This window comes from Paralcaligenes ureilyticus (assembly GCF_004346225.1).
Taxonomy (GTDB): Bacteria; Pseudomonadota; Gammaproteobacteria; order Burkholderiales; family Burkholderiaceae_B; genus Paralcaligenes; species Paralcaligenes ureilyticus.
Genome location: NZ_SMAJ01000010.1, coordinates 57672 through 115342 on the forward strand (window position 1 = coordinate 57672; position 57671 = coordinate 115342).

Below are 57671 nucleotides of genomic sequence, written 5' to 3' on the forward strand. Positions count from 1 at the left end.
GACGCATGGAAACTAAGGCCATGGCGAGATCTCCTGAATACAAGATGAATAGGGAATAGCCGGTATTTTACGGGGGAATACGATAAATTGCTTAGCGCGCCGACACGTCATTGCCAAAGGAAAACGCGCCGCGCAAGCCTCTTCCCCCGGCGCCGGCCCACTTTGTCAGGACTTGTTACCGGCGCGGATCGCCGACTTCGGACGAAACGCGCGTACGACTTGTTCGCGTGTCTCGATATAAGGGCCGCCGATCAGGTCGATGCAATACGGCACCGCCGCAAAAATGCCTGCCGCCAAGGTGTTCCCCTGGGCGTCTTTCAAGCCTTCAAGCGTTTCCCGGATGGCCTTGGGCTGGCCGGGCAGATTGATGATCAGGGCCGCGTGTTGTGGCGTTTCGCGTATTACCGCCACCTGTCGCGACAGGATAGCGGTGGGCACGAACCGCAGGCTGATCTGGCGCATCTGCTCACCGAAGCCGGGCATTTCACGGCTGGCGACAGCCAGGGTCGCTTCGGGCGTGACATCGCGCCGGGCCGGGCCCGTGCCCCCCGTGGTCAACACCAGATCGCAACCCATCTCGTCGACCAGATGAATCAGGGTGGCCGAAATCTGCTGCCGCTCATCGGGAATCAGGCGCGCGGCAAACTGGCAAGAGCCAACCAGAGCCGCTTCAAGCCACGCCTGCAGGGCAGGAATGCCCTGATCTTCGTAGACGCCGCTGGAAGCACGGTCGGAAATGGAAACCAGGCCCACCAACAGTTCATCGGGATGGCTGCGGACAAGAGGGGTATGTGCTGACATGTTTTTCCTGGGCTGGCGCTAAGTGTTCTGGCTGGCTTTCGTTCTGGTTGGTTTTTGTTCTGGCTGGTTTTTGTAGCGGCACCCCTTGTGGGTGCCATTTCTGAATAATGTAATCCTGTTTTCAATAACGTAATTTTGCGGATACCGTTTTGATTGCCAAATTTTTGCCACCCACAAGGGGTGGCACTACAAACGCCGCCAGCGCTACAAACGCCACTACCTACACGCAACGGCCGCCATCCACCTCCAGGCACGCACCGGTGACGAACGCAGCCTCATCCGAAGCGAAATACAAAGCGGCATTGGCAATATCCTGAGGCGTAGAGAAGCGCCCCATGGGAATGCTTGACAGGAATTTCTCGCGATTCGCCGGCGTATCGGGCATGCCCATAAAATCTTCCAGCAAAGCCGTTGCGCCGATAACCGGGTTAACGCAGTTGACCCGTATATTGTCCTTGCCCAGTTCAGCCGCCATGGCTTTGCTGGCGGTAACGACCGCGCCCTTGGTGCTGTTGTACCAGACCAGGCCGGGGCGCGGACGAATCGCCGCTGTCGAGGCAATATTGACAAACGAACCGCCGCCCTGCTGGCGGAAGTACGGCACGATATGTTTGGCCGTCCAGAAAATACTTTTGACATTGACACGAAAGACCCGCTCGAAATCGTCCTCCGTGATCTCAAGCAAAGGCTTGTTTTTATGCGTGGTGCCCGCGTTATTCACCACGCAGTGCAAGACGCCATAAGCCTTCAGGGTTTCGGCCAGCAGATTGGCAATGCTGGCTCCATCGGTCACATCCACGGCGCAAAACGACGCGTCGCCACCCGCCTGGCGGATCTGCTCACACACAGCCTGCCCATGCTCCTTGTGAATGTCGGCCACCACCACGCGTGCACCCTCACGCGCAAAGGTATGCGCAATGCCCGCGCCGAAACCCGAACCCGCCCCCGTCACAACGGCCACTTTTCCTTCCAAACGCATATCTGCTCCTTTTCGAATATTTTTTAATGCTTGATTGCAATAGTCTTGACTGTCGTAAACCCGTAAAGGGCCTCAAAACCCTTTTCACGGCCGAAGCCCGACTGCCCCGTGCCGCCAAAAGGCAGCTCTACTCCGCCGCCCGCGCCGTAATTGTTTACAAACACCTGCCCGGCCCGCACATGCCGCGCCATGCGCATCTGGCGAGCACCGTCCTGAGTCCAGACGCCCGCCACCAGCCCAAACGGCGTACTGTTGGCCAGACGCAGCGCATCGGCCTCGTGCTCGAACGCAATGGCCGCCAGCACCGGCCCGAAAATTTCCTCCTGGGCCAGCCGATGCCCGGGAGGCACGTGGCTAAGCAATACCGGCGGCTGATAAAAACCGGTGGCAGGAGCCGAGGTTTCCAACGTTCCGCGCGCGGCCACCGTAATGGAAGCCTCGTCGGCCTCGGCCAAAAAGCCCTGCACGCGAGCCAGTTGCCTGGCGCTGATCAGCGGCCCGCAATCCAGGTTTTCGCTGGCCGGCCCGGTACGCGTACAGGCAAACAGCTCGGAGAGCCGATCCATAAGCGTTGTATATAGCGGACGTTGAATCAGCAAGCGGCTGCCCGCCGAACACGTTTGGCCCGCGTTCTGCAAAATGGCATTGAGCAGCACCGGCAGGGCGGCGTCGATATCGGCATCGGAAAACACAATCTGCGGCGACTTCCCGCCCAGCTCCAGCGTGGCCGGCGCAAAATGGCCGGCCGCAGCCTGCGCCACCTGCCTGCCCGTTTGCGGCGAACCGGTAAACGAAATATGGTCGATACCCGGATGAGCCGACAAAGCCGCGCCCGCCTCGGCGCCCAGACCGGTACAAATATTCAAAGCCCCCGGCGGCAACCCGACATCGAGCGCAATCTGCGCCAATTCCAGTAACGACACACAAGCGTCTTCCGCCGGTTTGACCACACAGGCGTTGCCGGCCGCCAGGGCCGCGCCCACGCTGCGACCGAAAATCTGCAAAGGATAATTCCAGGGGATGATATGCCCTGTCACCCCATGCGGCTCGCGCACCGTCAGCACAGTAAAGTCCTGCGGATAAGGGATGGTCGTACCGTGCAGCTTGTCGACCGCGCCGCCGTAAAACTCGAAATAGCGCGCCACCGCCGCCGCATCCGCCCGGCCCTGCTTCAAAGGCTTGCCGGTGTCTTTGGATTCGATCTGCGCCAAGTGCTCCTGACGATCCTGCAAGGCCACGCTCAGGCGCAACAACAGACGGCTGCGCTCGCTGGGCGCCATTTTGCCCCAGGCCCCGTTATAAGCCGCTCGCGCCGCCGTCACCGCAGCATCGATATCCGCAGCCCGCGAGCGCGCAATAGAGGAATATTCCTGCCCATCGGAAGGATCGATCACGGGTAAGGATTCACCCGTCTGGGCACCCACCCAACGGTTCGCTATGAAATTTTGATATGCCATGGCTTCGTCTCTTTAATTGGGCCGGCGCAGTGCGCCTGACGCCGAACGGGATGCAGCGACATAAGTATAGTCCGCAGAAAACGGATGGCCATCGCCATGGCAGAGGGTGATGGCAGCCACAAGGGCTGCCGCTACAAATACATACCCGCCACTTGTAGCGGCAGCCCTTGTGGCTGCCATCCAAGCCCCGGACAGCCGAGGCGCCAGATACAATGACCCGCGGCAACATTCACAAACACGACGACTGCAATTACCTGCAATCCGGGAGAACCATGGCGGGCAAACGCGTTTTACTGGCCGGTGCAGGCGACCTGTGCCGGCGTGCCGCACATTTATTGCTGGCGCAAGGCGACGAAGTATGGGGTCTTCGCCGCCACCCGCCCGTGCACGACACCTCCGGCATACGCTGGCTGGCAGGCGATCTGACGCAAAAGCTCGACTTGCCGCTCACAGGCATCACCCACATCATTTACGCCCCCACCCCTACGGCAAACCACGGCACGCCTACAGCCGGCCGCCATTCAGCAATATCTTCCCGCCCCGACGAAGCCGCCTACCGCGCGGTGTTTCTGCACGGCTTGCAAAACCTCCTTGGCATATTGGACAGGCAAACGCTGCAACGATTCCTGTTCATCTCGTCCAGTGCCGTCTACGGCGCGCAGGGCGACGTATGGGTGGACGAAACCACACCACCCAACCCCAGTAACTTTAACGGGCAAGTACTGCTCGAGGCGGAACAATGGCTGGCCGCCCAACTGCCCAACGCCATCTGCTTCCGGCTGGCTGGCCTGTATGGACCTGGCCGACTGACCTTGCTCGAACGCCTGAAACAAGGCCACGCCGCCGTGCCGCGGCACTCAGTCCACTGGGCCAACCGCTTCCACATCGACGACGCCGCCCGCGCCGCCGTACATCTGTTGGAGCTCAAACAGCCCGAAGCCTGCTACATAGGCGCGGACAACTATCCGCACAGAATCGACGAACTCTACGACGCACTGGCTGCCATGCTGAATGTCGACCCGCCCCCCGCCGCCCCTCCCTCCGACAAACCGGGCAACAAACGCCTGAACAACGCACGCCTGAGAACCAGCGGATTCGAGCCCGCCTGGCCCGACGCCATCGAAGGCTATCGCGCCCTGATTGACGGAGCGCGGTGATGCCGGGCGTTCAGTCGTCTTGGCATCGTGTTGTCGCTTTGTGCAGCGTTGTGTGTTACCCACAAGGGGTGGCGCTACATGAGCGAGCGCCACGCAAACATCAACGACGCGAGCGTCGTGGCCAGTCAAGGTGGGGCGGGCGATTCGGGCGCGCCGCGCGCAGGGCCGGCTTCGGGGAGGCAAGGCGTGCGCTGTTTGAGTGGGACGATTGCGAATAGCCCAGTGGGCTATTCGCCCCACGAGTTCGCACGCCGCCCCGAAGCCGGCCCTGCGCGCGGGAAGTCATGGCGCAGCCATGACCGGGCCCGTCAGAGCCCGATCCGCCTTGACTGGCCATGACGCGGGGCTAGAAGGTTCTGGACAAGATAGCTAGGCTGACACAAAAAAATGCCACCTTCAGCGAATGCCACCCACAAGGGGTGGCGCTACAGGGTGGCGCTACGGAAACAGCACCAACAACGTCAGCGCATATTCCCCGTATGCCCCAGCGAATACCGACCAGGCTGCGGCCACACCGTCAGGCCATGGGGCTCAGTTCCAACCCGAATAATCTTGACAGCCCCGCTAGTCGTATTGATCGCATAAACCACGTTATCAAAACGCCCCGATATCCACAAATACTTTCCATCGGCACTGACATTACCCATATCGGGGCTGCCGCCACCCGGGATAGGCCACGTCGCCACCACCTTACCCGTAGCAAAATCCAGCACCGAAATACTTCCCGGTCCCTTGGGCCTGCCGTGAATCTTGTTCGAACCCCGGTTCGTGATATAGAGCTTCGTACCGTCCCGGCTAGGATACAAACCGTGAGTGCCCACGCCCGTCTTGATGAAGCCCACCTTCTTGAAACTGGCCCCATCGATCACGTATACACCGTCGGCCATCATATCGGCCACGTAAAATATTTTGCCATCGGGCGAACTGCGGATATCCTGAGGCATCCCGCCCTTGGCAAGCTTAAGGTAACCCAGCACCTCATGCTTGACCATATCGATCTTGACCAGGCCGCCATCGAATTCGCAGGTAAAAATGGCATAGCGCCCGTCGATGGAATAATCGGCGTGGTTGATCCCCGCGCAGCCGGGAGTCGCCAGCGAAAACTGCAAGGCCATCGTGTGCGGATCACGAAAATCAAGCCGCTTCAACGCTTCGGCGACCACAACCGCCGACTTGCCATCGGGGGTGAAGTACATATTGTAGGGATCGTCCACCTTCACCGCCGCGCCGGGCTTGCCGGTGTCGGGATCGATGGGAGTCAGACTCCCATTGGGCGTGCCCTCGGCATTATTGGCCACCCACAGCGTCTTCAAATCCCAGGAAGGCACCACATGCTGGGGATTCGCACCCACCTTGAAACGGCTCACCACCTTGAATGTGGCCGGATCAATCACGTAAACATCGTTGGACTTCACATTGGGGACATACACCCTGGGCAAGGCGCCGGCCACGGCCGGACTAAGCTTGCCCGCCGTTGCTTCGCTGTAAAGATTGGCCGGGTTGATAACCGCCGGCATGCCCGGGATCGTTTTGATCGGCTGATCGGGCTCGGCGGCGACGGGGTCCAGAGCGGGCCCCATGCTTGGAGAGGCGGTGGACGCACCGGAGGACGCATCAGATCCAACCGCATCGTCGGCCACCGCAACAAGCCGCGAAGATGAACCGCACTGGGAAAGCTCCAGGTCGGGCCCCGCTGGGTTGTTCGCGGTACTGACAGACCGTTCGGGTTCGACTGCCGACACAGCCACCGCATAGATCCCGCTTAAAGCCACAGCAGCGTACAAGGCCGTCTGAAGGAACGGATGCCTGACATGCTTCATTTCGAATATCCCATAAATAATTCCGACCTGTTATCGAGCCGTATCACGACGAATCGCGGCAATCGTCTGGGTAACAATGGCATCGATGCCCAACCGTCCCAACTCGGCGCTGGATCGGCGCGGATCGCCGCCATATACGCCATCGGCCGCGCCCGGCTTGCCCGCTTTGCGCAGTTTGTCCTCGCGCACCATTTGCGGGGCGACCGCCATCAGCAGCGATGTATCAGCCAAACCCGCATGGGTGCCGATCTCATCATCGCGATAGCCGCGCCCACGCAATATTTTTGCAAAGCCTTCGGAACTCGCCCGATAGTATTCGGCAGGCGCGAACGCTCGGGCCGGCGATTTGGCCCAGGCTTTATTCAGGCGATTCGCCACCTGCGTCAGATCTTTCTGGTAGCCGCCGTGATCGCCCAGGAAAACAATATTGCGAAACCCGTGAACCATAAAACTGTTGGCGGCGGATTCCAGAGTTTTCTCGAAGACATCATCGGGAACAGTGATCGTACCGGGAAAGCGCATGTGCGCGGTCGCCGGCTTATATCCGCCTTCAGGCACATAAGCGATAACGGGAGCGACCAGGGCGTTGCCCAGGCCTCGCGCAATCTTCTGCGACAAGACACGAACACGCTCATTGTGCTTGCCCAGCGCGACGTACGGGCCGCTCTGCTCCGTGCCGCCAATGGGAATGATGATCGTGGTCTTGCCCGCCCGGACCAGGTCACGCAGCTCGGTCCAGGTCAGGTCTTCGAGCTGCACGCCAGCAGCGCCCTGGGCGAACGCCACCTGCGCCCCGGCCAACAGGGAAACACCCACAACGAATCGAATCAACGCTAGTAACATGGCAATGTTTGAACAAAACTCGCAAAACCGGCCCAGTAAAATAGGCCTTGCAGACCCAGCCGGCAATCGGCTTATGCGGCGGTGTGTCGCCACACATAAGCACCCGGTGAAATCATACTGTAAAACACAGCCTTTTTACGGCTTGCAACGCCATGGTAGTACGATAGCTGACAATTCCCAGTTCAGACCCGACTCACCCTTTACTCAAATCAGGAACCCTTATGGCCATTTCCCTCTATGCTGTCTCAGTACCTCTTTGCAAACAAATGCTCAACAGCCTGAGCGCCATTCTGAACAAGGCGCAAGCGCATGCCAGCGCGAAGAACATCGAACCCGACGCATTGCTTCAGGCTCGCCTGTTTCCCGATATGTTTCCCTTGATCCGCCAGGTGCAAATCGCCACCGACTTCGCTCGTGGCATCTGTGCACGCTTGGCCGGCGCCGATGTGCCCTCTTATGAATCCAGCGAAAAAACCTTTGCCGATCTCCAGGCGTTGATCAGTAAAACCCTGGCATTTATCGACGGCTTCACGCCGGCTCAAATCGACGGTAATGAAGAGCGCATCACGATTTTGCGCCCCGGTACGCCCAAAGAGAAAAAATTCACCAACCAAGCCTATCTGCTGACCTACGGCCTGCCGCAGTTCTATTTTCACGTCACCACCGCCTATGCCATCCTGCGCCACAACGGCATCGAAATAGGCAAGCGTGACTACATGGGCGCCTGAGCGGCTTCCAGACATTTGCCGGGCGGGCATGGATGCCTCGTCCGGCAAGGGCCATCAGGTAAGTTCTGTCATGACGCGGCTTTGGTAGGCCGGCCGCAATGCCAGGCGCCGATACCAGGCCTCCAGATGCGCCAGGGCCGGCCGCTGAATCGGCATTTCAAACCAGGCGTATATCAAGCAAGCCAGCGGAATATCGCCCATGCCGAAATCGCTGCCCGACAAAAACGGCTTTTTGGCCAAGGCCGCGTCAACAATGCTCAGATGATCCGCACAGGCTTGCAAGCCCCGTTGGGCCACATCCTTTTTCCTCTGCTCGGCCGGCAGCCGGACCGTATTTAAAAACAGATCCTTATAAGGTGCGGTAAACGTCGAGGTCGCCCAATCCATCCACTGATCGGCCATCGCCCGCTGCGTCAAATCCCGGGGGTACAAAGCGCCCTCGCCATGCTTGGCGCAAAGATAGCGCACAATCGCATTGGACTCCCAAAGGGTGAAGCCATCATCCTGAATACACGGCACGAGGCCATTAGGATTCATCGCCCGATACTCGGGCGTCTTCACGACACCGAAGGCACCGCCCGCAACAACGTGCTCGTAGGAAATTCCCAGTTCGTCGGCACACCAAAGCACTTTTTTGACATTACTTGAATTCTGGCGACCCCATATCGTTAACATGCCGGCTTCCCTCTGTTTGAGATTCAGAGCTTCCATTATATAGACCCATGTCATTGAAGACCCATGTCATTGACAACTTAATCAACGCGCGCAGCAGGCCGTCCGGCTGACCCGATGCTCGCGAAATAGCCGACATCGCCTGCGGGGTGGTCACTGTAGCGGCACCCCTTGTGGGTGCCATCGCCGCTCTGCAGGTATCGGGTTAATCGCCAGGCCGTTAGATGGCACCCACAAGGGGTGCCGCTACAACAAGGGGCGCCGCTACAAATACAGCGGGAAAAGACAGTCACGCCACCGCAAAATCTGAAATAATCAAATACGATGGAATAAAGCGGTTATCGTGCTCGTATACCCTGGAGTACGCCCTATACCTTGGAGTACGCACGATCAACACCGATCTCATCCGGAGACTTCATCATGAACAAACGACTCTTCATTTCCTCTTTGATACTGGCCGGCGGCAGCCTGCTCGGACTTGCCGCCCAGGCCGCCGCGCCGGTTGGCATGAACGGCACAATGCTGGTGGACAAGGCCGGCATGACGCTTTACACGTTCGACAAAGATGCTGCCAATAGCGGCAAAAGCGTCTGCAATGGAGGTTGCGCGACCAACTGGCCGCCTTTGAAGGCCGACGAACACGCCAAGGCCAGCGGCAACTTCACCCTCGTCAAGCGTGACGACGGCACCATGCAATGGGCCCACAAAGGCAAGCCTCTGTATCATTTCGCGTCCGACAAAAAGCCGGGCGACAAAAGCGGCGACAACTTCAAGAATATGTGGCGCACAGCCCAGGAATAAGGCCCAGGCAGCGATGGCGGATCCATTGCCGATGAGTGACGAAAGTGCGCAGATGGTGGCGTGCCTGCCCCGCCTGCGCCGTTATGCACGCGCCCTCATCGGCGAGCGCAACGCCGCCGACGACCTGGTCCAGGACACCTGCGAACGCGCCTGGGCCCGGCTGGCCACGTGGCGCCGCGATAGCGACATGCGTGCCTGGCTATTCGGGATTATGCATAACCTGCATGTCGATCAGCACCGCAAACCAAGGCTAACCACTACCCCTATGGACGACGCCAGCCTCGCGGTCTCTACCCGCGCCACCCAAACCGATTTTCTGGAAATTCGGGATATCGAAGCCGCGCTGGCACAGTTGCAGGTCGAACAACGCGAGGTATTGCTGCTTGTGGCCCTGGAAGACATGCGCTACGAGGAAGCAGCCAAAATACTGGGCATTCCTTTGGGCACGGTTATGTCGCGACTCTCACGGGCCAGGGAAAAAATGCGTTCCCTCATGCACGTAAACACCCAGACCAGCCTGTTAAAGGTAGTCAAATGAGTCTCTTGCCCATTACCGAAGCCGAGCTCCAGGCCTTTATCGAGGACGTGCTCCCCGAGCCGAGGCGCGTGGATCTCGAGGTTTATCTGGCCGCGCACCCGGCCGAGGCCGAACGGCTCAGAGCATTGCGCGAACAAAAGCTTGCGCTCAAAGCGCTATACGACCCGATATTGGACGAACCCATACCGGCAAGACTGCAGATCGCGGCCAGCGGCCCTGCGCGCGTCTCCCAACGCTGGCTGCCGGCAAGCCTGCCGCGTGTCGCGGCCAGCCTGGCTCTGGTCGCGGCGGGCGCCGCAGCGGGCTGGATGGGGCGCGGCGCAACGGATCCCGGCTCGCTCGACATGCAGGCAAGCGACTCCACCTCCACAAGAGTCCAGATGGCAAGCCTGGCCCGTTATGCCGCCATGGCGCATCAGGTCTACAGCCCCGAAGTACGTCACCCGGTGGAGGTGGGCGTCGATCAGGAAGATCAACTGGTGAAGTGGCTGTCCAAACGGCTTGGATCAACCCTGCGCCCACCCAAGCTCAAGCCTCTGGGCTACGAATTGATGGGAGGCAGGCTGCTGCCGGGCTCAAATGGCCCCGTTGCGCAATTCATGTATGAAGACGCCGCCAAACATCGGCTGACGCTTTACGTTTCGACCGAAAACACAGCCAACAAAAATACCGGATTCCGTTTTGCCCGGGAAGGCTCGATCAATGTTTTCTACTGGATCGACGGCAAATGCGGCTACGCCTTGTCCGCGGATATCGACAAGGCACAACTGACACAACTGGCCACGGCCGTCTACGAGCAGCTCGAGCCGAGCTAGAGGATGTGCCACCCACAAGGGGTGGCGCTACATGGCCCACGGTCACGTTCGTCCAGCAGCGTCTATCTTTTGTGGCCGCCTCATTTTTGCAATGACGCCTATCCCTGTAGCGGCAGCCCTTGTGGCTGCCATTTTCATCAGTCTAGCGTCGTGGGCGGTTAAGGTGGGGCGGGCGATTCGGGCGCTAGTCCCTCCACCCCAGCGCCATTAGTCTCGCACTGAAGGCGCAAGAAAACTATACAAGTGGGACGTTTGCGATCAGTCCAGTGGACTGATCGCCCCACGAGTTCGCACGCCGCCCCGAAGCCGGCCCTGCGCGCGGGAAGTCATGGCGCAGCCATGACCGCGCCCGTCCGAGCCCGATCCACCTTAACCGGCCATGACGCGGGGCTAGAAGAAGGTTTTAGGCAAGATAGGATTAATGCGAAAAAAATGCCACCCACAAGGGGTGGCGCTACAAACAAAATGGCACCCACAAGGGGTGCCACCACAACCATCAGGCGAACCTGATGGTCTACTGCCCTTCCAGGAAGCTCTTCAGCTTATCGGCACGGCTGGGGTGACGCAGCTTGCGCAAGGCCTTGGCTTCGATTTGACGAATCCGCTCGCGGGTGACGTCGAACTGCTTGCCGACTTCTTCCAGCGTTTGATCCGTGCTCATCTCGATCCCGAAACGCATGCGCAGCACTTTGGCTTCGCGCGGGGTGAGCGAATCGAGCACTTCCTTGACGACGTCGCGCATCGAACCATGCAAGGCGAACTCGGACGGCGACAGCGTGCCCGTGTCTTCGATGAAATCGCCCAAATGCGAATCATCGTCGTCGCCTATGGGCGTTTCCATCGATATCGGCTCTTTGGCGATTTTAAGGATCTTGCGTACCTTGTCTTCAGGCATATCCATTTTCTGCGCCAGGGTTGCGGGATCGGGCTCGGCGCCGGTCTCCTGCAGAATCTGGCGATTGATGCGATTCATTTTATTGATCGTTTCAATCATATGAACCGGGATACGGATCGTGCGCGCCTGGTCGGCAATGGAACGCGTAATGGCCTGTCGTATCCACCACGTTGCATAGGTGGAGAACTTGTAGCCGCGACGGTATTCGAACTTGTCGACTGCCTTCATGAGGCCGATATTGCCTTCCTGGATAAGATCCAGGAACTGCAGCCCGCGATTGGTGTATTTCTTGGCAATCGAAATCACCAGCCGCAAATTGGCTTCCGTCATTTCGCGCTTGGCCTTGCGAGCTTTCGCTTCGCCGGTCGCCATGCGCTTGTTGACGTCTTTAAGGTCTTTCAACGGCAGCACTACGCTGGCCTGCAAATCGATCAGCTTCTGTTGCAGTTCTTGCACAGCGGGGATATGGCGCTCGAGCGTTTCCGAATAATCGTGCCCGGCCGCCACTTCGCGCAAGACCCAGCCCAGATCGGTTTCGTGGCCCGGAAACGCCTTGATGAAATACGCGCGCGGCATGTTGGCGCGATCGACACACGTATGCAGAACCGCGCGTTCGAGCTTGCGCACATCGGCTACCTGGCGGCGCAGGGTATCAGCCAGCCTTTCGACCATTTTCGCCGTAAAGCGTATGCCCATCAACTCATTCAGAATGGCTTCTTGCGCCTGGATATAGTTTTGCGCTTCGTACCCTTCTTTTTCGAACGCCCGGCGCATTTTCTCGAACCAGACGTTAATGACTTCGAATTTTTTCAGTGATTGCACGCGCAGCACTTCAAGCTGCTTGCTGCTCATCCCGCCCGCCGGCCCGTCTTCGTTTTCGTCGCTTTCCACCGTGACGCCGGCCCCGGCATATTCTTCTCCTTCCTGATCAATCAGGCCATCGACCACCTCATCGATTTGCGCCGTGCCTTCGCGCACGCGCTGGATGTGGCTGAGAATTTCGTTGACGGTGGTCGGGCACGCGGCAATCGCCATCACCATGTGCTTCAAGCCATCTTCGATGCGCTTGGCAATCTCGATCTCGCCTTCGCGGGTCAACAGCTCGACCGTGCCCATTTCCCGCATGTACATCCGTACAGGGTCGGTGGTGCGGCCGAAATCCGAATCCACGGTCGTCAGGGCCGCCTCGGCTTCGTCTTCGACGTCGTCGTCGCTCGAAGCCACCGGTGCGTTGTCGCTCAGCAGCAGCGTTTCGGCATCCGGCGCCTGGTCGTAAACGGCAATGCCCATGTCGCTAAAGGTGCTGATAATGCCGTCAATCGCCTCGGCATCGACCAGGTCATCGGGCAGATGATCGTTGATCTCGCCGTAAGTCAGGTAGCCGCGATCTTTACCCAGCTTGATCAGGACCTTCAGACGGTTGCGGCGAGCCTCTTGCTCTTCGGGCGTCATCTGGCTGCGCGCCGGCGCATCTTTATCGGCCTTGGCGCGCTTACCGCCGCGCTTGGGCAAAGGTTTCAGATCGGGGATGACTTCGGCTTCGCCATCGGCATCGTCGTCAAAATCGGGCCGGTCATTATTCGCATTTTTGGCGGGGCGCCCAGGACGACGCCCGCTGGGGATCGCGCGCGCAGCAGTCTTGGACAATTTTTTTGCCTCGCCACCCTCTGCGGCCTTATCAACTTTGACCGATGGGTCGCCCGCCGTCTTGGCGGCTGCGGCTTTCTTGGGCGTTGCATTTTTTGCAACGGCCTTGCCTGCCGCGGCCTTGGCACCAGCCGCCGTGCTCGCGACAGCGGCCCCTTTTACCTTGCTCGCAGCCTTGTCGACACTTTTGGACGCGGCGGCCACGCCCGTTTTTTTAGCAGCTTCTTTTTTAGCTGCCAAAGAGGTTTTACCAGTTGCTTGAGTCATAGTCGCTTCCGTAGGCGCAAACACACTCGGCGGGCAGATGACGCCAGCCGAATGTTGCAGGGCAGAACTTACTTATCGCAAGAGTTTGACGTAGCGCGCAAAAACCCTGATGTCCGTGCGAAGCCCATGAATTAATTTCCTTGACGCAATGGTTACAAGGCTGGGAGAGGCTTCGAAATCAAAACACCATCATTTTGCCGTGGCGGCAAAAAACGCAAAAAACGTATCGGTATTGTGCATCGATATCGTGCCGGTACCGTGTTGGTATCGTGCCGATATCGTACATAACCACCGAATAAATACGCCAAAGCCACCACAACGTTACATAAACACCCTGCGAAAACCTTTAATTTTACAGCAATTAATGCGATGAAACATTATTCAGCAGCGTAATCTGCCTAGTCAGTTCTTGATACCGTTTACGGGCCGCATCATCGTGCAACCCGGCCTGTACCAGGGAGGACTGCTCAGCCCGAAGAGCGTCGATCTCGATATGGCGCAGAGCATCATTCCATTCGGCCTGCGGATCGGGCAAATCATCCTGGCTCAACAGTTCGATCGACAAGGCGCTTAGCACCTCGGCAAGATCGGAGCCCGGATCGGCGGCCTGAAGCAGTGCCCCCACATGGCGCGCCCCGCTCGCGTGAGCCAGGGCCAGTAATTCCCTGACCATTATCAGATGGGGGCCATGTTCAAGAACTTCAAGCTGCTGATCGCCCAGATTTTCCACCAAACCCGGATGCGCCAACAACAGGCGCAGCAGGCGCTTGGCCATCGGCATCACCGAATGGCGATTGGCGCCACGTCGGGTGCGGCCCGCCGGCTGAGGCTGGAATTCGCCTGCCGGCGCCGGCTCAAAATACGGTTCATCGCCCAGATCGGGCCCCGACGAGCCCGGCCACTGCGGCGATGCGCTCGGTCCGGCGCTATCGTATTCGCCCGGGAGCGGCGCTATCGTCAGCGCCGCTTTAAAAGCAGGCGCCGCGGCAAGCATCGCCGCCAGCTCTTCGGGAGTAAGCTGGACAAGACGGGCAAATTCGCGCTCAATCTGCACGCGCAACACCGTCCCTTCGGGCAAACTGGCCAGCAACGGCTTGGCTTCGTGCACACAGGCCGCACGCCCCTCGGCCTCATCCATGGCGTGGCGTGCCGCCAGCTCTTCCAGCATGAAACGCGACAAGGGCACGGCCTCGGCGGCCGAAGCGCGAAACGCCTCGGCCCCATATTCACGCACATACGAGTCTGGATCGTGCTCGGTGGGCAGAAACAGAAACCGGATCGACACATCATCACGCAACATGGGCAGGCAAACCTGCAAGGCGCGCCACGCGGCGCGGCGCCCAGCCCCATCGCCATCGAAACTGAAAATGATCTTGTCGCTTGTACGCAACAATTTCTGGATATGCTCGACCGTGGTAGCCGTGCCAAGCGTAGCCACGGCGTTCTCGACCCCTTGCTGGGCGAGGCCAACCACGTCCATATAGCCTTCGACCACCAGCACATACCCTTGGGCACGTATCCCGGCCCGCCCTTCCCACAGGCCGTATAGTTCGCGCCCCTTTGAAAACAGCGCCGTCTCGGGCGAATTCAGGTATTTGGGCTCGCCACGGCCGATAATGCGGCCTCCGAAGCCAATCAAATTGCCACGCCCATTGCGGATCGGAAACATCACGCGTTCGCGAAAGCGATCGTACCGGCGCCCGTCTTCAGACTCAATGACCAGGCCCGATTCAATCAGCAATGGATCTTCGTAGTGGGGAAAAACAGCAGCCAGCCCGCGACGGTCGGTACCTGACCAACCCAGGCCGAAACGAGCGGCAATCTGCCCGTTTAGCCCACGTTTTTTCAGGTAGGCGATCGCCGCCGCCGAAGCCTTGAGCTCGCTTAGATAGTGGCTCTGCGCCGTATCCAGTATTTGCTGGTGCCGCGAGGCTTCCTGTTTGTGGCGTTGAGTAGCGGCGCGCTGCTGCGGGCTGCGCGGCTCTTCAGGCACGGTCATGCCCGCGCCAGCCGCCAAAGACCGTACGGCCTCGGGGAAGCTCGCGCCAGTATGCTCCATCAGGAACGTAATCGCGCTGCCATGCGCGCCGCAACCAAAGCAATGGTAAAACTGCTTGGTGGGGCTAACGGTAAAAGACGGGCTTTTTTCGTTGTGAAACGGGCAAAGGCCCAGCAGATTGGCTCCGCCTTTGCGAAGCGCTACATATCGCCCGACGACATCGACAACATCAACCCGGGCGAGTAAATCCTGAACAAATGGTTCAGGGATCAATACAGACGCGGAGGCAGCTGTTGGCTGCGTATGCGCTTGTAGTGGCGTTTGACGGCCGCAGCAAGTTTGCGCTTACGCTCAGCCGTGGGCTTCTCGTAGAATTCGCGCGAACGCAGCTCGGTCAAAAGGCCGATTTTTTCAATAGTGCGCTTAAAACGGCGCAACGCCGCTTCGAAGGGCTCGTTTTCTTTCAGACGAACGATAGGCATGTAGTGTCTTAAGCCTTGCTTGTAATGGTTTAAAAATAGGGTAATAGCCAGCCAAAGAGTTTAGCATGAAACGTCTAATTGCGAACCCCTTTTCCAACCCAGGACTCAAGCTGATGGGGGCGCAGGCTGTCATAGTCTTCGAACGGCTGGTGAATCCACGGATTGGTGGGGAGCTTGTCGACAAAATAATCAGGCGTAGCCTTGGAATGGCCCTTCCACCACAGAACCGCACTTTTAAGCTCGGTAATGGATGGAAACTGCTCCCGCAGGTGCTCGCCGACCCGGGTAAAGGTCAGGCCGGTGTCGACCATGTCGTCAACCAGCAGCACCCGCCCCTCGAGGGTGCCACGGGTAATGGTGATGAATTGAGCAATATCCAGTTGACCCTGCTGGGTGCCGGCCGCCTCCCGATAGCTGCTGGTAGCCAGAATACCCAGGGGTAGATCGAAAATACGCGACAACACATCGCCCACCCGCACACCGCCGCGCGCCAGACAGACGATATTGTCGAATCGCCAACCCGCCTCGTGTATAGTCAAGGCCAAACGCTCGATCAAGCTATGGTATTGATCCCAGCTGACCCAGAGGTCGCGATCGGTGCTTGGTGGCAAACTCATTTCAATAACTCCTGTGGTGCATGTAGCGACCGATACATTTTTGTAGTGGCACCCCTTGTGGGTGCCATATCGTTCAAAAACATACCCGTATTTGATTGTAGCGGCAGCCTTTGTGACTGCCATACCTGTATCCGTAATTACCGTCTTGATTGTTAACGATTTTGGCACCCACAAGGGGTGCCACTACATTAGCAGCGGGTAGGCGTCAGCCGTTGTACGGATGGCGCAGCACAATGGTTTCCAATCGGTCGGGGCCGGTGGAAACCATATCGATGGGCACTTCGCACAAGACGGAAATACGCTCCAGATAGCGGCGCGCATTAATGGGCAGCTTGTCGTATTCGGTAATGCCTACCGTCGACTCGGACCAGCCGGCCAGCTCTTCGAGCACGGGTTCCGCTTCGGCCGCAGCGCTTGCCCCGTAAGGAAGAACGTCGAGGAATTCCCCGCGATAGCGGTAGCCCACGCCGATCTTGATTTCGGAAATGCCGTCGAGCACGTCCAGTTTGGTGATGCATAGCCCCGAAATGCCGTTAATCATGACTGAACGCTTCATGGCGGCCGCGTCGAACCAGCCGCAGCGCCGCGGGCGCCCCGTGACGGATCCGAATTCTTTCCCGACCGACGCCAATTGCGCCCCGGTGTCGTCGAGCAGTTCGCTGGGGAAAGGCCCGGAACCCACTCGCGTGGCATAGGCCTTGGCGATGCCCAGCACATAGTGCAAGGATTGCGGCCCAATGCCCGAGCCGGCGGCGGCTGCCCCGGCAACGCAATTACTGCTGGTTACGTAGGGGTAAGTGCCGTGGTCGACGTCGAGCATTGCGCCCTGCGCACCTTCAAACAGCAGGTTATGGCCCGATTTCTGGGCGATATGCAGGTTATTGGATACGTCGGCCACCATGGGCTCGATCGCCGGCGCAAGCGCCATCGCCTTATCGCGCACTTCGTCGGCCGATATGGCCTTGGCGCCCAGGTATTGAGTCAGTACGAAATTGTGATAATCCAGCACCTCGGCCAGTTTGGCATCGAAAGCGGCCGGATCGTAGAGGTCCTGCACGCGCAGGGCGCGGCGCGCTATTTTATCTTCGTAAGCCGGGCCGATCCCCCGGCCGGTCGTACCGATCTTGCCATCGCCCTTGCGCGCTTCGCGCGCCTGATCGACCGCTATGTGATAAGGCAGAATCAATGGGCACGCGGGTGAAATTTGCAGGCGCGACCGCACGTTGATGCCGGCTTGTTCGAGTTCGGCTATTTCGTTCAGGAGCGCTTCGGGCGAAAGCACCACACCGTTGCCGATATAGCAGGTTACGTTGGGGTGCATAATGCCCGACGGAATCAGGCGCAGTATGGTTTTTTTGCCGTTGATCCACAAGGTATGGCCCGCATTGTGCCCGCCCTGGAACCGAACGACGCCCTGAGCCGACTCAGCCAGCCAGTCGACAATTTTTCCCTTGCCCTCGTCACCCCACTGCGTGCCGATCACTACAATATTCTTGCTCATGTTACGTATCAAAAAAGTTTTAGTCCGAAAGAAAGACTAAAAAGGGTTCACACCACACGATAAATCCAGCCCGCGGTTAAATCGCTCGTACCTTCCATGCTCCGCCGTCGAGTGCCAATTCCCGATCGACGGTAAATTCATCCAAATGCTGTGCCTGGCCCGGCAGGGCCTGCACCACAATTTCGCCCGAATCGCGCAGCGCCCGCAATGCATCCAGCAGCAACGAGTCGGTGCCCCATGGAGCGCGAATGGCCCGGGCAACAGGCGGCGGCTCGAGTCCCGACGAAAGCTTGCGCAAATCGAGACTGAAACCGGTCGCAGGCCGGGCGCGGCCAAAAGCCTTGCCTATGCCGTCGTAGCGGCCGCCTTTAACCAGCGCATCGTGCCAGCCGTCGGCATAAATGGAAAACACGGCCCCCGAATGATAGCCATAGCCGCTACCCATATCGGCCAGGTCGATGCCAAGCTCGCGATCGGGCAAAGCGCCCATCAGCGTTTCAAGGCTGGCCAACGCCGCCTGCACCGCCGGCAAGGCGGGCAGGACGCGCCGCGCCCGGGCGACGACCTCGGGGCCGCCGTACAAAGACACCAGCGTCAATAATGCCTGCAAGCTGGCCTCTTGCATATCGGGTAAACGCTTAGCCAATTCGATCAGACCAGGGGTGTCTTTGCTGCTGAGCAGGTCGTAAATATCGTCGGCCACGCCCGGCAACGCCGGGTCGGCCTGAATAATGGCATGCACGACACCCGGATGGTTCAAGTCCAGCCGGGCGTGGCTTACCCCGGCGCGTTCCACGCTCTGGAAGGCCAGCTGGATGATTTCGATGTCGGCCTCGACGCCGGCGTGGCCGAATAATTCGGCGCCTATCTGCAACAGCTCGCGATCGGACAACAGGCCCGAAGGGCGGGCATGCAAGACGGTGCCGCAATAGCAAAGGCGGGTAACGCCGTCGCGATTGAGCAAATGCGCGTCAATGCGCGACACCTGCGGGGTCATGTCCGCCCTCACGCCTAGGGTGCGGCCCGATAGCTGGTCGACCAGCTTGCAGGTGCGCAGATTCAGATCGCCCCCCGTGCCCGTAAGCAAGGAGTCGAGGTACTCCACCAGGGGGGGAGCCACCAGTTCGAACCCATAGGTACGGTACAGGTCGAGTAAATCGCGCCGCAGTTCTTCAATGCGGCGCGCCTCGGCGGGGAGAATATCAGCCAGGTTCTCTGGCAACAGCCATTTGGACATTGGTGCGAGTGGAAAAAGCTTTGGAAATTTTGTAGCGGCACCCCTTGTGGATACCATTTTTCATGCATATATGGCACCCACAAGGGGTGCCGCTACAAACCAGACAAACAAAGAAAAAGCGACTGGAGGCGTAAGCCCGCCCGGTCGCTTGCGGCAATAATCAGTTAACTTACAGGCTATTGTACCCTGTTGTTGTACCCCGCCCAAATGGCGAATCGGCGTTTTGTCGCAGATTCGCCATAGGCGCGGCCCATCATGGCGTAGTAGGTTTAGCGCCCGCGGCCGAATTCCAGTACTTGAAAAACTCGGATTTGGGGCTCAGTACCAGCACATCGCTCGCCTTGGAGAAGGCCGCGCGATAGGCTTCAAGGCTTTTGTAAAAGCTGAAGAATTTGGGATTCTTGCCATAGGCCTCGGAATAAATCGAGTTGGCGCGGGCGTCCCCCTCACCCTTGATGCCCTGCGCCTGGGCGTAAGCCTTGGCCAGGACTTCCTGACGTTCACGGTCGGCCTGGGCGCGAATCTTCTCGCTGTCGGCGGCGCCGGTAGCACGCAAGCTGTTGGCTACCTGTGTGCGCGCGGCCTCCATGCGGCGATAGACCGATTCGGAAATTTCAGGGGCGAACTCGATGCGGCGCAGGCGCACATCGACGACTTGCACGCCCAGCGGCTTGGCGCGCGCCTCGACGTTGCTGAGCACCTCTTCCATGATCTTGTCGCGTTCGGTGGATACCACCTCTTTTACCGTGCGAACGTTCACCGAGGCATTCAAGGCATCGCGAATTTGCGCCTGCAGGCGCTCTTGCGCCGCGCGGTCATTCACGCCAAAAGTGACGTAGAACATGCGCGGGTCGGCAATGCGCCATTTAACGAATGAGTCGATCAGCAGGTTTTTCTTTTCAGCCGTCTGGATGCGTTCGGGTTCCGTCGCCTCGATGGTTTGCAAGCGCTTATCGAGAAACACCACATTTTCAAACGGCGGAGGCAGCTTGAAATACAAACCCGGTTGAGTGATGGTTTCGCGTACTTTGCCCAAGGCAAAAAGCAAGGCCGAGTCGCGCTCGCGCACCACAAACACGCAGGATGAAAGAACCGCCAACACGATCACCAGACCGATCAGCACAGGGATAATTCGTTGCATAGTGGCCTCCGGTTAGCGTGCGTAGCGGTTGATCGACAAGGAATCCCGCAATGGCGCGGGTAATCCCATTGGACCGGACTGCGTTGCGGGCACGGCAGACTTGGGAGCCTTGGGGGCAGGAGCGGGAGCCGGCGTGTCGGCAGCCGCAGCCGCCGTTGAACCCGTATTGCCCGGTGTAACCCGGGCCACCTGCTGCATGATTTTGTCCAGCGGCAAGTACAAAAGGTTGTTGCCCGATTGAGTATCCACCATAACTTTGCTGCTGCTCTCGAAAATGTCCTGCATGGTTGCCAGGTACAAGCGCTCGCGCAGAATATCGGGCGCTTTGGCGTACTCGGCTTCAATGCTGTTGAAGCGCGCGGCATCGCCCTTGGCATCGCCCTCGACCTTGGCGCGATAACCTTCGGCCTCTTGGACAAGCCGCGCGGCCTGCCCCTGCGCCTCGGGCAAGACCTTGCTGGCGTAGGCATTGCCTTCGTTGATTTGACGCTCGCGATCCTGCCCGGCTTTCACCGCGTCGTCAAACGCGGCCTGCACCTGTTCGGGCGGCTGCACGTTCTGGATGGCCACGGTACTGATTTGAATGCCGGTTTGATATCGATCGAGAATACTTTGTGTGAGCTTCTGCACGTCCGTTGCCACCTCGGTGCGGCCCGAGTACAGAATGACGTCCATGGGCTTTTTCCCCACGACTTCACGCATGGCGGTTTCAGCCACCTGGCGCACAGACTGATCGGGGTGAGTGGTTTTGAACAAGTAATCGGGTGCGCCGTTGGTCATTAGGCGATACTGCACCACAAACTGCACATCGACGATATTTTCATCGTTGGTGAGCATCAGCGATTCCGGCAGGATTTTATTGCGTGCGTTACCGCGAAACCCGACCTCGAAGGTGCGCAGTTGCGAAATATTGACCATTTGATGGCTTTCAATCGGATACGGCAGGCGCCACTGCAGGCCAGGACCCAGGGTGGATTTGTATTTGCCAAACTTGGTCACAACCGCCACCTGGCCTTCCTGCACAATAAGAAAGCCGCTGGCCAGCCACAGACCCAGGACAATAATCACCCCTACGGCAATCGCCTTGGGCAGGCTCTTGGGATTGGGCATGAACGCACCCCCGCCGCCGCCATTGCCACCGCCGTTATTGCCGCCTCGCTTGGCCTTGCGCCCGAAAAACGCGCCGAGGCGATTATTGAAATCGCGCCAGACCTCTTCGAGATCGGGTGGGCCGTCGCCCTTGCCCGGGCGACGCGGAGGCTCGGAACCGTTATTATTGTTACGCCCCCAGCCGGGATCATTCAAGCTAAACATTTTAGATATTAAACGCATTATTTCCCGCGATTTGATCTGACTCGACGATGGCCGTACGCAAGCCATCCAAGCCAATACGCCTTAGGGCGCTTACGAAGACTCGCGCAATGGTACCATGTTCATCCCGTTCGATCCTGGGCTCGAACCCAGCATCGTCGATCTTGTTATACACCAAAATCCGCGCAACCTTGTCGGCGCCTATATCGACCAGCACCTTGTCCACCTCGGCGATTTGTTCGTCGCGCTGCGGGCTGGATGCATCAATAACGTGCAACAACAGGTCGGCCTGCACCGTTTCTTCCAGCGTCGCCCTGAACGCCGCAATCAAGGTAGGCGGCAAATCGCGGATGAACCCCACCGTGTCGGAAATGACCACCTGGCCCGCCCCTTCGATCCAGACGCGGCGCGTAGTCGTATCGAGCGTGGCAAACAACTGGTCGGCGGCATAAGAGTCCGTGCGCGCAAGCGCATTGAACAAGGTCGATTTCCCCGCGTTCGTATAACCCACCAGCGACACCGACAAGGCACCGCCCCGGGCACGCGAACGGCGCTGCGTTGTGCGCTGGCGCTGCAGGCGCTCGAGGCGCTCACGCAGCAGACGCACCTTGTCGCCGATCAGGCGACGGTCCATTTCGAGCTGGGCTTCGCCCGGGCCGCGCATCCCTATGCCCCCGCGCTGACGCTCCAGGTGGGACCACATGCGCGTCAGTCGCGTGGAAAGGTGCTGCAACTGAGCCAGTTCGACTTGCACCTTGCCTTCGTGGCTCTTGGCGCGCAAGGCGAAAATGTCGAGAATCAGCACAACCCGGTCGACCACACGGCGATTCAAGCCGCGTTCAAGGTTGCGCTGCTGGGCAGGAGTCAGGGGCTGGTCGAAAAGAACTATTTCGGCTTCACTCTCATCGGCGATCAGGATAGCTTCCTGCAACTTGCCCGACCCGATGAAATGCGCGGCATCGGGTCGCTGGCGACGCGCAACCAGGGTTGCGACGACCTCGGCGCCGGCGCCCCGGGCCAGCATGGCGAACTCGTCGGCATGCGCCTGGAAATCCGGGCGCCCGAAATCTACATTGATGATCAAAGCTTTCATGGCTGCCTGCCCATTCCGTTTCCAAAACGAAATGCCCGCCTGCGTTTATGGGAACGCGGCGGGCGTTTCGAAAACGGAACGAACGACGAATTATTCAGCGGGTTCATCCACCTGGAACGTGACTGGGCGAGCCGGCACCACCGTGGAGATAGCGTGCTTGTATACCATCTGCGTAACTGTGTTACGCAATAAAACAACGTACTGATCAAAAGATTCTACCTGCCCCTGCAGTTTGATTCCGTTGACCAGGTAAATAGACACGGGCACGTGATCCTTGCGTAATGCGTTCAGAAATGGATCTTGTAGTGTTTGCCCTTTATTGCTCATTGGCGAGGCTCCGATTATGTTGTTATTTAAACAAAAACTTAAAGTGCTACTTTACAGGGTTTTCCCGCAAGACGCCATTCGGCACGGACGGTGAAAATCAAATATATCAACCACCACGGCCAAGCGCATTAAGGATTTCAGCCAGGACATCACATAGACGCTCGCAATCGCCAGGAGTTCCCACCGTAATACGTAAAAACTGCTCAATACGGGCCTGTTTGAAGTGACGTACCAAAATGGCGCGTTCACGCAAAGCCAAATGAAGGCTGGTCGCCGAGTGATCGGGGTGACGCGCAAAAACGAAATTGGTCTGGGACGGCAAAACCTGAAAGCCCAGCGTTATCAGGCGCCCGACGAGCTGTTCGCGGGCCGCCATCACGGCGTGGCGCATCTGATCAAAATAGGCCGTGTCCTGTATGGCCGCCAGCGCGCCGGCCTGGGCCACGCTATCGAGAGGATAAGAATTGAAACTGTCCTTGATGCGCAGCAAACCCTCCACGATCTGGGGGCTGGCCAACGCGTAGCCCACGCGCAAGCCCGCCAGGGCGCGCGACTTGGACAGGGTGTGGACCAAAACCAGATTGTCGTAGCGGCCCAGCAGGGGCGCGGCTGTTTGCGCGCCAAAATCCACATAGGCTTCGTCAACCACCACGGCCGAATCCGGGTTGGCCGCCAGAATCTGTTCAACTTCGGCCCGCGTCAGCGCTATTCCCGTGGGAGCATTCGGATTGGCAAAAATGATACCCGCCGGCACCGTGGCGCGCGGGGTGGTGTAATCGGCGACCCGGATCGAAAAGTCATCGGCCAGCGGAATGAATTCGTGGGGAATCTGATAAAAACGGCAATAAACGGGATAAAAGCTATAGCCCACATCGGGCATCAACACTATCCGGCCCGCCTTTCTGAACAGGCCATTGAACACATGCGCCAGGACTTCGTCGGAGCCATTGCCGAGAAAAACCTGATCCGCCCCGACGGCGTGCAAGCGGGCGATCGCCTCGCGCAGCGCCGTCGCCCCGAAATCGGGATAAAGACGCAGGTGATCGGTGGCCGCCGCCCTGATGGCATCGAGCGCGCGCGGCGACGGCCCATACGGATGCTCGTTGGTGTTGAGCTTGAGCAGATTGGGCCGCTTCAACTGCTCGCCGGGCACGTACGGAGCCAGGCCGGCGACTTGATCACTCCAGAATCGGCTCACTTACGACCCCTGTACGTATGGATTATGAGAAGATTTGAACTCAATGCGCAATGGCGTGCCGGCCAGCTTGAATGCAGCGCGAAACCGGGCCTCGAGGTAGCGCCGGTATGGGTCGGCAATGGCATCGAGCGCATTGCCATGGATGACGATCAGCGGCGGATTCTGGCCGCCCTGATGGGCATAGCGCATTTTAGGGCGGAAAATTCCCTTGCGCGGCGGCGGCTGTTGTTCGACCGCGGCCAGAAGTTCGCGCGTGAGCTTGGGCGTGGAGAGTTTGGCAAACGCGGCGGCATGCGCCGCATTGACCGACTTGATCAGCGCATTGACGCCCTGCCCCTTCAAGGCCGACACCGTATGCATGGTGGCAAACGACAGGAATCGCAGCTTGCGCTCGAACTCGCGCTGTATGCGCTCGCGCTGCTCGCTATCGAGGCCGTCCCACTTGTTGATGGCCACCACCAGCGCCCGCCCCGTCTCAAGCACAAAGCCGGCAATATGCGCATCCTGATCCGAGATCTCGGTTTGGGCGTCGAGCATCAGCAAAACCACATTGCAGGCCTCAATCGCCTGCAATGTCTTGATGACCGAAAATTTTTCGACTGCTTCAAACACCTTGCCGCGACGGCGCAAGCCTGCCGTATCGATCAACGTGTAGCCCACCCCGCCGCGCTCGAAATCTATTTCGATAGCGTCGCGCGTGGTGCCGGGTAAATTAAAGGCGATGACCCGCTCTTCGCCCAGCAAGGTGTTGATGAGTGTCGACTTGCCCACATTGGGGCGCCCCACAATCGCCAGTTTGATGCGATGGTTGACGGGCTCGCCGGATTCGCCAGACGCTTCCGATTCGTTCGGGACGGCAGCGGTATCGCCGGAATGCACCCGATGCGTTGCTTCGTCCAGATCAAACTGTTGCGCCGGCTGCTCGGCCGGCTCGGCTTGCGCAGCACCATCCAGATACGACAACGCCCGTTCGATCAGGTCGGCCACTCCGTCGCCATGCGAGGCTGATATCGCGTACGGTTCGCCCAGACCCAGCTCATGAAATTCAGCCGTCGCCGACCCAAAGCGCATACCTTCGGCCTTGTTGACCGCCAGATAAACCCGCCGGCTGGTGCGGCGCAACAGGCGCGCAATTTCATGATCGTGGGCATTGACGCCGGCACGTGCATCGACCAGAAAAATCACGACATCGGACTCGGCGATGGCTTGCTGAGTCTGGCGCGCCATTTCAAGCAGGATGCCGTCCTTGGCAACGGGCTCGAAGCCTCCCGTATCGACAGCGATAAAAGGATGGTCGCCCATCCGCCCCTCGCCGTAATGGCGATCGCGCGTCAAGCCGGAAAAATCGGCCACCAGCGCCGCCCGCGAACGCGTGAGGCGATTGAACAGCGTGGATTTGCCGACATTGGCGCGGCCTACCAGCGCCACGACCGGCTTGAACGCAATTTGATTCAATTGACACCAATCAAGGTCAGATTACCATTGTCCGTTTGCACCAGAACGCCGCGGCTGGTCGCCACGAGCGGCGAGGTAATGGGGTCGCTGCCCACCTGTATGCGCCCGAGCAAATGGCCATCGGTGCGCGACAGGAAATGCACGTAGCCCTGATAATCGCCCACGGCCAGCGCCTGTGGAGTAACCGCCGGCGAGGACAACTGCCGATAACGCAAGCCGGCCTGTTTCCAGACCTGATGGCCATCAGTCAGACCAAAGGCGAATACCTCGCCGCGTTGATTGGCCGCATAAGCCTGCTGCGAATCCGTTGTCATGCCGGTCGCGCTCGAAAACCGCTGTTCCCAGACGGGGCGTCCGCCTTGGGACACGTCGAAACACTTCATGCTGCCCTGATACGCAACGCCGCAAAGAAGCGACCCCTGGGTTTGCGGTGCGCCAACCACATCGCTGATGCGATCCAGGTCGCTTGCGCCTTGCCCAACCGAAACAGTGGCCTCCCACTGAACGCGGCCGGTACGCGCGTTGATCGCCATGATTTTACCGTTGGGCATCCCGGCGATAAGCAGGCCCTCAACGATAATCATGCGTATGCTGGTCTTGAGCGCCAGCGCCGGGCCCGGGCGCTGGAGGCTCCAGAGAAGTTCGCCGGAATTTTCGTCAAACGCCTGAATTCGATAATCGCTGCTGCGAACCGCTACGATTCCGGCCCCCACTGCGGGTGGAATATCGACCTGGCTGGTGGCGCGGACACGCCATTTTTCCTTGCCCTGGCCATCGAACGCAATGACCGAGCCGTCGGCCGCCCCCACCGCCGTAACCTGGCCATCGGACCCGGCACCCGCGGTCAGGGTGGTTTTGGCATTGCCTTGCCACTGAACCCGTCCCGAGGCCAGGTCCACCCTGGCCACCCCGCCATTGGCCGCGGCGGCATAAACCGAATCACCCACCACCACCGGTGCAAAACCGTAACCCCCGCCGCTGCCCACCGCCACCGTCCACGCTACGTGGGCGGAAATACCGGCCGCGTATTCGGTGAGGGGCACCGGATCGTAGCGCGGGTTCCTGTTTGAAAACAGGGAACACCCAGCCAGAGAGGCCATACTGAGCGCAAGTACCGAGCAGCGCCACGCGCGACGAACAAAGGAAGACGGCATAACGTTAAGCTCCACCCAAGGCATCTATTTTCAATTGAATGATTTGCGCAACCGGATCGGTGCCCAAACTCTTGCGTGCAGCCTCCCAGGCTGCCTTCGCTTCCGCTTTTTTCCCCTGCGCCGCAAGAATATCGCCGCGGCGATCGGCAAACAGGCCTGCAAAGGACGCCGGAGCATCCTTCACCAGCGCCAAGGCCGGATCATACTGTTTTTGTTCCAGCAATATACCCGCCAAGCGCAATTTGGCCAAAGGCACCAAGGCGGTGTCGGGACTATTTTTGATCAGCCACTCCAATTGCGTGCGTGCGCCGTCCAGATCGTGGCGGGCCTGCAAGGCATCGGCCGCCACCAGCAAACCGCGTGAGGTATAACCGGTTTTGGGGAACTCGGAGCGCAAGGTCTCGCTGGCCGCCTTGATGCGGGCGACCGCGTCGCTGCCCTGCTCTCCGGTGGCGGTTTCGAGGGCCTCGAAGTAACTCATGGCCTGCGCGGCCTGATGCCCCTGGTACCACTGCCAACCACGCCAGCCCACGACGGCCGCCACCGCGACAAACAGCAGCGCGGCGCACAAAGTGCCATAGCGATCCCACCAGGCGCGCAACGCATCCAGTTTTTCCTGTTCTTCTAAATCGTATGCCATGCCTTAAACCTTTAATTTCAATTCAGTAACCAGACGCTCAAGCGGTATCGTCTCTTGTTGCACCCGCGTCTCCAGCGACTGGGCCCGTAGCCATTTAATACTCGCCGTGCCCGAGCTTAGCTCGTCGGCACCCAGAATAACCGCAACCGCTGCCCCACTGGCATCGGCGCGCTTGAATTGCGACTTGAAGCTGCCCGAACCCGCATGCACGATCACGCGCAGCCCCTCGTCGCGCAGTTGCTCGGCCACGCGGCATGCCCGGCGCTGGGCGTCGTCGGATTGATGGATCATGTAAACCTGGCATTCGGCCTGCGCCGACGATTCACCGGCCTGATCGCATAAATCGAGCAGGCGCTCCATGCCGATCGCAAAACCCACCGCAGGCGCCGGCTTGCCCCCCAGTAAATCGATCAGGCCATCGTAGCGGCCCCCGCCGCAGACTGTACCCTGGGCTCCCAGGCGATCCGTGACCCATTCAAAAACCGTCAGATTGTAATAGTCCAGGCCGCGAACCAGCCGCGGGTTCATGCGGTAGGCAATACCGGCGTCGTCAAGCCGATGGCAAACGCCGTCGAAATGCGCCCGCGACGCCTCCCCCAGAAAATCGAACAAAGGCGGCGCGTTATTGGCCATATCCTGCATGGCCGGATTCTTGCTATCCAGAACCCGCAAGGGATTGGTGTGCATCCTGCGCGTGGCCTCGCCGTCGAGCACATCCCGATGCTGCTCAAGATACTGTATCAGCGCGCTGCGGTGAGCGGCACGCTCGTCGGCCTGGCCCAGGGAGTTGAGCTCAAGGCGGATATCGGGCAGCCCCAAAATGGCCCACAGGCGGTTCAGCATCACGATCAGCTCGGCATCGATATCGGGGCCGGCAAACCCCAGAGCCTCGACGTCGATCTGATGGAACTGGCGATATCGGCCGCGCTGCGGCTTCTCACGGCGAAACACGGGCCCCATGGCATACACGCGATGCGCACGGTCGTACAGCATATTGTGCTCAATGGTGGCACGCACCATGCCCGCCGTAAATTCGGGGCGCATGGTCAACGCCTCGTCGCTGAGCGCATCGGTAAATGAATACATTTCCTTTTCGACGATATCGGTCACCTCGCCGATGCCGCGTGCAAACAAGCGGGTGTATTCGAGCACCGGAGTGCGCATATTGCGATAGCCATAACTGGCCAGCCAAGTACGCACGGTTTGTTCGAGCTGCTCCCACGGGGCGCTGGCATCGGGCAACACATCTTTCATGCCAGTCAGTGCGTGGACCTTTTGAAACGACTGCGTCATAAACTCTCTGTGATTAAAGCGGGACAAAAAGGGGAAGGCGGGCGTGTTCAATGCGCAACGGGCGCACCATAACGACGCTCGACGTATTGCTCGACGATGGCGGCGAACTCGCGCGCAATCGAATCGCCCTTGAGGGTAACGGTGCGCACGCCATCGACGAACACCGGCGCGGCGGGAACTTCGCCCGTGCCGGGCAGACTGATGCCGATATCCGCGTGGCGGCTTTCGCCCGGGCCGTTGACCACACACCCCATGACGGCCACATTCATGGACTCGACGCCGGGATAGCGCGTTTTCCACACGGGCATTTGCTCTCGCAAGTAGGTCTGGATATTGTCGGCCAGCTCCTGGAACAGAGTGCTGCTGGTGCGTCCGCAACCCGGGCAGGCAACGACCATGGGCGTAAAGGCGCGCAAACCCATGGTTTGCAGGATTTCCTGCGCCACAACCACTTCCCGGCTGCGGTCGCCTCCGGGTTCAGGAGTCAGTGAAATTCGAATCGTGTCGCCGATGCCCTCTTGCAGCAGCACGGCCAGCGCAGCGGTCGATGCAACGATACCCTTGCTGCCCATGCCGGCTTCGGTCAGGCCCAGGTGCAAGGGATAATCGCAACGCGAAGACAGATCACGATAGACCGTGATCAGATCCTGTACATGGCTGACCTTGCACGACAGCACGATCGCATTGGACGACAGGCCGAGCTCCTGGGCACGTTCGGCGTTGCTGATGGCCGATATGACCAGCGCGTCGCGCATCACCGCCTGGGCGTCTCGCGGCGCCGCCTGATGGCTATTTTCATCCATCATGCGCGCCAGCAGTTCGTGATCGAGGCTGCCCCAGTTCACGCCTATGCGCACGGGCTTCTCGTTGCGGCACGCCACTTCGATCATTTGCGCAAAATTATCATCGCGCCTTTTGCCGCCCCCCATATTGCCCGGGTTGATACGATATTTGGACAGCGTCTGGGCGCACCCCGGAAACTGCGACAGGAGTTTGTGTCCGTTGTAGTGAAAGTCGCCCACCAGCGGCACGTTGACACCCATACGGTCCAGTTGCTCGCGAATCGCCGGAACCGCCTGGGCCGCCTCGGGAGTGTTGACCGTAATACGCACCAGCTCGGAACCCGCCTGTGCCAGCGCCCTGACCTGGGCTGCGGTCGCGCGCGCATCGGCCGTATCGGTATTGGTCATGGACTGCACCGCAACGGCCGCCCCGCCGCCAATCTGCACCGAATGGCCTTGCCAACTGACCAAGGCTGCGCGGGTGGTGCGTCGGGGCGCTACGCCCACCGGCAATGCCGCGGTGGCTCGATGAGTTGCGTTAGTGTCTTGGATCATTTTTTCAGGGACCTGAGCCAATCGAAGACCAGCCATGAGTCGGGAACCCAGCCGCGTTCAATTGCGTAAAAGGCGGCGACAATCAGCAGGATCAGGATAATGATGAGCCATCCCCACGATCGATGAACGGGGTCGTTCTGCAAGGAGACGTCGGCTGCGCCAAGCGTTGCGGGGCTGCTGACCGCAACGGGCCTGGCTCCGGTTGAACCTACCTGGCTGTCGAGCATCGACACCAGCGCGTCTGTGTTCGTTTCCAGAAAACGGCCGTAATTCCTGACCAGGCCGCGCAAGGACACACCGGTGGGCAGGCTATCCCATTGCTCGGATTCAATGGCCTCGATCTGACGGCCGGAATATTTCAGGCGAGCCGAAACCTCGCCCAAGGAAAGCTCCTTGGCCTCGCGCAAAGCCTTAAGCGTAGCACCCAGGCCCATAGGCGCGATCGCCACCGGGGCCGACTCGACTTCGTTACGTAAGGGTTGAATCATCTTCATTCCTCTGTGATGGCGATGGTCGCGCGGTGGGGCAAACGTTCGTTGATGCGCGTGCGATCCTTGACGTCTCCGGCCAACTGGCCACACGCCGCATCAATGTCATCGCCGCGAGTCTTGCGCACGGTTGTCACTATACCGGCGTCCTGCAGACGCTGCGCGAACAGACGTATGCGCGGCATGGGAGAGCGCTTCAAACCGGATTGGGCAAATGGGTTGAATGGAATCAAATTAAACTTGCAACGCACTTGTTTTGCAATAGCAATCAACTCGCTCGCCTGCTCGGGCGCATCGTTGACGCCATCGAGCATGATGTATTCGAAAGTGATGAAGTCGCGCGGCGCGTGCTCCAGATAACGGTTGCAGGCCGCCAGCAACTCGGCCAGCGGATACTTGCGGTTCAGAGGCACCAACCGGTCTCGCAAGGCATCGTTGGGGGCATGCAGCGAAACGGCCAGCGCCACCGGGCAATCCTGCCCGAGGCGATCCATCATGGGTACGACCCCCGAGGTGGACACCGTTACCCGCCGACGCGACAGGCCGTACGCATTATCGTCAATCATAAGGCGCAAGGCGCCCAGCACCTGATCGTAATTGAGCAGGGGTTCGCCCATGCCCATCATGACCACGTTGCTGATGACCCGGTCCGAGCCGCCCGCCTCGCCCACCGCGGCGGTGCGGGCGCTGGGCACATCGGCCTGGAGCACACGCCTGGCGTACCAAAGCTGACCGACGATTTCGGCTGTCGTAAGATTGCGATTGAAACCCTGGTAGCCCGTCGAACAAAACGGGCACGCCACCGTGCAGCCGGCCTGACTGGAAATGCACAAGGTGCCGCGATCGTCTTCGGGGATGAATACGGTTTCGATGGCGTTATTCTTGCCCACGTCGAACAGCCACTTCCGGGTGCCGTCGCTCGAACGCTGTTCGACCGAAACAGGCGGCGCGGAAATATAACAATGCGCCGCAAGCTGCTGACGGAATTCGCGCGCCAGATCCGTCATGTCGTCGAAGCCGCTTACCCCGCGCTGGTGTACCCAGCGCTGCAGCTGCCTGGCGCGAAACGGCTTGCCGCCCCACTGGCCGACCAACTCGACGAGTTTGGTGCTATCTAGCCCCAAGAGATTGACAGGTTCGACGGACGACATGAGTATTGCGCGCTGAATAGGCGAAAAGGAAACGACGATTAACGGGTGTGAATATTGCTTTCGGGAAAGAAGAAAGCAATTTCAATGGCGGCGGTGTCAGCCGCATCGGAGCCGTGCACGGCGTTGGCATCGATGCTATCGGCAAAATCGGCGCGGATGGTGCCGGGCGCCGCTTTTTTGGGGTCGGTCGCGCCCATCAGGTCACGGTTCTTCAGAATGGCGTTATCGCCTTCCAGAACCTGGACGAACACCGGGCCGGAAATCATGAAATCAACCAGATCTTTGTAAAACGGGCGGGCCTTGTGCACCGCATAGAAACGCTCGGCTTCTGCGCGCGACAGCTGTTTGAGCGTGGCGGCAATCACTTTAAGGTTGGCTTTCTCGAAACGGGCTACGATTTGACCAATAACATTTTTGGCTACCGCATCGGGTTTAATGATGGACAGGGTGCGTTCAATCGCCATGTAAACTCCAGAATATAAATAAAAATTGCGACCAGGCATTGCGGCCCAGCTATGATCTTAATTGCAACCTCGGTTGCGATATTGGTTGTGATCTCTATACGGCCGCTGTACAGCCTCTATACAGCCACAGTTACGAAAATCAGTTTTTCCAATAAAAACAACAGCTTTGCTCAAGTTTTTGGGAACCAAGCATTTTAACATGCGAAAGACTCGCCGCTAAGCCCTAAAATCAAGGGCTAAAAACCACCCGATGCGCAATGCTCCGTCCGCCCTTTACCGCCGGCGGGGGGGCCACGCATTGCACCGCTTTCCTATATAGTCAAGCCTTTTGACCTACACGCACACCTGTTGACGAAGCCATTTCCTACCATGACCACGAATTCCGCTACCCCCGACGCATCCCAACTTTCCAAAAGCTTTGAACCCGCCGAAATTGAATCGCGCTGGTACAAGCAATGGGAGCGTGGCGGCTATTTCGAAGGCGGCCAGCATGTGGCCCCTGCGCCCGGACATTCCAGCCAGCCTTATGTCATCCAGTTTCCGCCCCCCAACGTGACCGGCACGCTGCACATGGGCCATGCCTTCAATCAAACGGTGATGGATGGGCTGGTGCGCTATCACCGCATGCGCGGCGACGACACCGTTTTCGTGCCAGGCACCGATCACGCCGGCATCGCAACGCAAATCGTGGTCGAGCGCCAGCTCGATGCGCAGAAAGTGTCGCGCCACGACCTGGGACGCGCGCGCTTCGTTGAAAAAGTCTGGGAATGGAAACAGAAATCGGGCAGCGCCATCACCGAACAGTTTCGCCGCCTGGGATCTTCGGCCGATTGGCAGCGTGAATACTTCACCATGGACGACAACCTGTCGCGCGGGGTGATCGAAACCTTTGTGCGGCTGCACGAACAAGGCCTGATCTATCGCGGCAAGCGCCTGGTCAACTGGGATCCGGTTCTGGGCACCGCCGTCTCCGACCTCGAGGTCGTGAGCGAAGAGGAAGACGGCTTCATGTGGGAAATCCGCTACCCGCTGGTCGACCCCCAGGGTGAACTGACGTATCTGGTGGTGGCCACCACCCGCCCCGAAACCATGCTGGGCGACGTCGCCGTGATGGTGCACCCCGAAGACGAGCGCTACGCCCACCTGATCGGAAGCCGCGTCCTGTTGCCCTTGTGCAATCGGGAAATCCCCATCATCGGCGACGATTACGTCGATCGCGAATTCGGCACCGGCGTGGTCAAAGTGACGCCCGCGCACGATTTCAACGACTACGCGGTCGGCCAGCGCCACGGGTTGGACATGATCAGCGTTCTGACGCTCGATGCCAGGATAAACGACGAGTGCCCTCCCGCCTATCGCGGCCTGGACCGCTTTGAAGCGCGTCAGAATATCGTGGCCGACCTGGACGCCCAAGGCCTGCTCAATGCCGTGCGTGCGCACAAGCTGATGGTGCCCCGCGGCGATCGAACCAACACCGTTATTGAACCTATGCTGACCGATCAATGGTTTGTCGCCATGAGCAAGCCCGCGCCGGCCGACACCATCCATCCGGGGAAAAGCATCACCGAGGTGGCCCTCGAGGTCGTAGCCGACGGGCGAGTGCGTTTCTATCCCGAAAACTGGACGACCACCTACAAGCAGTGGCTCGAGAAAATCCAGGACTGGTGCATCTCGCGCCAGCTATGGTGGGGCCATCAGATCCCGGCCTGGTACGCCGAAGACGGGCAAGTTTTCGTCGCCAGGAACGAAGAGGAAGCACGCCGCAAGGCGGCTGCGGCCGGCGTGGACGGCCCACTGGTGCGCGACCCGGACGTTCTGGACACCTGGTTCTCCTCGGCCCTCGTACCGTTTACCGATATGGGCTGGCCGGATGCCACGCCCGATCTGGCCCGCTACCTGCCCTCCAGCGTCCTGGTTACGGGCTTCGACATTATTTTCTTCTGGGTCGCACGCATGGTCATGATGAGCATGCACCTGACCGGCCAGGTGCCGTTTCGCGACGTGTACGTGCACGGCCTGGTGTGCGATATGGACGGCAAGAAAATGAGCAAGTCCAAGGGCAACACCATCGACCCGGTCGATCTGATCGACGGCATAGGGCTGCCCGACCTGCTCGCCAAACGAACCACGGGCCTGATGAACCCCAGGCAGGCGGCCAGCATCGAGAAGAAAACCCGCAAGGACTTCCCTCAGGGCTTCCCTGCCTACGGCACCGATGCCCTGCGCTTTACCATGGCCGCCTACGCCACGCTGGGCCGCAATATCAACTTCGACCTCAAACGCTGCGAGGGCTACCGCAATTTCTGCAACAAGCTCTGGAACGCCACGCGCTTTGTTCTGATGAATACCGAAGGCCATGTCCTGAACGGTGCCGACCAGGGCGAAACATCGTTTACCGACCGCTGGATCGTCAGCCAATTGCAGCGGCTCGAAGACGAAGTGCAGCGCGGCTTTGACGACTACCGCTTCGATAATATCGCCAACGCGCTGTATCGCTACGTGTGGGACGAATACTGCGACTGGTACGTGGAACTGGCCAAGGTGCAAATCCAGACCGGCACGCCCGCCCAGCAATTGGGCACGCGCCGCACCCTGATACGCGTGCTCGAGGCCGTGCTGCGCCTGGCGCACCCCATTATTCCCTTTATTACCGAAGAGCTCTGGCAAAAAGTGGCGCTGGCTGCCGGAAAACTGCAGCCGGGTCAGGAAACCAGTATTTCGATCCAGGCCTATCCCATTGCCCAGCCCGATCGCATCGACGAACAAGCCGAAGCGCAGGTTGCCGAACTCAAAGCCCAGGTCGAGGCGGTGCGCGCCTTGCGCGGCGAAATGAATCTGTCGCCGGCGCAACGCGTGCCCTTGATCGCCCTGGGCGAGCAGGCCATGCTGGCGCGCAACCGCGACTATCTGGCCGCGCTGGCCAAACTAAGCGAGGTCTCCGTCGTCACGCACCTGCCCGATCTGGGCGCACCGGTTCAGGTTGTGGGCGCCACGCAGTTGATGCTGCACGTGGAAATCGATGTCGCGGCCGAACGGCTGCGCCTGGGCAAGGAAATCGACCGCATCAAGGCCGAAATCGCCAAAGCGCAAGGCAAGCTGTCCAATGCCAATTTTGTCGAGCGCGCGCCCGCCGCCGTCATCGAGCAGGAAAAAGCGCGTGTCGTGCAATTTACCGACACCCTGAACAAAGTCGAAGAACAATTCAACAAGCTGGCAGAAGCCAAGCCTGCGTGATGGAAATTGCAATTTTGTAGCGGCAGCTCGTAGCGGCACCCCTCGTGGGTGCCATCCCTCTTCTGTACTGCCAACCATCTTTTGTAGTGCCACCCATCTGTTGTACTGCCGCCCATCTGTTGTACTGCCGCCCATCTGTTGTAGTGCCACCCCTTGTGGGTGGCATTTTTGATGAATGGGGCGTGGGTTATTGCAGCGATGGCAGCCACAAGGGCTGCCGCTACAAAGGTCCGCCTTATTCCGAATCTTTAGCCAGCCCGGCCAGGAACAGTTCATCCGACTTGGACAGCAGCCCGGCCAGGCGAGCCTGCACGATCAGGTCGGGGCGTCGGCGGGCGGTCAGCGCCAATGACTGCCGACGCCGCCACAAAGCAATATTGACATGATGCCCGGACAGCAATTCAGCCGGCACGGTTTGGCCCTGATAATGTTCAGGCCGCGTGTAATGAGGGCTGTCGAGCAAGCCGCCGAGCGCCACATTAAATGAATCCTGCAGCGCCGATTCGGCGTCGTTCAAGGCGCCGGGCAACAAGCGCACAACGCTGTCGATAATCGCCAAGGCGGGGATTTCGCCGCCCGACAAGACAAAGTCGCCCAGGGATACCTCCTCGGTCACACACCGATCGACAAAGCGCTGGTCGATGCCTTCGTAGCGGCCGCAAACCAGAACAGCCCCGCCCGTATCCAGCAACCGCGCCGCCATCGATTGATCGAAGCGCCGGCCGGTGGGACTCATCAGGAGAACCGGCGTGGAATCGCCAGACGCGGATTCTCCAGGCGCGGGTCCGGCCGCCATGCCTGGCACAGCCGGCTGATTCGGGACAGACACCATATCCGCCGCCTGCCGCTGCGCAAGCGCCGCTTTGACAGATTGTTCAAGAGGATCGGCCATCATGACCATGCCGGGGCCGCCGCCATAGGGGCGATCATCGACGGTGCGATGGACATCATGGGTAAAATCGCGCGGGTTCCAAAGCCCCAAGGACCACAGCCCCTGCTTGTGAGCGCGACCCGTTACGCCCTGATCGCGAACCACGCCAAACATTTCGGGAAACAGCGACACCACATCAAAGCGCACGGCCATACCCTTATTTTTTAAATCAACGGTAAACGCAAAGCGCCGGCCGCATCACTTGCACGACAAGCCACACCGACAAAACACGCGGCCGATATACAACCGGATTCAGAAATCAACAGGCCAATCGCTTTCAATGCGCTTGCCCGCAATATCGACGGCCTGGATATGCGCGCGAACAAAAGGCACCAGCACCTCCAAAGTGCGGCCATTGGTGCCTAACAACGGCGTCAGACCGCCCTGCCCGTCCAGCGCTGCGCGCCCAACACGCAACACGGCATGGGCGCCGTTGTCGGCTACTTCAAGCACCTCGCCAATCAAGCCAGGCTGCCCCTGATGCTGGCCAAAAAGGCGGCAGCCTATCAGATCGATCCAGTAATATTCATCATCGGCCGAGGGAGGAAACAGGCGGCGCGAAACCCAGACCGTATGGCCTTTGAGCGCCTCAGCCCCGTTACGGTCCGGTGCCAGATCAAGCTGCGCCACCACCGTGGTGCCCTGCGTGCGGCACTCCAACACCCGCACCGCTCGCGCATATGACGAAGCGCCCGCATCCCCCAAAACGGGAACGGGCGCTTTTAACCACCAACCTTTGGCCGCAAGCAAGACCTCGGCCTGTGCCGAATGCGGGACAATCTTGACCCAGCCTTTTATGCCGTACGCCGACACGATCCGCCCCAACTCGATAAGATCCTCGGGCGCACCCTTGTCTTGAGTATCAGGCATAGCGTCAATCAAGCGCCAGAATACGGCACATCGTCACGCTTGGCGCTTGCTTTACGCAGCCGCTTTGGCGGAGAATTCTTTGACCAAACGCGTAACAGCTAGCGAAATCTGTGCACCATTGTCGGCCCAGTATTGAACACGGTCCAAAGCCAAACGCAGGTTTTCCTGGCCTTCATTGGCTACAGGGTTGTAAAACCCCACGCGTTCAATAAAACGGCCATCGCGACGATTACGCGAATCGGCTGCTACAACGTTGTAAAACGGACGCTTCTTCGAGCCGCCACGGGCTAGACGAATCACAACCATTGGTAATCCTTTGAAAATATTGCGAAAAACAAAAGATTCTAGCACTTTTGTCGGAAATCACGCAAGTAGAATTGAGAGGGAAGGCGTTTGGCGGGGATGGCACCCACAAGGGGTGCCGCTACAGAATCTCCGATGGCCAAAACGCATTTGTGAATTATTGCATGGATGCCACCCACGAGGGGTGGCGCTACATTGTTGCACGAGCGACCACAAGGGTCGCCCACAGGCGCGGCGGGCACGTTTTGTAGTGGCAGCCCTTGTGGCTGCCAAAATCGTTGATGACCAAGGCGGTGTTTATAGCACGCCATGCCACCCACAAGGGGTGGCCCTACATGAACGACGGCCACGCCAATCAAAACCATTGACGATCCCCCAAACACCCACCACACGAGCGTCGTGGACGGTTAAGGTGGGGCGGGCGATTCGGGCACGCCGCGCGCAGGGCCGGCTTCGGGGATTCAAGGCGTGCGCTGTTTGAGCGGGACGTTTGCGAATAGCCTGGGGGGCTATTCGCCCCGCGAGTTCGCACGCCGCCCCGAAGCCGGCCCTGCGCGCGGGAAGTCATGGCGCAGCCATGACCGTGCCCGTCAGAGCCCGATCCATCTTGACTGGCCACGACGCGGGGCTAGAAGGTTCTAGGCAAGAGAGGCTGGCACAAAAAAATGCCACGTGCAGCGAATGCCACCCACAAGGGGTGGCGCTACGGGGCGGCCCTACAACTACCGACGCGCCAGAAAGTGCGTGGCATTCGCCTCGGATTCAACCTGGGCCAACAAAGTATTACCCGTCTGTTTGGCAAACGCCTGAAAATCGCGAACCGCGTGCAAATCCGTGGTGATCACCTCAAGCACCTGCCCACTCTCCAGCTGAGCCAGCGCCTTTTTGGCACGCAAAATAGGCAAAGGACACTTCAAGCCCGACGCATCGACCACAAGATCGGGTTTAGGTACAGCAACAGTCTCGTCCATCCCATGCAACTCCCAGGCACCCATGCCTCCACGCATTTCGTCCATTCTCTGCAACCCCTAAGCGTCCATCCGTCCACGCACCCAGGCCTCAACCCCAGACATCGCTCCCGACAGGGCCGCCAGATTCGCGCCCCCGCCCATCGCCATATCGGGCCGCCCGCCGCCCTTGCCGCCCACCTGGGCCGCCACCGCGCCCACCAGATCGCCTGCCTTTACCCTATCCAGCAAATCGGCCGTTACGCCCGCCACCAGGCTGATCTTTCCATCCGCCTCCGCGGCCAGCAACACAACACCCGACTTGAGACGATCCTTAAGCTGATCGACCAGACCGCGCAACGCCTTGGGATCGGTGCCATTCATGCGCGCCACCAATAATTTGGAATCCCCCGACAAGGTCACCGCCTGCCCCGCCAGATCCTGCCCCGCCAACGAAGCAAGCTTGCCGCGAGCCTGGTCGATATCGTGCTCGGCCGCCTTCAACTGACCCTGCAACAAAACAATGCGCTCGGCAAGCTCGGAGGGCTGCGACTTCATCAACCCCGCCGCGTGCTGCAGCGTGGCATTGACTTGCTGTACCCACCGCAGGGCGTTATCTCCGGTAATCGCCTCAATGCGGCGCACGCCGGCAGCCACGCCGCCTTCGGAAAGAATCTTGAACAGGCCGATATCGCCGGTGCGGCTGACATGCGTGCCGCCGCACAGTTCGCGTGAAAAACCGATATCGAGCACCCGCACGGTATCGCCGTATTTTTCGCCGAACAAGGCCATGGCGCCGCCTTTGACGGCTTCGTCGTAAGCCATGACCCGGGCACTGACAGCCTGATTGGCCAGGACCTCGGCGTTGACGATCTGCTCGACCTGAACGATCTGCTGTGCGGACAAAGGTGCGTCGTGCGCAAAATCGAAACGGGTTTTGTCTGGGTCGACCAGCGAGCCGCGCTGCTGCACGTGGTTGCCCAGCACCTGGCGCAAGGCTTTATGCATAAGGTGAGTGGCCGAGTGATTGCGCATGGTTCGGGCGCGGCGCTCGGTATCGACCCGCGCATCGAGCGAGTCGCCTACTTTCAACGACCCGCCCGACAAGCGGCCATGGTGGCCAAACACGCCATTCTGGATTTTTTGCGTGTCGGACACCTGAAAGCACACGGCGCCCGCATTCAAGGTGCCGGTGTCGCCCACCTGGCCACCGGACTCCGCATAAAAAGGCGTGGCGTCGAGCACCACAATGGCCTCCTGGCCATCCGCTACCGAATCGACCGCCGTGCCGCCCACATACAAGGCAACGACCTGCCCACGACCCTGAACGTGCTCATAGCCGTCGAATCGCGTTTGCGCCCCTTGATAACGCAGGCCTTCGGCCGCCTTGAACTTGCCCGCGGCGCGAGCCTGTTCGCGCTGGCGCGTCATGGACAGCTCGAAACCGTCGAGATCGACCTCGATACTGCGCTCGCGGCAGATATCGGCGGTCAGGTCGACCGGAAAGCCATAAGTGTCATAGAGGGTGAACAGGGTTTGACCATCGAGCACGCCTTTGTCGGGAACGCCCGCCAGCGCCGCGTCGAGGATCTTCATGCCATGCTCCAGGGTTTCGCTAAAGCGCTCTTCTTCCTGCTTCAAGACCTGCTCCACGCGGGCCTGGTTTTTCGCCAGCTCCGGATAAGCGGACCCCATTTGCGCGACCAGATCGGCCACCAGGCGATGGAAGAAGGGTTGCGACTGACCCAGTTTATAACCATGGCGCAAGGCGCGGCGCACAATGCGCCGCAGCACATAACCGCGTCCTTCATTGCCGGGAATGACCCCATCGACCACCAGAAAGCTACAGGCGCGAATATGATCGGCAATGACCTTGAGCGAATTATCGCCCAGGTCGCTCGCCCCGGTCTCGCGCGCCGCGGCCTTGATCAGCGCCTGAAACAGGTCAATTCCATAATTTGAATGCACATGCTGCAAGACGGCGGCAATCCGCTCCAGCCCCATGCCGGTATCGACACAAGGCTTGGGCAGGCTAGGCATATTGCCGGCCGCATCGCGTTCGAACTGCATGAACACCAGATTCCAGATCTCGATATAGCGGTCGCCGTCTTCCTCGGGCGACCCGGGCGGCCCGCCCCAGATTTCGGGACCATGATCGTAGAAGATTTCGGAACACGGCCCGCATGGGCCGGTATCGGCCATTTGCCAGAAATTGTCGGATGCATAGCGCGCGCCCTTGTTGTCGCCAATACGCACAATGCGTTCGACCGGCACGCCGATTTCGCGGGCCCAGATGTCATAGGCTTCGTCGTCCTCCTGATACACCGTCACCCAAAGCTTTTCCGCCGGCAGTTTATAGACAGTGGTCAACAACTCCCAGGCATTGTGTATGGCCTCGCGCTTGAAATAGTCGCCAAAACTGAAATTGCCCAGCATTTCGAAAAAAGTATGGTGCCTGGCCGTGTATCCCACGTTCTCCAGATCGTTATGCTTGCCCCCGGCACGCACGCAACGCTGCGAGCTGGTGGCGCGCTTGTAGGGGCGGGTTTCCTTGCCGGTGAACACGTCCTTGAACTGCACCATGCCTGCGTTGGTAAACAGCAAAGTGGGATCGTTACCCGGTACTAGTGACGACGAGGGCACGATGTGGTGACCCCTGGACTCAAAAAACGATAGGAACTTCTGACGGATTTCGGAGGTTTTCATTGCGGAAAGGCGCTATTTCAATGGGTAACGGTCGATTATAGAGGCTGTTGCCAAAAACCCCGCTTATTCCACACAGATATACCCCATGGTGCGCCCATCGGGAGGCGGATGGTTGCCGCTGTCGGAAATGGCAACCATGGAATAATCGAGGGGGCAACTGCACGAGCCGGTGACCGGATTGGCTGTTGGACTGCCGCTGCTGCTGCGGCATCCGTAGAGTGTATTGACGGAAAAGCCGCCTCCCCCTCCCCCACTCAAGCGCCACAAGTTATCGCGGCAAACCAACAGCCCGCCGTAATACTGGCGAGCCACCGCGCCATTTTCGCTGCATGAGGTAAACGCGGTTTCCTGGGCGCCCAGCTTCAGATACTTCTGCGCCGACAAGGATCCACCCGTTTTAATATCGCCCGCCACGCTGGCCGAGCCGTGAAAATCAGGATCGCGTTCGTCGCCCACGCGCAGATAGTCCGAAGAACCGAGCTGCTCGGCGGTCATCGCCATGGCCAGGGTGCCCACCGGCAAAGCCGCCATGCCCGGGACGGGCGGATTGGCAAAGCCGAATGATGCGCCGGCGATATGATCGGGGCGCTGACGAGATACCGTTCCACCCCAGCCTTCGGAGGCCAGCAACCATTGCGCCACCATCGTCTCGTCGATCGGTTGCGAGCCTCGCTGCACCAGTGCCTGATTGCTGTAGAGCAAGGCATCCAGGCGGCAATCGGCCCCGGGGCATGCTCCGCGGCGCATCAGCAGCACCGATACGGCCAAGGCTCGCGGCCCATGCTCGGGAAAGCCTGCCGACAGCAAGCCGTCGGCGCGAAGCTCGGCCACACTGGGCGCAGACCAGTTGGCGTAGCCCTTATGCGCCAGTTCGGTGAAATCCACGGCTTTCATCAGCACCTGATCGTAGCGTTCAATGTAAAGCCGCACGGCCTTTTTGACTGTCAGCATCCAGGCGGCGCCGGACTGGGCGGCGGAGTCATCGAGCCGATGGACCAGCGCCCCCGCTCCCCACACCGTCAGCAAGGTCGCCAGCAATGCCGCCAGCATCCACTCGACCAATGCGTGCCCTTCCTGGCGATGCACAGGCAGCCCCTAACTGGCTGTAAAGACAAACTGATTGGCATCGCCCTTGGCGCAGCTGGCTTCGGCTGTCAAGGCACTGTATGCCGTGGTGTTGTCTTTGATGACCGCCGCCGTGCCGCCCTCGGGCGTAATAGTCATAATGTCGGACACCCGCTGCATAACCGATGCAATCGACGGACAGGCCGCATTGTTCACCTTTGACAAGGTGATGGCGAAGGCCGCTCCGGCCGACGCCTCCGCCACCGTGACCTCGCCACTGTTGCCCAGACCGTGCAGCACGGTCGGTGCGGCATCGCTGCCGGAGACCGAGAACAGGCTGGATTCGCGCACCTGGTTGGCAAAATTCGGCGTGCCTATACCCGCATAAGGCGTGGTCGATCCGCTGGGCGCATTCACCTTGGTCTGCAAAATAAAGCGAGCCATCTCTTCGCCTATCTTGGGCACCTTGTTCTCGACAACGTAGCTGCCTATGGCCGGAATCCCGATGATGGCCAGCAGCAATACGATGGCCGTCACAATGGACACTTCAATAAGAGAGAAGCCTCGCTGTCGAGACAGCCGGCGGCGGCGATCACCAAAACCCGCGCGCGATGCTAACGCAAAATACGACATAACAGCTCCTTGACGAAACGCTTGCCACTATTGGCTCGCGTAAAAAAACATGAGCGAACGACGCAGTTCGTCGATGACCGCGTAATGCCACAAACCCAGGCTCAGCAAACCCGCCACGCACGACAACAGCAGCGCCCAGCGCAAAACCAGCGCCTGACGGGCCACGAGCGACAACACCTGGGATTTCAACCGCCCGCGGGTCAACGCCAGCCCCTCGCCCAGGCCGCGCGCCATGGCCATGTCGCTCAAAAACCAGAACAACTCACGATCGAACAGACCGGTATCGAAGGTGTCGGCGCCCACCAGGCCGATATCGATGCGCGCCAGCATCGCGTCCAGATGGGCAAGCACCCAGGCGCTGGCACCCGCTCTTTGCATGGCCAGCGCCGCACGCAGCTGCGTGGATCCGGCGCCGGGCCGTTCCAGCACGATAGTGAGAACGGACAAAAAGCCGATGGCGTGAACCTGGCGATAAATGCGCCACAGGAAATAACGATCCAGGCCATGCCGGATGCGGCCGGTCAGATTGGGCAAAGACCATAGCAACAACAGGATCGCCCCTAGAAAAAATACCGTGGCAAAAAGCCAGTGGCCCTGCACCAGCGAGGCAAACCCAAACAAGCGCCGCGTCAAGGCTGCGTAATACTCGGGCGGCACGGCGTTGAAGGTGTGACGCAGCTGCGGCACCGTAAATAGCGGTACGGCCAGCACCAGAGCCGCCAACATCGCCAGGGCCAGAACGGCCGACCAAAGGGTTGTGGTCAGAATGTCGTGCGCCTGCCGGATCAGGCGCACGGCGTCGCTCAGATCGCGCAAGGTATGAACCAGCGGCGCGTTGCCGCTGGCCTGGGCAACCCGGATCAGGCCCAGCTCATTGGCGGGAAAGCATCCCGCCCAGGTCAGGTACAGGTCGCCGCCCGTCATCGGGTAGGCCTGAACCCAGCGTTGCGACAGGCGGCCGCGCACCGTCGCGTGGCCATAGCGGCGCATATCGGACTGAAATATTTCAAGTAAGGTGCGCCGGCCTTGCATGCTATCCATCAGTGCCGACAGATAATCGTAATAATCGGCGCGCCCCGCACGAAAGCGCCAGGCATCCAGGCTCGCGCCAAGTTGCTCCAGACTGCGACGCAGCCTATCGGCGCCATGCGGGGCTCTCATGCAACGACTCGCAAACCAGGCTCGCCCGCGAGGCGCAACCGGCGTTCACAGGTTTCAAAAGACTGAAAGCGCGGCTCAATATCGCGCGGATCGATTTCTCCGCGCAGGGCCTTGCGCACAGCACATTCCATGGCCGTCGCCCCGGACCCCTCTTCGATCCCGTGGCTACCGGGCAAGTCGCCACGCCCCATGGGATCCCCCCGTCGCAGTCCGTCCAGAAAACCTGGGCTCAACGCGGGCTCGATATATTCCGCCGCCACGGTCCGGCCGGCCAAACCATCCAGATCGCGCACTTGCGACCCGCCACACGCGGCGCACCCTCGCGGGTTGCGTATCCGCAGCAACTCAATGTCGCAATCGTACAGGCGGCGCAGCCGGCCGAACCACTGACGCCACACCCCCGCCTCGCGATAGCGGCCGTCGACACCCACGCCGCCGTCGAGCAAACGCACCGCCGGAACGCAACAATGCGCGCACAAACGCGGCAGCAACACCTGATAAACCAGGAGCTTGAGCACCCCTGGGGTTGCCAGAAAATCGCGCGAAACCCCGATAAAATCAGACGCCAGCCGCGCGCCCACCAAGGCCGCCGACGGCGCATGCGTTGTGGTGTAAACATTGACCCCGGATCCTGCCAGATCCATGAAAGCCAGGCCGGACTCGCGATCGCGAATTTCGCCCAGCAAGACATCGGTCATGGCCGAACGCTTAAGCGTTCGAAGCTTGGTCGCATACGCCTCGTGCGCGGTTGCATCCAGGTCGCGCACCACCGTATTCTGTATGGCGCGCGGGATCAGGAATTCGACCGGATCTTCGATGGTGATGATTTTTCGATGGTCGGGCAGCCCCGCCATCAGGGATGCCAGCGTCGTGGACTTTCCCGAGCCCACCGTGCCGGCGAATACGATCGCCCCGCCTTCAGACAGCATGGCGCGTTCAATGGCGCTGATCTGTTCGGGCATGTAGCCCAGTTCGGCCAGCCCCTGCCCGCCCGCCGCGGCGTCGCGTTCGAGCAAGCGCAAGCACACACTGGGGCCCTGATCGGCCGCGAGCGACGCCCAGCGCAACACGATGGGCCGCCCATCGACCTGTTTGCTCAATTTGCCCTGCTGCTCGGCCATAGGGTCGAACACCGCGCCATTGCCGCCTTGAATATCCATCCACGCCACCGACAGCATATCGAACAAGGTCCGAGTGGGCATACGGCGAAACCGCTCGGGCGCCACATAACGTCCGGCCAAGGTATACCTGACCTCGGATTCGGCATCGTTGAAGCGAATATTCAAATGCAGATCGCTGGCCCCATGGCGCACACCCCACTCGACCATATCCTGAAAGGCGCCGGCCAGCGCCGTTCTGGCCGGATGCGATGCCATACTGCGGCTTGCGTACCGCGACTGCAGCCGTACTTGATTGCGGGCGACGGCCAGCAACAGAGGCGCAGCGAGTACATAACGTTGCGGCGCGGCCAGCGTGTAGCCCCGCTCGAGGACGCGCCTGGCCAGTTCATCGGCCTGATCGCCACCCACATGTTCGGCCAGGGCGAAGATGGCTACGCTCTGATCGGTCAGTTGCACCGGGCACAGGCGGCCTGCCAGCGCTTCGACCTCAAATTCGATGCTCAGCGACCTGAATATGGCCGGATCCAGCAGATTCAGGTCGTCGGAACCGGCAATCACCACCGCCTGTGTCGCGGCAAAACGTGCCACCGGCGTTTGCAACACGGGGGCCGATGCGGCAAAACCAAATCGTCGCAAAGAACTGAGCATGGCATCACCCCCCTGCCCACAGCGATGGGTGCAGACAAAGCGTGTGTGTTTCGTCGTGACGCTCAAGCTGGACGCAAGAACCGGTTATGCCCCGCAGCATCGGGACGGCGGCGCCAGGCTTGGCGCCTACGGGCAAGGCCTGGCCGCGCATATAAACGTGGGGCTGCGATCCCACCAGCACCTCGGCCAACAATTTTTTACCCACCCCATAAATCGCCACCAGTCTGGGGGCGGTGCCACCGTGCGCGGCCTTGCTGACGACGCCCTGCGCGGCACGCGAATTATTCTGGCCCGCCACGCGGGCGCGGGTTTGGGCAAGAGCCTGCTCGGCGTCCAGGCGCATAAGCTCGCGCACCGACATCTGGTCTACCGCCAGATCGTCCGCGCCCGGACCGGATGCCCGTGCAGGACTAGTAAGAATCCACGCGCAGGCCCACGCCGCGAACAGCATCGTCGACAGCCTGATCGGGAAATGCGCGCTCTTGCGCGAGGGGACGCAGCGATTCGACTTCATAGAGATCTCCTTGAAAAGACACATTCAGGCGGCTGCTGCGCAACCCCAGCTGCGGCGCATCCCGGATCGATACGGCAATTTTTTTCCAGGCCATCGCTTCGGTGTGCGACAACAACAGGCTGCCGGAGCGCAACGGGCCCGCAATTTGCACGGGACGCAAGGAATAGGCAGGCAACCCGGCCGGTTTGGGCGGCGTGCGGCCCGCCGCATCGCGCGGGGCGACGAGCTTGAGTGCTTGCGGCTTACCCAATTGCATTTGCGTAAAGGCCGGTTGTATGGACTGCAGGGCACTGAACAAATGCCGTTCGTTATGGGCACTGCTTTTTAGCGCGTGCTGGGCCAACGGCACGTTGGCCAGCGCAATGCTCCAGACCAGCAATGCCTGATCGATGGAGATGAATTCAACGGCCCACGCCGCAGGAGCAAGCGCGAGCAAGCCATCGTTGCTGGCCTGGGCGCCCCGCCTGTCGTAACGCGCCTGGCAACGCCAGCCGCCCGCCTGCGGCATACACATCGCCTGCGTCAGGAACCAGCCGGCAATCTGCACCGGCGCATCCTGCAGGCTGTCCAAAGCCGCTCGCGTACCCTGCACACCATGCACGACGACGTTGCGGCTGGCTTGAGCAAGCGCGTCGCTCCATGCCCGATAAGGATCGAACGGCCCGGCGGCCTGAACCCTCGGCCCGGGTGCAACCACGCGCCACAATCGAGGCAGCAATCCAACCAACACCATCGATAACACGAACCACTGTACGGGCCGGGGCAACAACGGGCGCCACCGATCCAGCGGCAGCAGACGAGCCTCAGCCGTGCTGGCGGCCTCCAGTACGGGCAGATCGATGGCGTCGGGAGCGCCATCCAGAACTTGCAGTTGGGGGTAAGCCTGTTCCAGCTCGGTCAGGACATCGGCGGCGTGAAGCCGGCTTGCAAACAGCTTGTCGGTGCGGGCCACCACCGCCCCTTCATGCACCGCCACCAGCCAATAACGGGCCGGACCGAGTTCAAGCAGCAAGGCTACCGTGCCGGTGGCGCGCAATTGGGCCACCACCTGCGCCGCCGAACCTAACCGCTGCCGGCGTTGGGCCCGCGTCAATTTCAAACGCGCCATGCCCACCGCCGCCGCGGCTTCGCCTGAGCACACCCAATGAGTCGCGCCCCGCTGCCGGGCAATGCGTTGCGCAAGCTTTCGGGCTCCTGCGTTGATCAATGGCAGCCAGTCCAGGCCAAAGACCAATGAGACTGAAGAGCCGGGCAGAATCAGCACGTCGTTCATGGCCGGTCTCCGTCAAAAACCTTCTTCGACTTGCGCCGTGATCACCATCACGGTGATCAGGCGTTGAGTCGAGGCGCTATCGCTGCCGCCCAGAACCAACGGTATGCCCGGGTTCAGGCGCCGGGCTTCGGATTCCTCCAATACACGGTCAAAACCCGAAACCACCATGGGCTGGCCGGGATATAGAACCAATTGCTGTACGGTGCCATTGCCGTCGATGGTAATTTGCTGCAGTTGCAAAGGATTGGACTTATCGCCGAAGGTGACCGACTTGAGCGGCTGCGCGACCGTGTTGTCATACGCCACGGACAACAGAATCTGGCCGTCATCCTGAGCATCGGGCACCAAGGTCAGCAAAGAACCTACCGTTTCGTCCTTTTGGCTGACCGACACGGTAGGCAGCGCCATGCCAGCCTGACTGGCCAGTGCCGTGGTCTGCACCTTGTCTATATAGGAGAAGGTGGTTCGCACAGCGTGCGTGACCGGACGGCGATTGAGCGTGAGCACCGGCACGCTGCTGCGCCGCACGACCTGACCTATCTGGCCCAGGGCCTTGACCACCGCTTCCGACCCTTTGAACCCGCCCTGGGTGAGACCCAGGCCGAGGCTCCCGGCTTCGGCCAGATTGGATCCCGGCATGGTCATGGCCGCCGCCACCTTGGCGCTGGAAAAAACCAGGCCCCAGTCCAGGCCCGCTTCGGCTGTATCGCGCGTAATAAGGGTGACTTCCTCGAACACCAGACGCACACGGCGTGTCAATGAGCGATTTTCGTGATCGAGATAGTGGGCAATACGCTGCAACACGGAAGGAATATCGGTAACGACAACAGCCGAACTGGCTCCCGACTCGGCCACCACGAGCCCGGCCTGAGACAGGAACGGCTCGAGGCGCGCTCGCACGACGGCCATTAAATCAAGCTTGCCGCTGGACAGGCTGGTTTTGGATGCACTGGCAAAGCCCTGCGTCTTGCCACTGCCGCCCAAACCCAGCGATGCCTCGGCCTGCGCATTGAGGGTTAGCGCCCGGACATTGAAAACACGCGTTTCAGTCCGGTAAAACTCGATGCGCCCCTGCGCATAACGCCACGCCACTCCCAGCTGCGCGGATATTCGGTCCAGAATTTGCGGCAAGGGTTCGGGGCCGCCCGACAAGGCGATACGCGCCGGCGCCGCACCCGGTCCGCTCGGGGCGGCCGTATTGGCGCCGCTGGCCAGCCGAGGCGAGAAACGTTCAATCGGCAACAGGGTCTCGGCACTGACATGCACCGGTATCGCGGTGACGGCCGTAATGCGCTGCGCAATTTCCGTCAGATCGAGCGTCGCTCCGGAAAACATCAGTGTCGAATTGACATTGGCGCGCAACGCCAGGGGCAACGTCAGTTCACGCGCCAGAGGCTGGGCGCGACCGGCCAGCCACGGACGTGCCACGTCTTGCGCCGCGCGGCGTACATCGCGGCTTTTGACCGCACGATCAAAGCCCCGATGCCGGCTTTCCAGGCCGGACTCGGCCGTGCTCGCCGATTGAATGATCCGGCGCATTTTTTCACCCAGCGCGCACGCCGACAGCAGGCCGCACAGCCACAGGACAAGCAGGCATTGCATGGCGCGCCTCATGAGGACTCCGACAAGTTGGCGGTGCGATCGCAAAGCTGTGCATAGGGGACGACGCGCAAGACTCTATTCGAATAAAAGCACGGCTGCAGCGGGCGGTCGGCCAGCTCAGTAGACGCCACCAGTTCTTGCACCGCCAGCTTGAAGCCCGACTCAAAGTGCGCCGAACCGACGATCGGAATATCGGCGTCGACCGCCCAATGCTCTGGATTGAACGTCCAGCCAGCCGCATGGGCCCAGCGCGACAGCACCGCCCTGAGATGCTTGTCATCGGGGCTGACGTGATACTGCTCGGCCGGCTCATTTGACAACACCGGCTCAGGCACGGGATCTGGTGCCGGACCAGGCCCGGAAGCCGCTGTGGCAAGCTCGGCCTCGCCAGCGACCGCGGCCGGGGCCGCCGCCAGCACCGTGGCAGCCGGCTCGGGCGAGGACGCTAACGGCACGGCAATCGATGCCGCTGCGGTCGGCGACGGATCGGCCGCCGAACGCTCAGGCAACGCAGGCGAAGCACTCCCGGACGCAGGCTGGGCAGCGGGATCGGAATCGACCCGATCGATAAAACTTTTTAAATGCCCACCGCGCAATATCAGATGAGGCCGCACGCCGCTCAAGACCAGGTATGGCCCATTACGATGGTAATCAAGGGGGCGGTCGCCTTGCGCGGCATGTTCGAATATGGCCGGGATCGCCTGACCGGGCGCAAACTGCAGCCACATTTGCCGCCCGTTATCGAAAACCTGCAACGGCGCAACGGCACGATCTCCCGACAGGCGCCAGCCAAAATTGTATTGACCCGAAACCGGATCGGCATTGCGTGCCGGTGTGCTCGACAGCCACGACCATTCAGGCAGGGCTGAACATGCGGACAAAAGCCCAAGAAGCAGCGCGGCAATCCATAGTCTAGGCATCTGGACATCCCAATTCGAGAAATGAAATGAGCCGCCATCTTGAATGCCGAGCGGGCGCGCCGCCAGACCGATATATACGAGTGGAGAGTTTTGTCGTCAGGCCACAGACTCTGTCGACAGCAAAAAAACGCAGTAAATCAAAGCGATAAGAAGATTCGAGGCCGGAAAAAAAAGCCCTGCCGGCCATATTCGGCCAGCAGGGCTTTCAATACGGATTCTTTTTATTTTTTCTCGGCGACGCTTTTTTTAACCGTCTTGTGAGACTTCGATTTCGACGTATGCCGGGTGCTTGCCGACTTGGCTGCCGGGCCTTGTGCGAACGACGAACCCGGACGCATGATCGAATTGGCTTCGGCCGACGCAGTTCTAAGCGCGCTCACAGCGGGATCCTGGCCATTCAGGGCAGTATTGAGCCTTTCGCGGAACATGGCCTTGACCTTCGGATAATTGGCCACGTGAAAACCACGATCGGTCGCACTGGGCTTGCGTGCATAGTCGGCCACCAGAGCCTGCCAGTTGCCCAGATTTTTATAATAAGCCGAATCGGTCTGGGCGAAGGCTTGCTGTGTCAAAGGCAGAAAGCCAGTGCTCTGATACCAGGTCGCGGCGTTCTTGGGCTGGGCGAGCCAGCCGAGAAACGCGGCGGTCGCTTTTTCCTGTGTCTGAGACTGCTTGTCGAGCGCCCAGAAGGCGGCGCCGCCCACGAAGGGGCTGCCAGGCTGCGCCGTAGCCTCCTGGTAATACGGCAAAGCAGCCACGCCGAAGCTGAGCGAACGGGTGCTGTTGAACCACCCCAGATTGCCGGAGCCCGACATCAGCACGGCACACTCGCGATTCGCAAACCGCTGGGTGGACTGCGCCTCAAACTCGGGCTTAACCAGCAATTCGGTGCGAGCCCAGCTGATCATCATCGACAAATGGCGCACGTACATCAGATCCATGGGAAAGCTGGGTGCCGACTTGGCTTTCAAGCCATTGTCGTCCGTCGTATAGAACTGGTTATTGACAGCGGCCAGATTTTCCAGATTGATGGATACCGGTATGTCTGTGGTGTAGGGACATTTGCGCGAACTGGCGTTGGCCAACTTCACCAGCTGATCCTGCAGGCCTATCCAGGTGCGCGCGGGAATCGCCGGTTCGATATGGGCTTTCTTGAACGCGTCGATGTTGTAGTACATGACCGGAACATCCGTCATGTACGGGAAGGCCAGCAGGCGCCCCTTGGCATCGCGCATGGCGGCATGGTCGGACGACACGAACCACTTGGCGTCCTTGATGGGGTATTTGGCGAGCATTGTATGCAAAGGCAGAATATAACTGCGATTGATCAGCTCGTCGGGGGCATGGTCATCGTTCAACTGTACAAGATTGGGGGTGTTCTTGGTTTTGACACCGGCCACGAGTGCGGCTTCGACCTGTTCGGGCGTATCAAAGGCCTTGAGGCTGACATGCACATCGGCTTGACTGCCATTGAACTGTTTGACCAGTGTCTGAAACACCTGGTTGTTATGAGGGTTGAGGCTATACCAGACTTGTATATCGGTCGCTCCCGCAGCCCAGGCCGGAGAGGCGCCAAACAAAGCGGCCGCCCCCACCAACGCCACGGCACGCCAGGAGGAGTCTGGGCCGCAAAACGGATAGATCTTCATAAATTGTTTAGCCTAAAAAGGGAAAATCGGGTTCGGGTGATTTACCGGAAATCAAATCAGCCAGGGCGCGGCCCGATCCTGCGCCCATCGTCCACCCGAGCGTGCCATGCCCGGTGTTCATGTACAAATTGGAAATTCGTGTCCTGCCAATGAGTGGTACGTTCGACGGAGTAGAGGGGCGCAGGCCGGACCAGAACCGAACAGTAGCAAAATCAAGCGCGTTTGGAAACAAATCCCGCGCCTGGGCCAACATATTATCGCAACGGATTGTATTGAGCGCACGTGAGTATCCCGAGAGCTCGGCCGTACCGGCCATACGTATTTGCTTACCAATACGGGTATAGACCACTTTGTGCGCGCTATCGGTCAGGCTGACCGTCGGGGCGGCATCGGAGTCGACAATGTCGAAAGTGGCCGAATAACCCTTGGCCGGATACACATTGCAGGGTACGCCCAGGGGCGCGACCAACCGCAGGGTATCGCTACCCAACGCCGCCACATAGGCATCCGCCGTCAGAGTCTGGTACAGACCCTCGGGATCGATCAGCTCCACGCCCTGAATGCGCCCGCCTTCAGTCAGCAAACGGCTGACCCGGGTAGAAAACCGGAACTCAGCGCCCGCGCGCCGGGCGCGCTCGGCCAGGGCCGTGGTAAACAAATAAACATCACCCGTTTCATCTTCGGCCGTATAGTCGCCGCCCACGATAAACGAGCGCGCCGGAATTAACGCGGGTTCGATCTGCATGATCTCGTCGGTGCTGACAATGCGGCGATCGACGCCAAAATTGCGCATCAGGCCAGCCGCCTTTTGCGACGTTTCGAATTCGCCCGCATCCCGATAGAAAGTCAGTATGCCCCGCTCCAGATGGTTGTACTCGATGCCCAGATCGGCGCGCATGGCCTGCAACGTGCGCCGGCTATATTCAGCCAAACGCACCATCGCCTGTATATTCGGCGCCTGCCGCCCCGGCAGGCATTCGCGCAGAAAGGCCAGGCCCCAAAGCCACAGGCGCAAATCGAACCGGGGCCGAAAGGATAGCGGCGCATTCTTCTGAAAAAGCCATTTCAGCAATTGGAGAGGCGCTTGCGGATTAGCCCACGGCTCGGAATGCGACACCGAAATCTGGCAGCCATTGGCGCGGCTGGCTTCTTGCGCCGGGCCGCTCTGGCGATCGATAACCACCACCTCGTGCCCGGCCTGCAGCAACCACCATGCCGTGGCCGTCCCAATGATCCCACTACCCAGCACCGCAATTTTCATGGCAATGGCACTCCCTGGCTCGCACCTCGAAACACGTCTATTTCAGATCGGCTGCGGAGGTAAACGCATCGGCATAGAACTCGTCGGGCGGCAGGCCGCCTTGCCGGGTGAAATCGCGCCTGGCGCTATCGACCACAATGGGCGCCCCGCAGGCATACACCTGGTATCCGGAAAGGTCGGGAATATCGTCGAGCACCGCCCGATGGACAAAACCGGTGCGCCCGCTCCATTGGTCTTCCTCGCTGGCCTCGGACACCACCGGCACGTACGAGAAATCGGCGATGCTTCTGGACCACTGCAGCGCCTTTTCATGCATGTACAGATCCTGCGGACGCCGCCCCCCCCAGTACAGCACCGCCCGACGCCCCGCCGGGTGAGCCGCCATGCGTTCGATAATGGCCTTGATGGGCGCAAAACCGGTTCCGCTGGCCAGAAATACAATCGGTTTGGAGGAATCTTCACGCAGGAAAAAGGAACCGAACGGCCCTTCGACACGCTGGATTTCGCGCACCTTCATCTGAGTGGCGCCCGCGCCAAACACATGATCGGTAAACGCTCCGCCCGGCATATGGCGTATGTGCAGCTCAACCTGATTATTTTCGGTGGGCGGGCAAGCCATGGAATAACTGCGGCGCCGGCCATCCTTGAGGATGAATTCAAGATACTGCCCGGCGTAGTACTTGAAGGGATCGGCGGCGGGCAACTGCAATTGCAGGATCATGACATCGGCGGCGGCCGGCTCCATCTGCATCACCCGCGACGGCATCTTGCGAATCTGGATATCGCTCGCCATGCGGATCTCGCGCGCTTCAATCAGCATATCCGAGCCCGGTTGCGCCTGGCAGAACAAGGTATAGCCCGCGGCCAGATCTTCTGGCGACAGAAGTTGCGCCGGATGCGGACCCGCCTCGTAATCCCCTGACACCACACGGCCCTTGCAGGTAGAGCACGCCCCATTGTGGCAGCTGTAGGGCAGGATAATGCCGGCGGCCAGGGCCGCATCCAGCACAGTCTGGCCGGGTTCGACGGAAAACTCATGCCCGCTGGGCGTAACGGTAACCTTGAAACTCATATCAACTCTAAACGTATGGGTGATGAATGAACAGACGCATTTTATGTCCCGTCAAAGGGTCTATGAAGTTGCGTCCTCGCCGGCCCTGACGGCCGCAAGCACCGGCTGCTTGACCTTGACCGACAAGAGTTTACCTTTACGCGCGCGTTTTCCCAGGTACTGAGCCAATTCAGGGCCTTCCAGCACAACCCGGGTCTCTTTATTGCGGTACAGGCCGCTGGCCGCCAGCCCCGCCGGCCCTATCGCCGCCCATTGCGCCACCTTGTCGGCGCCATCGAGCCCCATCAGTATCGTGCCGCGCCCGCCGCCCGAGAGCGTCCTCACCTCGGACAAGGCCAGCACCAGCATCCGGCCTTTACCGCTCAACATCGCCAAACAATCATCGCCATCCTGCAAGGCAATGGGAGCAAGCAATGTGTCGCCCTCGGCCAGCGTCATGAACTGCTTGCCTGCGCGCTGGCGGGTAAGCATGTCTTTGAGGCTTGTGATAAAGCCATAGCCCGACCTGCTGCCCAGGACATAACGGCCATCGTCGGCACCCGCCACCATGTGCACGATGCGCGTGCCCGGCGCCACGTCCACCAAGGCCGTAATCGGCTGGCCATCGCCGCGCGCCGAAGGCAGGCCCGACACGGGCACCGTATACATCCTGCCTTCAGTGGACATCGCAACCAGGTTGTCGACGCTGCGGCATTCCAGCACATTGGAGGGGCCGTCGCCCGCCTTGAAACCGAATTGGCCGGCATCATGACCATGGCCGGCCCGCACCCGCAACCACCCTTTTTGCGACACGATGACCGTAACAGGCTCATCGACTACCCGGGTTTCCAGCACGGCGCGCTGCGCGACTTCAATGAGCGTGCGCCGCTCATCGCCATACAGCTTGGCATCGGCCTCGATTTCCCGCGTGATCAGGCGTTTGAGCGCGGCCGGGCTGTCCAGCAGCTCCTGCAACCCCGCCTGCTCGTCCTTTTTTTCGGCCAGCTCTTTCTCTATCTTGAACCCTTCCAGGCGTGCCAACTGGCGCAAGCGCATCTCCAGTATGTCTTCAGCCTGGCGTTCGGACAGATCAAAGCGTTGCATCAAGGCCGGCCGCGGCTCGTCGGCTTCGCGTATGGTCTGGATCACTTCTTCGACATTCAGATACACCACCATGCGGCCTTCCAGCACATGGATGCGGTCGGTGGCGCGGTCGAGCCGATGCTGCGTGCGCCGCGTAACCGTTTGCGTGCGAAACCCCAGCCATTCGGTCAATACCTGGCGCAGGCCGCGCTGTCCGGGCCGCCCATCGGTGCCGATGCACACCAGATTCATCGACACGCTGCCTTCCATGCTGGTCTGCGCCAGCAAAGTATTGACGAATTCATCGCGATCGATGCGGCTGGTTTTAGGTTCAAACACCAGCCGCACGGCCGCCTGCTTGCCCGACTCGTCGCGCACCGTGTCGAGCAGGCCCAGGATAAGCGCCCGGGTTTGCTGCTGTTCGGCGCTCAGGCTCTTTTTGCCGGCGCGAACTTTCGGGTTGGTCAGGTCTTCGATTTCTTCCAGTATTTTTTGCGAAGACGCGCCCGGCGGCAATTCATGCACCACCAACTGCCATTGGCCTCGAGCCAGCTCTTCGAACTGCCAGCACGCGCGAGCCTTGATCGAGCCCTTGCCATGCTGATAAATCTGGGCGATATCGGCCGGCGTGGAAATGATCTGACCGCCTCCGGCGAAGTCCGGCCCCGGCACCAGCGCCAACAGATCCTCATCGGACAGCTTGGGGTTTTTGAGCAGCGCCACGCTGGCCTGCGCGATCTCGCGCAGGTTGTGCGAGGGAATTTCGGTGGCCATGCCCACGGCAATGCCCGACGCGCCGTTGAGCAGCATGACCGGCAAACGCGCCGGCAGCATAACGGGCTCGGTCTGGCTGCCGTCATAGTTGGGTGTGAAATCAACCGTGCCCTCGTTCAGTTCATCGAGAAGCACCCGGGAAAAAGGCGTCAAACGCGCCTCGGTATAACGCATGGCCGCCGCGTTATCGCCATCGCGCGAACCGAAATTGCCCTGGCCGTCCACCAATGGATAACGCAAGGTAAAGCTCTGGGCCATGCGCACCATGGCGTCGTAAGCCGCCTGATCGCTATGCGGATGGTATTTGCCCAACACATCGCCCACCACGCGGGCCGACTTGACCGGTTTGGCATTGGCCACCAGGCCCATGGCCTGCATGGCGAACAAAATCCGGCGCTGTACGGGCTTTTGCCCATCGGCCACCTCGGGCAAGGCGCGCCCGCGCACTACCGAAATGGCGTAATCCAAATAGGCCTGCTCTGCATACGTGGCCAATAAAATCTGCTCGTCGTCGTGAGGGGCCGCGTCAAACAGACCTGCTTGCGTACTATCATCCATCTATCGATCTCTTTATTTCTTTAACGTAACGATTGCCGACGCCTTCAGACATCGAGCTCGGCCAGATTGCCTTTCTCTTCGAGCCAGGTGCGCCGCTGCGCCGATTCGCCCTTGCCCATCAACATATCGAACATCCGGGTGGTGGCTTCGATTCCCAGCTCGCCGCAAACGACCGGCATCAAACGCCGGGTATCCGGGTTCATGGTCGTATCCCACAGCTGTTCGGCGCTCATTTCACCCAGGCCTTTGAAGCGGCTCACGCTCCAGGCCTGTTCTTTTACGCCTTCCTTGCGCAGCTTGTCCTGCACCGCGGCAAGCTCGCCCTGATCCAGGCAATAGATTTTGCGCGCCGGCCGCTTGCCCAGCGCCGGCACATCCAGGCGAAACAGGGGAGGCCGCGCCACATAGACATGGCCGGCCTCGACGAGCCTGGGGAAATGCCGGAAAAACAAGGTCAGCAGCAGCACCTGTATGTGCGAGCCATCGACATCGGCATCGGACAGGATGCAAATCCGCCCATAGCGCAGGCTGGACAAATCGGGCTTATCGTGCGGGCCGTGCGGGTCAACGCCAATGGCAACGGCGATATCGTGTATTTCGTTATTCGCAAACAGGCGATCGCGCTCCACCTCCCAGGAATTAAGCACTTTGCCGCGCAAAGGCAACACCGCCTGAAATTCCTTGTCGCGCCCCATTTTGGCCGACCCGCCGGCCGAGTCGCCTTCCACCAGGAAGACCTCGGTGCGGCTGCTGTCGCTGGACTCGCAATCGGTAAGCTTGCCGGGCAGCACCGCCACCCCCGAGCCCTTGCGCTTTTCCACCTTCTGCGCTGAACGCGCGCGCGCCTGCGCCTGGCGGATGGCGCTATCGGCCAGTTTTTTGCCCGCTTCAACATTGGCGCTCAACCACAGGTCGAGCGCATTTTTCACAAATCCGCCCACCAGGCGAACCGCATCGCGGCTATTCAGGCGCTCTTTGATCTGCCCCTGGAACTGCGGGTCCAGCACCTTGGCCGACAAGATAAAGCTGGCGCGGGCAAACACATCCTCAGGCAAAAGC

General features: G+C 60.0%; 51 protein-coding genes (2 of these 51 cut by a window edge). 7 read left to right on the forward strand and 44 right to left on the reverse strand.

Annotated features, from left to right (window positions below; genetic code table 11):
* The 4 genes from fba to EDC26_RS13260 form a co-directional block, all read right to left on the reverse strand.
* Nucleotides 1-22, reverse strand: partial view of a class II fructose-bisphosphate aldolase gene (fba, locus tag EDC26_RS13245; protein ID WP_132583373.1) — the 5' portion only. 1043 nt of this gene lie to the left of the window's left edge; 22 of the gene's 1065 nt are visible here — the first part of the coding sequence; its start codon is at nucleotides 20-22; its stop codon lies off the left edge, out of view.
* A gap of 143 nt (nucleotides 23-165) precedes the next feature.
* On the reverse strand, nucleotides 166-801 hold the full coding sequence (mog, locus tag EDC26_RS13250; RefSeq protein ID WP_132583375.1) for a molybdopterin adenylyltransferase: 636 nt from the start codon (nucleotides 799-801) through the stop codon (nucleotides 166-168).
* A gap of 220 nt (nucleotides 802-1021) precedes the next feature.
* Nucleotides 1022-1780, reverse strand: a complete 759-nt coding sequence (locus EDC26_RS13255; RefSeq protein ID WP_132583377.1) for an SDR family oxidoreductase — start codon at nucleotides 1778-1780, stop codon at nucleotides 1022-1024.
* Nucleotides 1781-1803: 23 nt separating this feature from the next.
* A complete protein-coding gene (locus EDC26_RS13260) occupies nucleotides 1804-3237 on the reverse strand; it encodes an aldehyde dehydrogenase family protein (protein WP_132583379.1) in 1434 nt (477 codons plus the stop codon).
* Nucleotides 3238-3449: 212 nt separating this feature from the next.
* Between EDC26_RS13260 and EDC26_RS13265 the strand changes: the two genes are divergently transcribed.
* Together EDC26_RS13265 and EDC26_RS13270 are read left to right on the forward strand one after the other, a co-directional pair.
* Nucleotides 3450-4394: an NAD-dependent epimerase/dehydratase family protein gene (locus EDC26_RS13265; protein WP_425012669.1), complete on the forward strand. Its 945-nt coding sequence runs from the start codon at nucleotides 3450-3452 to the stop codon at nucleotides 4392-4394.
* Nucleotides 4395-4472: 78 nt separating this feature from the next.
* On the forward strand, nucleotides 4473-4733 hold the full coding sequence (locus EDC26_RS13270) for a hypothetical protein (RefSeq protein WP_132583381.1): 261 nt from the start codon (nucleotides 4473-4475) through the stop codon (nucleotides 4731-4733).
* Between the two features lie 122 nt (nucleotides 4734-4855).
* Here the strand turns inward: EDC26_RS13270 and EDC26_RS13275 are convergent, their stop codons facing one another.
* Together EDC26_RS13275 and EDC26_RS13280 are read right to left on the reverse strand one after the other, a co-directional pair.
* Complete coding sequence (locus EDC26_RS13275) at nucleotides 4856-5974, reverse strand: YncE family protein (protein ID WP_132583497.1); 1119 nt, start codon at nucleotides 5972-5974, stop codon at nucleotides 4856-4858.
* A gap of 270 nt (nucleotides 5975-6244) precedes the next feature.
* Nucleotides 6245-7057: a creatininase family protein gene (locus EDC26_RS13280; RefSeq protein ID WP_132583383.1), complete on the reverse strand. Its 813-nt coding sequence runs from the start codon at nucleotides 7055-7057 to the stop codon at nucleotides 6245-6247.
* Between the two features lie 221 nt (nucleotides 7058-7278).
* Between EDC26_RS13280 and EDC26_RS13285 the strand changes: the two genes are divergently transcribed.
* Nucleotides 7279-7785 (forward strand): DUF1993 domain-containing protein, encoded by a 507-nt coding sequence (locus EDC26_RS13285; RefSeq protein WP_132583385.1) that lies wholly within the window; start codon nucleotides 7279-7281, stop codon nucleotides 7783-7785.
* A gap of 54 nt (nucleotides 7786-7839) precedes the next feature.
* Here EDC26_RS13285 and EDC26_RS13290 read toward each other — a convergent pair whose 3' ends face one another.
* Entirely contained in the window at nucleotides 7840-8460 is a 621-nt protein-coding gene (locus EDC26_RS13290) for a glutathione S-transferase family protein (RefSeq protein WP_132583387.1), read from the reverse strand.
* A gap of 417 nt (nucleotides 8461-8877) precedes the next feature.
* Here EDC26_RS13290 and EDC26_RS13295 point away from each other — a divergent pair, with 417 nt between their 5' ends.
* The 3 genes from EDC26_RS13295 to EDC26_RS13305 are packed head-to-tail and all read left to right on the forward strand — an operon-like array spanning nucleotide 8878 to nucleotide 10611.
* On the forward strand, nucleotides 8878-9258 hold the full coding sequence (locus tag EDC26_RS13295) for a COG4315 family predicted lipoprotein (RefSeq protein WP_132583389.1): 381 nt from the start codon (nucleotides 8878-8880) through the stop codon (nucleotides 9256-9258).
* 31 nt (nucleotides 9259-9289) lie between these two features.
* A complete protein-coding gene (locus EDC26_RS13300; protein ID WP_132583391.1) occupies nucleotides 9290-9796 on the forward strand; it encodes an RNA polymerase sigma factor in 507 nt (168 codons plus the stop codon).
* Complete coding sequence (locus EDC26_RS13305) at nucleotides 9793-10611, forward strand: anti-sigma factor family protein (protein WP_132583393.1); 819 nt, start codon at nucleotides 9793-9795, stop codon at nucleotides 10609-10611. Before EDC26_RS13300 ends, EDC26_RS13305 begins: the two co-directional genes overlap by 4 nt.
* 514 nt (nucleotides 10612-11125) lie before the next feature.
* Here the strand turns inward: EDC26_RS13305 and rpoD are convergent.
* The 19 genes from rpoD to ndk all read right to left on the reverse strand — a co-directional run bounded on the left by rpoD (nucleotide 11126) and on the right by ndk (nucleotide 32308).
* Nucleotides 11126-13420, reverse strand: a complete 2295-nt coding sequence (rpoD, locus tag EDC26_RS13310) for an RNA polymerase sigma factor RpoD (protein WP_132583395.1) — start codon at nucleotides 13418-13420, stop codon at nucleotides 11126-11128.
* 361 nt (nucleotides 13421-13781) lie between these two features.
* Entirely contained in the window at nucleotides 13782-15692 is a 1911-nt protein-coding gene (gene dnaG, locus EDC26_RS13315) for a DNA primase (protein ID WP_132583397.1), read from the reverse strand.
* A complete protein-coding gene (gene rpsU / locus EDC26_RS13320) occupies nucleotides 15689-15901 on the reverse strand; it encodes a 30S ribosomal protein S21 (RefSeq protein WP_132583400.1) in 213 nt (70 codons plus the stop codon). The genes dnaG and rpsU overlap by 4 nt, the downstream gene beginning before the upstream one ends.
* A gap of 74 nt (nucleotides 15902-15975) precedes the next feature.
* A complete protein-coding gene (locus tag EDC26_RS13325) occupies nucleotides 15976-16518 on the reverse strand; it encodes a phosphoribosyltransferase (RefSeq protein WP_132583402.1) in 543 nt (180 codons plus the stop codon).
* A 205-nt stretch (nucleotides 16519-16723) separates the two neighbouring features.
* Complete coding sequence (locus EDC26_RS13330; protein WP_165931029.1) at nucleotides 16724-18019, reverse strand: adenylosuccinate synthase; 1296 nt, start codon at nucleotides 18017-18019, stop codon at nucleotides 16724-16726.
* A gap of 76 nt (nucleotides 18020-18095) precedes the next feature.
* On the reverse strand, nucleotides 18096-19256 hold the full coding sequence (locus EDC26_RS13335; protein ID WP_132583406.1) for an ATP phosphoribosyltransferase regulatory subunit: 1161 nt from the start codon (nucleotides 19254-19256) through the stop codon (nucleotides 18096-18098).
* A 253-nt stretch (nucleotides 19257-19509) separates the two neighbouring features.
* Nucleotides 19510-20397 (reverse strand): protease modulator HflC, encoded by an 888-nt coding sequence (gene hflC / locus EDC26_RS13340; protein ID WP_132583408.1) that lies wholly within the window; start codon nucleotides 20395-20397, stop codon nucleotides 19510-19512.
* A 12-nt stretch (nucleotides 20398-20409) separates the two neighbouring features.
* Nucleotides 20410-21729, reverse strand: coding sequence for an FtsH protease activity modulator HflK (gene hflK / locus EDC26_RS13345; protein WP_132583410.1), 1320 nt, complete (start codon nucleotides 21727-21729; stop codon nucleotides 20410-20412).
* On the reverse strand, nucleotides 21713-22801 hold the full coding sequence (hflX, locus tag EDC26_RS13350) for a GTPase HflX (protein WP_132583412.1): 1089 nt from the start codon (nucleotides 22799-22801) through the stop codon (nucleotides 21713-21715). Before hflX ends, hflK begins: the two co-directional genes overlap by 17 nt.
* Nucleotides 22802-22891: 90 nt before the next feature.
* On the reverse strand, nucleotides 22892-23128 hold the full coding sequence (hfq, locus tag EDC26_RS13355; protein ID WP_132583414.1) for an RNA chaperone Hfq: 237 nt from the start codon (nucleotides 23126-23128) through the stop codon (nucleotides 22892-22894).
* Between the two features lie 106 nt (nucleotides 23129-23234).
* On the reverse strand, nucleotides 23235-24326 hold the full coding sequence (gene hisC / locus EDC26_RS13360) for a histidinol-phosphate transaminase (RefSeq protein WP_132583416.1): 1092 nt from the start codon (nucleotides 24324-24326) through the stop codon (nucleotides 23235-23237).
* Nucleotides 24327-25772 (reverse strand): ribosome biogenesis GTPase Der, encoded by a 1446-nt coding sequence (der, locus tag EDC26_RS13365; protein ID WP_132583499.1) that lies wholly within the window; start codon nucleotides 25770-25772, stop codon nucleotides 24327-24329. It lies immediately after the preceding gene.
* Nucleotides 25773-25777: 5 nt separating this feature from the next.
* Entirely contained in the window at nucleotides 25778-26935 is a 1158-nt protein-coding gene (gene bamB / locus EDC26_RS13370; RefSeq protein ID WP_132583418.1) for an outer membrane protein assembly factor BamB, read from the reverse strand.
* A gap of 4 nt (nucleotides 26936-26939) precedes the next feature.
* A complete protein-coding gene (locus tag EDC26_RS13375; protein WP_132583420.1) occupies nucleotides 26940-27575 on the reverse strand; it encodes a tetratricopeptide repeat protein in 636 nt (211 codons plus the stop codon).
* 3 nt (nucleotides 27576-27578) lie between these two features.
* Nucleotides 27579-28868, reverse strand: a complete 1290-nt coding sequence (gene hisS, locus EDC26_RS13380) for a histidine--tRNA ligase (protein ID WP_132583422.1) — start codon at nucleotides 28866-28868, stop codon at nucleotides 27579-27581.
* 47 nt (nucleotides 28869-28915) lie between these two features.
* Nucleotides 28916-30205: a flavodoxin-dependent (E)-4-hydroxy-3-methylbut-2-enyl-diphosphate synthase gene (ispG, locus tag EDC26_RS13385; protein WP_132583424.1), complete on the reverse strand. Its 1290-nt coding sequence runs from the start codon at nucleotides 30203-30205 to the stop codon at nucleotides 28916-28918.
* Nucleotides 30202-30693, reverse strand: a complete 492-nt coding sequence (locus EDC26_RS13390; RefSeq protein WP_132583426.1) for a helix-turn-helix domain-containing protein — start codon at nucleotides 30691-30693, stop codon at nucleotides 30202-30204. The genes ispG and EDC26_RS13390 overlap by 4 nt, the downstream gene beginning before the upstream one ends.
* Nucleotides 30694-30695: 2 nt before the next feature.
* Entirely contained in the window at nucleotides 30696-31844 is a 1149-nt protein-coding gene (gene rlmN, locus EDC26_RS13395) for a dual-specificity RNA methyltransferase RlmN (protein WP_132583428.1), read from the reverse strand.
* A 38-nt stretch (nucleotides 31845-31882) separates the two neighbouring features.
* Nucleotides 31883-32308, reverse strand: coding sequence for a nucleoside-diphosphate kinase (ndk, locus tag EDC26_RS13400; protein ID WP_132583430.1), 426 nt, complete (start codon nucleotides 32306-32308; stop codon nucleotides 31883-31885).
* A gap of 369 nt (nucleotides 32309-32677) precedes the next feature.
* Between ndk and EDC26_RS13405 the strand changes: the two genes are divergently transcribed.
* Complete coding sequence (locus tag EDC26_RS13405; protein ID WP_132583432.1) at nucleotides 32678-35542, forward strand: valine--tRNA ligase; 2865 nt, start codon at nucleotides 32678-32680, stop codon at nucleotides 35540-35542.
* A 235-nt stretch (nucleotides 35543-35777) separates the two neighbouring features.
* On the opposite strand, the gene trmD is transcribed toward EDC26_RS13405, so the two are convergent.
* From trmD to EDC26_RS13495, 18 genes are all read right to left on the reverse strand, one after another.
* The gene (trmD, locus tag EDC26_RS13410; RefSeq protein ID WP_132583501.1) at nucleotides 35778-36620 is read right to left on the reverse strand and encodes a tRNA (guanosine(37)-N1)-methyltransferase TrmD; all 843 of its coding nucleotides are present in this window, start codon (nucleotides 36618-36620) and stop codon (nucleotides 35778-35780) included.
* 105 nt (nucleotides 36621-36725) lie between these two features.
* Nucleotides 36726-37343, reverse strand: coding sequence for a ribosome maturation factor RimM (gene rimM, locus EDC26_RS13415; protein ID WP_132583434.1), 618 nt, complete (start codon nucleotides 37341-37343; stop codon nucleotides 36726-36728).
* Nucleotides 37344-37394: 51 nt separating this feature from the next.
* Nucleotides 37395-37649, reverse strand: coding sequence for a 30S ribosomal protein S16 (rpsP, locus tag EDC26_RS13420; protein ID WP_132583436.1), 255 nt, complete (start codon nucleotides 37647-37649; stop codon nucleotides 37395-37397).
* Between the two features lie 719 nt (nucleotides 37650-38368).
* Nucleotides 38369-38617, reverse strand: coding sequence for a sulfurtransferase TusA family protein (locus EDC26_RS13425; protein ID WP_132583503.1), 249 nt, complete (start codon nucleotides 38615-38617; stop codon nucleotides 38369-38371).
* Between the two features lie 57 nt (nucleotides 38618-38674).
* Nucleotides 38675-41299 carry an alanine--tRNA ligase gene (gene alaS / locus EDC26_RS13430; RefSeq protein WP_132583438.1) on the reverse strand — a complete coding sequence of 875 codons (2625 nt, stop codon included), beginning with the start codon at nucleotides 41297-41299 and terminating at the stop codon, nucleotides 38675-38677.
* 63 nt (nucleotides 41300-41362) lie between these two features.
* On the reverse strand, nucleotides 41363-42385 hold the full coding sequence (locus EDC26_RS13435; RefSeq protein WP_132583440.1) for a hypothetical protein: 1023 nt from the start codon (nucleotides 42383-42385) through the stop codon (nucleotides 41363-41365).
* Between the two features lie 9 nt (nucleotides 42386-42394).
* Nucleotides 42395-42997, reverse strand: coding sequence for a type 4 pilus major pilin (locus EDC26_RS13440; RefSeq protein WP_132583442.1), 603 nt, complete (start codon nucleotides 42995-42997; stop codon nucleotides 42395-42397).
* 27 nt (nucleotides 42998-43024) lie between these two features.
* Complete coding sequence (locus EDC26_RS13445) at nucleotides 43025-44158, reverse strand: general secretion pathway protein (protein WP_243700916.1); 1134 nt, start codon at nucleotides 44156-44158, stop codon at nucleotides 43025-43027.
* Entirely contained in the window at nucleotides 44155-45927 is a 1773-nt protein-coding gene (locus EDC26_RS13450; protein WP_132583444.1) for an ATPase, T2SS/T4P/T4SS family, read from the reverse strand. The genes EDC26_RS13445 and EDC26_RS13450 overlap by 4 nt, the downstream gene beginning before the upstream one ends.
* Before the next feature lie 4 nt (nucleotides 45928-45931).
* A complete protein-coding gene (locus EDC26_RS13455) occupies nucleotides 45932-46441 on the reverse strand; it encodes a hypothetical protein (protein ID WP_132583446.1) in 510 nt (169 codons plus the stop codon).
* Nucleotides 46338-47714, reverse strand: coding sequence for a type IV pilus inner membrane component PilO (locus EDC26_RS13460; RefSeq protein WP_132583447.1), 1377 nt, complete (start codon nucleotides 47712-47714; stop codon nucleotides 46338-46340). The genes EDC26_RS13455 and EDC26_RS13460 overlap by 104 nt, the downstream gene beginning before the upstream one ends.
* Nucleotides 47715-47726: 12 nt before the next feature.
* Entirely contained in the window at nucleotides 47727-49316 is a 1590-nt protein-coding gene (locus EDC26_RS13465; protein ID WP_132583449.1) for a type II secretion system protein GspD, read from the reverse strand.
* An 8-nt stretch (nucleotides 49317-49324) separates the two neighbouring features.
* Nucleotides 49325-50236, reverse strand: coding sequence for a TrbG/VirB9 family P-type conjugative transfer protein (locus EDC26_RS13470; RefSeq protein ID WP_132583451.1), 912 nt, complete (start codon nucleotides 50234-50236; stop codon nucleotides 49325-49327).
* Nucleotides 50237-50457: 221 nt separating this feature from the next.
* Complete coding sequence (locus tag EDC26_RS13475) at nucleotides 50458-51885, reverse strand: extracellular solute-binding protein (protein WP_132583453.1); 1428 nt, start codon at nucleotides 51883-51885, stop codon at nucleotides 50458-50460.
* A 7-nt stretch (nucleotides 51886-51892) separates the two neighbouring features.
* Nucleotides 51893-53146 carry a D-amino acid dehydrogenase gene (locus EDC26_RS13480; protein WP_132583455.1) on the reverse strand — a complete coding sequence of 418 codons (1254 nt, stop codon included), beginning with the start codon at nucleotides 53144-53146 and terminating at the stop codon, nucleotides 51893-51895.
* Between the two features lie 37 nt (nucleotides 53147-53183).
* Entirely contained in the window at nucleotides 53184-54218 is a 1035-nt protein-coding gene (locus EDC26_RS13485) for a CDP-6-deoxy-delta-3,4-glucoseen reductase (RefSeq protein WP_132583457.1), read from the reverse strand.
* Between the two features lie 60 nt (nucleotides 54219-54278).
* Nucleotides 54279-56612 carry a DNA topoisomerase IV subunit A gene (gene parC / locus EDC26_RS13490; RefSeq protein WP_132583459.1) on the reverse strand — a complete coding sequence of 778 codons (2334 nt, stop codon included), beginning with the start codon at nucleotides 56610-56612 and terminating at the stop codon, nucleotides 54279-54281.
* A 44-nt stretch (nucleotides 56613-56656) separates the two neighbouring features.
* Nucleotides 56657-57671, reverse strand: the 3' portion of a protein-coding gene (locus tag EDC26_RS13495; protein WP_132583461.1) for a DNA topoisomerase IV subunit B. Its footprint extends 947 nt past the window's final position; 1015 of the gene's 1962 nt are visible here — the last part of the coding sequence; its start codon lies off the right edge, out of view — the gene reads right to left on this strand; its stop codon occupies nucleotides 56657-56659.

Excerpts from the sequence above, each read along its gene's own strand:
- hfq (WP_132583414.1), bottom strand. The coding sequence starts at position 23,128 with ATGAGCAATAAAGGGCAAACACTACAAGATCCATTTCTGAACGCATTA.
- EDC26_RS13470 (WP_132583451.1), bottom strand. The coding sequence starts at position 50,236 with ATGCCTAGACTATGGATTGCCGCGCTGCTTCTTGGGCTTTTGTCCGCA.
- parC (WP_132583459.1), bottom strand. The coding sequence starts at position 56,612 with ATGGATGATAGTACGCAAGCAGGTCTGTTTGACGCGGCCCCTCACGAC.
- hflX (WP_132583412.1), bottom strand. The coding sequence starts at position 22,801 with ATGAAAGCTTTGATCATCAATGTAGATTTCGGGCGCCCGGATTTCCAG.
- EDC26_RS13375 (WP_132583420.1), bottom strand. The coding sequence starts at position 27,575 with ATGGCATACGATTTAGAAGAACAGGAAAAACTGGATGCGTTGCGCGCC.
- EDC26_RS13270 (WP_132583381.1), top strand. The coding sequence starts at position 4,473 with ATGAGCGAGCGCCACGCAAACATCAACGACGCGAGCGTCGTGGCCAGT.
- EDC26_RS13455 (WP_132583446.1), bottom strand. The coding sequence starts at position 46,441 with ATGAAGTCGAATCGCTGCGTCCCCTCGCGCAAGAGCGCGCATTTCCCG.
- rlmN (WP_132583428.1), bottom strand. The coding sequence starts at position 31,844 with ATGTCGTCCGTCGAACCTGTCAATCTCTTGGGGCTAGATAGCACCAAA.
- hflC (WP_132583408.1), bottom strand. The coding sequence starts at position 20,397 with ATGCAACGAATTATCCCTGTGCTGATCGGTCTGGTGATCGTGTTGGCG.
- rimM (WP_132583434.1), bottom strand. The coding sequence starts at position 37,343 with ATGCCTGATACTCAAGACAAGGGTGCGCCCGAGGATCTTATCGAGTTG.
- rpsU (WP_132583400.1), bottom strand. The coding sequence starts at position 15,901 with ATGCCTATCGTTCGTCTGAAAGAAAACGAGCCCTTCGAAGCGGCGTTG.
- EDC26_RS13260 (WP_132583379.1), bottom strand. The coding sequence starts at position 3,237 with ATGGCATATCAAAATTTCATAGCGAACCGTTGGGTGGGTGCCCAGACG.
- EDC26_RS13440 (WP_132583442.1), bottom strand. The coding sequence starts at position 42,997 with ATGTCGTATTTTGCGTTAGCATCGCGCGCGGGTTTTGGTGATCGCCGC.
- EDC26_RS13465 (WP_132583449.1), bottom strand. The coding sequence starts at position 49,316 with ATGCAATGCCTGCTTGTCCTGTGGCTGTGCGGCCTGCTGTCGGCGTGC.
- EDC26_RS13285 (WP_132583385.1), top strand. The coding sequence starts at position 7,279 with ATGGCCATTTCCCTCTATGCTGTCTCAGTACCTCTTTGCAAACAAATG.
- EDC26_RS13445 (WP_243700916.1), bottom strand. The coding sequence starts at position 44,158 with ATGAGAGCCCCGCATGGCGCCGATAGGCTGCGTCGCAGTCTGGAGCAA.
- EDC26_RS13265 (WP_425012669.1), top strand. The coding sequence starts at position 3,450 with ATGACCCGCGGCAACATTCACAAACACGACGACTGCAATTACCTGCAA.
- EDC26_RS13275 (WP_132583497.1), bottom strand. The coding sequence starts at position 5,974 with ATGGGGCCCGCTCTGGACCCCGTCGCCGCCGAGCCCGATCAGCCGATC.
- EDC26_RS13480 (WP_132583455.1), bottom strand. The coding sequence starts at position 53,146 with ATGAAAATTGCGGTGCTGGGTAGTGGGATCATTGGGACGGCCACGGCA.
- EDC26_RS13450 (WP_132583444.1), bottom strand. The coding sequence starts at position 45,927 with ATGCTCAGTTCTTTGCGACGATTTGGTTTTGCCGCATCGGCCCCCGTG.
- EDC26_RS13290 (WP_132583387.1), bottom strand. The coding sequence starts at position 8,460 with ATGTTAACGATATGGGGTCGCCAGAATTCAAGTAATGTCAAAAAAGTG.
- EDC26_RS13305 (WP_132583393.1), top strand. The coding sequence starts at position 9,793 with ATGAGTCTCTTGCCCATTACCGAAGCCGAGCTCCAGGCCTTTATCGAG.
- EDC26_RS13255 (WP_132583377.1), bottom strand. The coding sequence starts at position 1,780 with ATGCGTTTGGAAGGAAAAGTGGCCGTTGTGACGGGGGCGGGTTCGGGT.
- ndk (WP_132583430.1), bottom strand. The coding sequence starts at position 32,308 with ATGGCGATTGAACGCACCCTGTCCATCATTAAACCCGATGCGGTAGCC.
- EDC26_RS13300 (WP_132583391.1), top strand. The coding sequence starts at position 9,290 with ATGAGTGACGAAAGTGCGCAGATGGTGGCGTGCCTGCCCCGCCTGCGC.
- ispG (WP_132583424.1), bottom strand. The coding sequence starts at position 30,205 with ATGATCCAAGACACTAACGCAACTCATCGAGCCACCGCGGCATTGCCG.
- EDC26_RS13330 (WP_165931029.1), bottom strand. The coding sequence starts at position 18,019 with ATGAGCAAGAATATTGTAGTGATCGGCACGCAGTGGGGTGACGAGGGC.
- EDC26_RS13280 (WP_132583383.1), bottom strand. The coding sequence starts at position 7,057 with ATGTTACTAGCGTTGATTCGATTCGTTGTGGGTGTTTCCCTGTTGGCC.
- bamB (WP_132583418.1), bottom strand. The coding sequence starts at position 26,935 with ATGCCGTCTTCCTTTGTTCGTCGCGCGTGGCGCTGCTCGGTACTTGCG.
- EDC26_RS13325 (WP_132583402.1), bottom strand. The coding sequence starts at position 16,518 with ATGAGTTTGCCACCAAGCACCGATCGCGACCTCTGGGTCAGCTGGGAT.
- EDC26_RS13335 (WP_132583406.1), bottom strand. The coding sequence starts at position 19,256 with ATGTCCAAATGGCTGTTGCCAGAGAACCTGGCTGATATTCTCCCCGCC.
- EDC26_RS13460 (WP_132583447.1), bottom strand. The coding sequence starts at position 47,714 with ATGAACGACGTGCTGATTCTGCCCGGCTCTTCAGTCTCATTGGTCTTT.
- EDC26_RS13405 (WP_132583432.1), top strand. The coding sequence starts at position 32,678 with ATGACCACGAATTCCGCTACCCCCGACGCATCCCAACTTTCCAAAAGC.
- EDC26_RS13475 (WP_132583453.1), bottom strand. The coding sequence starts at position 51,885 with ATGAAGATCTATCCGTTTTGCGGCCCAGACTCCTCCTGGCGTGCCGTG.
- alaS (WP_132583438.1), bottom strand. The coding sequence starts at position 41,299 with ATGAAAACCTCCGAAATCCGTCAGAAGTTCCTATCGTTTTTTGAGTCC.
- EDC26_RS13485 (WP_132583457.1), bottom strand. The coding sequence starts at position 54,218 with ATGAGTTTCAAGGTTACCGTTACGCCCAGCGGGCATGAGTTTTCCGTC.
- EDC26_RS13425 (WP_132583503.1), bottom strand. The coding sequence starts at position 38,617 with ATGGACGAGACTGTTGCTGTACCTAAACCCGATCTTGTGGTCGATGCG.
- EDC26_RS13390 (WP_132583426.1), bottom strand. The coding sequence starts at position 30,693 with ATGATTCAACCCTTACGTAACGAAGTCGAGTCGGCCCCGGTGGCGATC.
- hflK (WP_132583410.1), bottom strand. The coding sequence starts at position 21,729 with ATGCGTTTAATATCTAAAATGTTTAGCTTGAATGATCCCGGCTGGGGG.
- rpsP (WP_132583436.1), bottom strand. The coding sequence starts at position 37,649 with ATGGTTGTGATTCGTCTAGCCCGTGGCGGCTCGAAGAAGCGTCCGTTT.
- mog (WP_132583375.1), bottom strand. The coding sequence starts at position 801 with ATGTCAGCACATACCCCTCTTGTCCGCAGCCATCCCGATGAACTGTTG.
- hisS (WP_132583422.1), bottom strand. The coding sequence starts at position 28,868 with ATGACGCAGTCGTTTCAAAAGGTCCACGCACTGACTGGCATGAAAGAT.
- EDC26_RS13295 (WP_132583389.1), top strand. The coding sequence starts at position 8,878 with ATGAACAAACGACTCTTCATTTCCTCTTTGATACTGGCCGGCGGCAGC.
- rpoD (WP_132583395.1), bottom strand. The coding sequence starts at position 13,420 with ATGACTCAAGCAACTGGTAAAACCTCTTTGGCAGCTAAAAAAGAAGCT.